Annotated in this window: 52 protein-coding genes and 1 tRNA gene (1 of these 53 only partly in view); 23 read left to right on the top strand and 30 right to left on the bottom strand. The window is 66.6% G+C overall.

What is annotated here, in order from left to right; all coding sequences use genetic code 11:
* From BFE01S_RS24070 to BFE01S_RS24055, 4 genes are all read left to right on the top strand, one after another.
* Positions 1–789, top strand: partial view of a COX15/CtaA family protein gene (locus tag BFE01S_RS24070; RefSeq protein ID WP_028227707.1) — the 3' portion only. 321 nt of this gene lie to the left of the window's left edge; 789 of the gene's 1,110 nt are visible here — the last part of the coding sequence; its start codon lies off the left edge, out of view; its stop codon occupies positions 787–789.
* Between the two features lie 9 nt (positions 790–798).
* Positions 799–1,704, top strand: coding sequence for a heme o synthase (gene cyoE, locus BFE01S_RS24065; protein ID WP_028227706.1), 906 nt, complete (start codon positions 799–801; stop codon positions 1,702–1,704).
* 38 nt (positions 1,705–1,742) lie between these two features.
* Positions 1,743–2,372: an SCO family protein gene (locus BFE01S_RS24060; protein WP_028227705.1), complete on the top strand. Its 630-nt coding sequence runs from the start codon at positions 1,743–1,745 to the stop codon at positions 2,370–2,372.
* A 150-nt stretch (positions 2,373–2,522) separates the two neighbouring features.
* Entirely contained in the window at positions 2,523–3,335 is an 813-nt protein-coding gene (locus tag BFE01S_RS24055) for a MetQ/NlpA family ABC transporter substrate-binding protein (protein ID WP_028227704.1), read from the top strand.
* Between the two features lie 75 nt (positions 3,336–3,410).
* On the opposite strand, the gene BFE01S_RS39905 is transcribed toward BFE01S_RS24055, so the two are convergent.
* Positions 3,411–4,352, bottom strand: a complete 942-nt coding sequence (locus BFE01S_RS39905) for a bifunctional helix-turn-helix transcriptional regulator/GNAT family N-acetyltransferase (protein ID WP_042338382.1) — start codon at positions 4,350–4,352, stop codon at positions 3,411–3,413.
* Between the two features lie 376 nt (positions 4,353–4,728).
* On the opposite strand from BFE01S_RS39905, the gene BFE01S_RS24045 reads away from it, so the two are divergent.
* From BFE01S_RS24045 to nagE, 5 genes are all read left to right on the top strand, one after another.
* Positions 4,729–5,463, top strand: coding sequence for a GntR family transcriptional regulator (locus tag BFE01S_RS24045; protein WP_028227703.1), 735 nt, complete (start codon positions 4,729–4,731; stop codon positions 5,461–5,463).
* 105 nt (positions 5,464–5,568) lie between these two features.
* Entirely contained in the window at positions 5,569–6,672 is a 1,104-nt protein-coding gene (gene nagA, locus BFE01S_RS24040; protein WP_028227702.1) for an N-acetylglucosamine-6-phosphate deacetylase, read from the top strand.
* Positions 6,665–7,672 carry an SIS domain-containing protein gene (locus tag BFE01S_RS24035; RefSeq protein WP_028227701.1) on the top strand — a complete coding sequence of 336 codons (1,008 nt, stop codon included), beginning with the start codon at positions 6,665–6,667 and terminating at the stop codon, positions 7,670–7,672. The genes nagA and BFE01S_RS24035 overlap by 8 nt, the downstream gene beginning before the upstream one ends.
* Positions 7,673–7,684: 12 nt before the next feature.
* Positions 7,685–10,291, top strand: a complete 2,607-nt coding sequence (gene ptsP, locus BFE01S_RS24030; protein ID WP_042338380.1) for a phosphoenolpyruvate--protein phosphotransferase — start codon at positions 7,685–7,687, stop codon at positions 10,289–10,291.
* 143 nt (positions 10,292–10,434) lie between these two features.
* Complete coding sequence (nagE, locus tag BFE01S_RS24025) at positions 10,435–12,195, top strand: N-acetylglucosamine-specific PTS transporter subunit IIBC (protein ID WP_028227699.1); 1,761 nt, start codon at positions 10,435–10,437, stop codon at positions 12,193–12,195.
* Positions 12,196–12,326: 131 nt separating this feature from the next.
* On the opposite strand, the gene cydX is transcribed toward nagE, so the two are convergent.
* The 5 genes from cydX to rpoH all read right to left on the bottom strand — a co-directional run bounded on the left by cydX (position 12,327) and on the right by rpoH (position 16,817).
* The gene (gene cydX, locus BFE01S_RS42245) at positions 12,327–12,443 is read right to left on the bottom strand and encodes a cytochrome bd-I oxidase subunit CydX (protein WP_062871685.1); all 117 of its coding nucleotides are present in this window, start codon (positions 12,441–12,443) and stop codon (positions 12,327–12,329) included.
* Positions 12,444–12,466: 23 nt separating this feature from the next.
* A complete protein-coding gene (cydB, locus tag BFE01S_RS24015; RefSeq protein ID WP_028227698.1) occupies positions 12,467–13,603 on the bottom strand; it encodes a cytochrome d ubiquinol oxidase subunit II in 1,137 nt (378 codons plus the stop codon).
* 30 nt (positions 13,604–13,633) lie between these two features.
* A complete protein-coding gene (locus BFE01S_RS24010; protein WP_028227697.1) occupies positions 13,634–15,223 on the bottom strand; it encodes a cytochrome ubiquinol oxidase subunit I in 1,590 nt (529 codons plus the stop codon).
* A complete protein-coding gene (gene cydP / locus BFE01S_RS24005) occupies positions 15,213–15,500 on the bottom strand; it encodes a cytochrome oxidase putative small subunit CydP (RefSeq protein WP_028227696.1) in 288 nt (95 codons plus the stop codon). The genes BFE01S_RS24010 and cydP overlap by 11 nt, the downstream gene beginning before the upstream one ends.
* A 375-nt stretch (positions 15,501–15,875) precedes the next feature.
* Positions 15,876–16,817, bottom strand: coding sequence for an RNA polymerase sigma factor RpoH (rpoH, locus tag BFE01S_RS24000; protein WP_028227695.1), 942 nt, complete (start codon positions 16,815–16,817; stop codon positions 15,876–15,878).
* 584 nt (positions 16,818–17,401) lie between these two features.
* Between rpoH and BFE01S_RS23995 the strand changes: the two genes are divergently transcribed.
* A complete protein-coding gene (locus tag BFE01S_RS23995; protein ID WP_028227694.1) occupies positions 17,402–17,785 on the top strand; it encodes a nuclear transport factor 2 family protein in 384 nt (127 codons plus the stop codon).
* Between the two features lie 256 nt (positions 17,786–18,041).
* Here the strand turns inward: BFE01S_RS23995 and leuA are convergent, their stop codons facing one another.
* Positions 18,042–19,691, bottom strand: a complete 1,650-nt coding sequence (leuA, locus tag BFE01S_RS23985; RefSeq protein ID WP_028227693.1) for a 2-isopropylmalate synthase — start codon at positions 19,689–19,691, stop codon at positions 18,042–18,044.
* A 32-nt stretch (positions 19,692–19,723) separates the two neighbouring features.
* Here leuA and BFE01S_RS44530 point away from each other — a divergent pair, with 32 nt between their 5' ends.
* Positions 19,724–19,942 carry a hypothetical protein gene (locus BFE01S_RS44530; RefSeq protein WP_156967135.1) on the top strand — a complete coding sequence of 73 codons (219 nt, stop codon included), beginning with the start codon at positions 19,724–19,726 and terminating at the stop codon, positions 19,940–19,942.
* A 219-nt stretch (positions 19,943–20,161) separates the two neighbouring features.
* Here BFE01S_RS44530 and ybiB read toward each other — a convergent pair whose 3' ends face one another.
* Entirely contained in the window at positions 20,162–21,124 is a 963-nt protein-coding gene (gene ybiB / locus BFE01S_RS23975; protein ID WP_028227692.1) for a DNA-binding protein YbiB, read from the bottom strand.
* A 268-nt stretch (positions 21,125–21,392) separates the two neighbouring features.
* Between ybiB and BFE01S_RS23970 the strand changes: the two genes are divergently transcribed.
* Together BFE01S_RS23970 and maiA are read left to right on the top strand one after the other, a co-directional pair.
* The gene (locus BFE01S_RS23970; protein ID WP_028227691.1) at positions 21,393–22,091 is read left to right on the top strand and encodes a fumarylacetoacetate hydrolase family protein; all 699 of its coding nucleotides are present in this window, start codon (positions 21,393–21,395) and stop codon (positions 22,089–22,091) included.
* 63 nt (positions 22,092–22,154) lie between these two features.
* Positions 22,155–22,802: a maleylacetoacetate isomerase gene (maiA, locus tag BFE01S_RS23965; RefSeq protein WP_028227690.1), complete on the top strand. Its 648-nt coding sequence runs from the start codon at positions 22,155–22,157 to the stop codon at positions 22,800–22,802.
* Positions 22,803–22,910: 108 nt separating this feature from the next.
* On the opposite strand, the gene ftsY is transcribed toward maiA, so the two are convergent.
* Positions 22,911–24,092 carry a signal recognition particle-docking protein FtsY gene (gene ftsY, locus BFE01S_RS23960; RefSeq protein ID WP_028227689.1) on the bottom strand — a complete coding sequence of 394 codons (1,182 nt, stop codon included), beginning with the start codon at positions 24,090–24,092 and terminating at the stop codon, positions 22,911–22,913.
* 229 nt (positions 24,093–24,321) lie between these two features.
* Between ftsY and rsmD the strand changes: the two genes are divergently transcribed.
* The 3 genes from rsmD (at position 24,322) to BFE01S_RS23945 (ending at position 25,964) form a co-directional block, all read left to right on the top strand.
* Positions 24,322–24,972 carry a 16S rRNA (guanine(966)-N(2))-methyltransferase RsmD gene (rsmD, locus tag BFE01S_RS23955; protein WP_028227688.1) on the top strand — a complete coding sequence of 217 codons (651 nt, stop codon included), beginning with the start codon at positions 24,322–24,324 and terminating at the stop codon, positions 24,970–24,972.
* Positions 24,973–25,111: 139 nt separating this feature from the next.
* Positions 25,112–25,615, top strand: coding sequence for a pantetheine-phosphate adenylyltransferase (gene coaD / locus BFE01S_RS23950; RefSeq protein ID WP_028227687.1), 504 nt, complete (start codon positions 25,112–25,114; stop codon positions 25,613–25,615).
* 91 nt (positions 25,616–25,706) lie between these two features.
* Entirely contained in the window at positions 25,707–25,964 is a 258-nt protein-coding gene (locus tag BFE01S_RS23945; RefSeq protein ID WP_028227686.1) for a YfhL family 4Fe-4S dicluster ferredoxin, read from the top strand.
* 93 nt (positions 25,965–26,057) lie between these two features.
* Here the strand turns inward: BFE01S_RS23945 and hisC are convergent, their stop codons facing one another.
* The 8 genes from hisC to BFE01S_RS23905 all read right to left on the bottom strand — a co-directional run bounded on the left by hisC (position 26,058) and on the right by BFE01S_RS23905 (position 33,419).
* Positions 26,058–27,125 (bottom strand): histidinol-phosphate transaminase, encoded by a 1,068-nt coding sequence (gene hisC / locus BFE01S_RS23940; protein ID WP_028227685.1) that lies wholly within the window; start codon positions 27,123–27,125, stop codon positions 26,058–26,060.
* Positions 27,126–27,178: 53 nt separating this feature from the next.
* Positions 27,179–27,781, bottom strand: coding sequence for an aminoacyl-tRNA hydrolase (pth, locus tag BFE01S_RS23935; RefSeq protein ID WP_028227684.1), 603 nt, complete (start codon positions 27,779–27,781; stop codon positions 27,179–27,181).
* A 185-nt stretch (positions 27,782–27,966) separates the two neighbouring features.
* Positions 27,967–28,569: a 50S ribosomal protein L25/general stress protein Ctc gene (locus BFE01S_RS23930; protein ID WP_028227683.1), complete on the bottom strand. Its 603-nt coding sequence runs from the start codon at positions 28,567–28,569 to the stop codon at positions 27,967–27,969.
* Positions 28,570–28,749: 180 nt separating this feature from the next.
* Positions 28,750–29,706, bottom strand: coding sequence for a ribose-phosphate pyrophosphokinase (locus BFE01S_RS23925; RefSeq protein WP_028227682.1), 957 nt, complete (start codon positions 29,704–29,706; stop codon positions 28,750–28,752).
* A gap of 81 nt (positions 29,707–29,787) precedes the next feature.
* Positions 29,788–29,864: transfer RNA gene (locus BFE01S_RS23920), tRNA-Gln, on the bottom strand.
* A gap of 53 nt (positions 29,865–29,917) precedes the next feature.
* A complete protein-coding gene (ispE, locus tag BFE01S_RS23915) occupies positions 29,918–30,820 on the bottom strand; it encodes a 4-(cytidine 5'-diphospho)-2-C-methyl-D-erythritol kinase (protein ID WP_028227681.1) in 903 nt (300 codons plus the stop codon).
* Positions 30,821–30,846: 26 nt separating this feature from the next.
* A complete protein-coding gene (lolB, locus tag BFE01S_RS23910; protein ID WP_084170120.1) occupies positions 30,847–31,512 on the bottom strand; it encodes a lipoprotein insertase outer membrane protein LolB in 666 nt (221 codons plus the stop codon).
* Between the two features lie 62 nt (positions 31,513–31,574).
* Complete coding sequence (locus BFE01S_RS23905; RefSeq protein ID WP_028227679.1) at positions 31,575–33,419, bottom strand: tetratricopeptide repeat protein; 1,845 nt, start codon at positions 33,417–33,419, stop codon at positions 31,575–31,577.
* 137 nt (positions 33,420–33,556) lie between these two features.
* Between BFE01S_RS23905 and mutM the strand changes: the two genes are divergently transcribed.
* Together mutM and mutY are read left to right on the top strand one after the other, a co-directional pair.
* Positions 33,557–34,387 (top strand): bifunctional DNA-formamidopyrimidine glycosylase/DNA-(apurinic or apyrimidinic site) lyase, encoded by an 831-nt coding sequence (gene mutM / locus BFE01S_RS23900; protein ID WP_028227678.1) that lies wholly within the window; start codon positions 33,557–33,559, stop codon positions 34,385–34,387.
* A 15-nt stretch (positions 34,388–34,402) separates the two neighbouring features.
* Positions 34,403–35,536 (top strand): A/G-specific adenine glycosylase, encoded by a 1,134-nt coding sequence (mutY, locus tag BFE01S_RS23895; protein WP_028227677.1) that lies wholly within the window; start codon positions 34,403–34,405, stop codon positions 35,534–35,536.
* Between the two features lie 49 nt (positions 35,537–35,585).
* Here the strand turns inward: mutY and BFE01S_RS23890 are convergent, their stop codons facing one another.
* The 11 genes from BFE01S_RS23890 to kdsD all read right to left on the bottom strand — a co-directional run bounded on the left by BFE01S_RS23890 (position 35,586) and on the right by kdsD (position 45,266).
* Positions 35,586–36,221 carry an LON peptidase substrate-binding domain-containing protein gene (locus BFE01S_RS23890; protein ID WP_028227676.1) on the bottom strand — a complete coding sequence of 212 codons (636 nt, stop codon included), beginning with the start codon at positions 36,219–36,221 and terminating at the stop codon, positions 35,586–35,588.
* A gap of 40 nt (positions 36,222–36,261) precedes the next feature.
* Positions 36,262–37,155: an RNase adapter RapZ gene (gene rapZ, locus BFE01S_RS23885; RefSeq protein WP_028227675.1), complete on the bottom strand. Its 894-nt coding sequence runs from the start codon at positions 37,153–37,155 to the stop codon at positions 36,262–36,264.
* Positions 37,156–37,285: 130 nt separating this feature from the next.
* Positions 37,286–38,254 (bottom strand): HPr(Ser) kinase/phosphatase, encoded by a 969-nt coding sequence (gene hprK, locus BFE01S_RS23880; RefSeq protein WP_027795920.1) that lies wholly within the window; start codon positions 38,252–38,254, stop codon positions 37,286–37,288.
* Between the two features lie 108 nt (positions 38,255–38,362).
* On the bottom strand, positions 38,363–38,818 hold the full coding sequence (ptsN, locus tag BFE01S_RS23875; protein WP_028227674.1) for a PTS IIA-like nitrogen regulatory protein PtsN: 456 nt from the start codon (positions 38,816–38,818) through the stop codon (positions 38,363–38,365).
* 366 nt (positions 38,819–39,184) lie between these two features.
* Positions 39,185–39,541 carry a ribosome hibernation-promoting factor, HPF/YfiA family gene (gene hpf / locus BFE01S_RS23870; RefSeq protein WP_028227673.1) on the bottom strand — a complete coding sequence of 119 codons (357 nt, stop codon included), beginning with the start codon at positions 39,539–39,541 and terminating at the stop codon, positions 39,185–39,187.
* A 179-nt stretch (positions 39,542–39,720) separates the two neighbouring features.
* On the bottom strand, positions 39,721–41,235 hold the full coding sequence (locus BFE01S_RS23865; protein ID WP_028227672.1) for an RNA polymerase factor sigma-54: 1,515 nt from the start codon (positions 41,233–41,235) through the stop codon (positions 39,721–39,723).
* Between the two features lie 367 nt (positions 41,236–41,602).
* Entirely contained in the window at positions 41,603–42,394 is a 792-nt protein-coding gene (lptB, locus tag BFE01S_RS23860) for an LPS export ABC transporter ATP-binding protein (protein ID WP_028227671.1), read from the bottom strand.
* Complete coding sequence (gene lptA / locus BFE01S_RS23855; protein WP_028227670.1) at positions 42,391–43,092, bottom strand: lipopolysaccharide transport periplasmic protein LptA; 702 nt, start codon at positions 43,090–43,092, stop codon at positions 42,391–42,393. Before lptA ends, lptB begins: the two co-directional genes overlap by 4 nt.
* A 31-nt stretch (positions 43,093–43,123) precedes the next feature.
* Positions 43,124–43,726 carry an LPS export ABC transporter periplasmic protein LptC gene (gene lptC, locus BFE01S_RS23850; protein WP_028227669.1) on the bottom strand — a complete coding sequence of 201 codons (603 nt, stop codon included), beginning with the start codon at positions 43,724–43,726 and terminating at the stop codon, positions 43,124–43,126.
* Entirely contained in the window at positions 43,723–44,283 is a 561-nt protein-coding gene (locus BFE01S_RS23845; RefSeq protein ID WP_028227668.1) for a KdsC family phosphatase, read from the bottom strand. Before BFE01S_RS23845 ends, lptC begins: the two co-directional genes overlap by 4 nt.
* A complete protein-coding gene (gene kdsD / locus BFE01S_RS23840; protein ID WP_028227667.1) occupies positions 44,283–45,266 on the bottom strand; it encodes an arabinose 5-phosphate isomerase KdsD in 984 nt (327 codons plus the stop codon). Before kdsD ends, BFE01S_RS23845 begins: the two co-directional genes overlap by 1 nt.
* Positions 45,267–45,524: 258 nt before the next feature.
* On the opposite strand from kdsD, the gene BFE01S_RS23835 reads away from it, so the two are divergent.
* The 5 genes from BFE01S_RS23835 (at position 45,525) to purU (ending at position 50,706) form a co-directional block, all read left to right on the top strand.
* The gene (locus tag BFE01S_RS23835; RefSeq protein WP_028227666.1) at positions 45,525–47,531 is read left to right on the top strand and encodes a monovalent cation:proton antiporter family protein; all 2,007 of its coding nucleotides are present in this window, start codon (positions 45,525–45,527) and stop codon (positions 47,529–47,531) included.
* Between the two features lie 86 nt (positions 47,532–47,617).
* Positions 47,618–48,184: an adenine phosphoribosyltransferase gene (locus BFE01S_RS23830; RefSeq protein ID WP_028227665.1), complete on the top strand. Its 567-nt coding sequence runs from the start codon at positions 47,618–47,620 to the stop codon at positions 48,182–48,184.
* Positions 48,185–48,278: 94 nt separating this feature from the next.
* Positions 48,279–48,893, top strand: a complete 615-nt coding sequence (locus tag BFE01S_RS23825) for a LysE family translocator (RefSeq protein WP_028227664.1) — start codon at positions 48,279–48,281, stop codon at positions 48,891–48,893.
* 17 nt (positions 48,894–48,910) lie between these two features.
* Positions 48,911–49,774 carry an NUDIX hydrolase gene (locus BFE01S_RS23820; RefSeq protein WP_028227663.1) on the top strand — a complete coding sequence of 288 codons (864 nt, stop codon included), beginning with the start codon at positions 48,911–48,913 and terminating at the stop codon, positions 49,772–49,774.
* 62 nt (positions 49,775–49,836) lie between these two features.
* On the top strand, positions 49,837–50,706 hold the full coding sequence (gene purU, locus BFE01S_RS23815; protein WP_028227662.1) for a formyltetrahydrofolate deformylase: 870 nt from the start codon (positions 49,837–49,839) through the stop codon (positions 50,704–50,706).
* 104 nt (positions 50,707–50,810) lie between these two features.
* Here the strand turns inward: purU and BFE01S_RS23810 are convergent, their stop codons facing one another.
* Both BFE01S_RS23810 and uvrA read right to left on the bottom strand, forming a co-directional pair.
* Positions 50,811–51,896 (bottom strand): AI-2E family transporter, encoded by a 1,086-nt coding sequence (locus BFE01S_RS23810; RefSeq protein WP_028227661.1) that lies wholly within the window; start codon positions 51,894–51,896, stop codon positions 50,811–50,813.
* A gap of 189 nt (positions 51,897–52,085) precedes the next feature.
* Positions 52,086–54,977 (bottom strand): excinuclease ABC subunit UvrA, encoded by a 2,892-nt coding sequence (gene uvrA, locus BFE01S_RS23805; RefSeq protein ID WP_028227660.1) that lies wholly within the window; start codon positions 54,975–54,977, stop codon positions 52,086–52,088.
* Positions 54,978–55,113 lie beyond the last annotated feature (136 nt).

Genomic DNA, 55,113 nt, shown 5'->3' with positions numbered 1-55,113 from the left:
GCGATCGGCGTGCTCATCATCGCGCAGATGGCCATTGCCTGGCGCGCGCGCCTCAAGCGTTTGCCGCTGCACGTCTCGCCCTGGTGGCCCACGGCGCTGCTCGGGCTGATTGTGGTGCAGGGCGTCTTCGGCGCGTGGACCGTGACCATGAAGCTGCAGCCGATCATCGTCACCACGCACCTGCTGCTCGGGCTCACGCTGCTCGGCACGCTCGGCTGGCTCGCGGCGCGCCTCACGCCGCTGTCCGCCTGGGAGCCGGGCGCCGCACGCTGGCGAGCGGCCGCGCTCGCGGCACTCGCGCTACTCGTCGTGCAGATCGCCCTCGGCGGCTGGGTCAGCACCAACTACGCGGTGCTCGCGTGCACCGACTTTCCCACCTGCAACGGCGCCTGGGTCCCGCCGATGGATTTTCATCACGGTTTTCATCTGTGGCGCGCGCTCGGCATGGATGGCAACGGCGACGTCATCACCCAGGACGCGCTGGTGGCGATCCACTGGACGCACCGCACGTTTGCGCTCGTGGTGATCGCATATCTGGTATGGTTCGCCCTCAAGCTTCGGCGCTTCGAGTCGCTGCGGCGTCCCGCCAATGGGGTCCTGATCGTGGTACTGATCCAGTTCCTCACCGGGCTCTCGAACATCGTGCTGCAGTGGCCGCTGGCCATTGCGGTGGCGCATAACGGCGGGGCCGCGATCCTGCTGCTTCTCGTCGTCATGCTAAACTTTCGAATTGCTTATAGCCGCCCCGGCCGCGCCCTTGTCCCCACGCGCGACGCCGCGCCGGCGTGACCCGTCCCTATGGAAAGTACAACCCTCTCCCATCCCCCGGGCAGCCGGATTTCCCAGTACGTCGCGCTCACGAAGCCGCGCGTTACCCAGCTGGCGGTGTTTTGCGCGGTGATCGGCATGTTCCTCGCCGTGCCCGGCATGGTGCCCTGGAAGGTGCTGGTCGGCGGCACCGTCGGCATCTGGCTCACGGCCGGCGCCGCCTTCGCCATCAACTGTCTCGTCGAGCAGAAGATCGACGCGAAGATGCGCCGCACCGCGTGGCGCCCGTCCGCGCGCGGCGAGATCACGAGCATCCAGATCCTGCTGTTTTCGCTCGTGCTGGGCGGCGTAGGCATGTGGACGCTCTACGCCTTCACCAACGCGCTCACGATGTGGCTCACGTTTGCCACGTTCATCGGCTACGCGATCATCTACACGCTGCTGCTCAAGCCCAACACGCCGCAGAACATCGTGATCGGCGGCGCGTCGGGCGCCATGCCGCCCGCGCTCGGCTGGGCCGCCGTCACGGGCCACGTGCCCGGCGACGCCTGGATTCTCGTGCTCATCATCTTCGTCTGGACGCCGCCGCACTTCTGGTCGCTCGCGCTGTACCGCCGCGAAGACTACAAGAAAGCCGGCCTGCCGATGCTGCCGAACACGCACGGCGAAGCCTATACGCGCCTGTGCATCCTGCTCTATACGGTGGTGCTCTTCGTCGTCACGCTCATGCCGTTCATCTCGGGCATGAGCGGCCTGCTCTATCTCGTGACGGCCGTGGTGCTCGGCGCGGTGTTCCTCGCCTACGCGTGGAAAATCTATCGCGAGTACTCCGATGAGCTCGCGCGGAAGACTTTCCGCTACTCGATCGTTTATCTCTCGCTGCTCTTCGTGGCGCTGCTCGTCGATCACTACGTCCACGCCCTGATCGCAGCCTGAAGCGTCCGCCCGGCAAACCCTTACGCGCCGTGACCCACATGATCCGTCAAACGCTTGCACGCATCGGGCGCACCACGCTCGTTGCGCTCGCCACGGTCTGCGCCCTCGGCGGCACCGCGCTCGTCGCGGGCTGCGGCCAGCAGGCGCCGTCCTTCACGAACCTCGACATCACCGGCAACACGCAGTTCGGCAAGGACTTCTCGCTGCCCGACACCCGCGGCACGATGCGCTCGCTCGCCGACTACAAGGGCAAGGTGGTGGTGCTGTTCTTCGGCTACACGCACTGCCCGGACGTGTGCCCCACCACGCTGGCGGAGCTCTCGCAGGCGCTCCAGCAGATCGGCCCCGCTGCCGCGAAGCGCGTTCAGGTGGTGTTCGTCACCGTCGATCCCGAGCGCGACACGGCTCAGATCCTGAGCCAGTACGTGGCGGCGTTCAACCCGACCTTCATCGCGCTGCGCCCGGCCGACGAGGCCCAGCTCAAGCAGGTCACGAAGGACTTCCGCGTCTACTACGCGAAGGTGCCCGGCAGCACGCCCGACAACTACACGATGGATCACACCGCCGCGAGCTACGTGTTCGACACGACCGGCAAGCTGCGGCTCTTCGCCCGCGACGGGCAGGGCGTGACGCCCTGGGTTCACGACCTGAAGCTGCTGCTGGGCTGACTCGCGCACTGGGCGCGAGCGGCATACCGGTATGCGATTTCGGTATTTCGCGGCGCCGGCGCCGTGTGAGACCATGCATCCCCCCGGCAAACGGCACACAATGCCGTGCAAGCCGGCGATATCGAAATAACAGGCCGGAACATCACCTCCATGCAGCGCAGAAATCTCATCAAGGCTCTCCTCGCCGGCTTCGCCGCCACCACGCTCTTCGCCAGCTTCGGCGCGCGCGCCGACGACCAGGTCATCAAGGTCGGCACCGTTTCGGGTCCGGACGCCCAGGTCTGGGCCGTCGTGCAAAAGGTCGCGAAGCGCGAAGGCCTGAACGTCAAGGTCATCGAATTCAATGACTACGTGCAGCCGAACGCCGCGCTCGACTCAGGCGACCTCGACGCCAACAGCTTCCAGCACCAGCCCTACCTCGACAGCCAGGTCAAGCAGCGCGGCTACAAGATCGTGAGCGCGGGCCTCACCTACATCTCGCCGATCGGCGTGTACTCGAAGAAGCTGAAGTCGCTGAGCGACCTGCCGCAAGGCGCGAAGGTCGCGGTGCCGAACGATCCTTCGAACGAGAACCGCGCGTTCCTGCTTCTGCAGTCGAAGGGGCTCGTCAAGCTGCGCGCCGGTGCGGGCGTGGACGGCAACAATGCGACGCCGCTCGACGTCGCGGAAAATCCGAAGAAGCTCAAGTTCGTGGAACTGGATGCGGCGCAACTGCCGCGCGCGCTCGGCGACGTGGACGCTGCCGTCATCAACACGAACTACGCGCTTGCCGCCGGCCTGCAGCCGACCCGGGACGCCATCGCGCTCGAAGACATTCACAGCCCGTACGCGAACGTGATCGCCGTGCGCGCCCAGGACAAGGACAAGCCGTGGGTGAAGAAGCTGGTTGCGGCGTATCAGTCGGAAGACGTGCGCCAGTTCATGAAGACCCAGTTCAAGGGTTCGATGGTGCCGTCGTTCTGATCGGCGCTCCGGTATGCGGCGCCTTGCTGCATGCCTTCGACAAAGCGAAAACCGCGGCCTGGCGCCGCGGTTTTTTTACGCCTGTTTGAGGAGCCGCCAGGTGCCTGTGTCCTGGAGGCTGAGCGACCAGCATTCGGCGAGCGGGCCAGTCCCGGCGCCGCTCTCGCCTGGCGGCATCGGCGCGAAACCGGCGCGCCCGGCCATGCGTCGGGCGTCGTCCAGTTCGGGCGCGAGTTCGATGGCGAGCGCGGCATAGCCCGCGCGGCGCGCAAAGCGCACGCACTCGTCGAGCAGTTGCGAACCGATGCCGAGCCGCCGTACGTGCCGTTCGACGAACAGCATCTGCACGCGTGCCTCCTCTTCGCCGGCGGCAATCAGCATGACGCCGCCCACCACGAGACCTTCCTGCTCGACGATCCACGCCGCTTCGCGCGCCGGATCGTGACCGGGTGCGAACGCGCCGATCCGCTGCGCCGCCAGCGCCTCGAACCGGCTGCCCCAGCCCGGTTCGTGCGCGAAGGACTGGGTGAGCCGGTGCACGATCCAGCTGAAGTCGCCCGGCCGCGGCGCCCGTATCGTGACGATGCCCGGCGAGCTACGCCCGCCGAGCAGATGCTGCGCCGTGCGCAGCGCGCCGATGAGCTGCTCCTGCTCGGCCGGCGCGAGTTGCGCGAGTGCCGCGGCCACGGTGTCTACCGCGGCGGCGTCGAGCGGGGCGTATTCGGCCCGGCCTTCGTCGGTGAGGCTCAGCAGCGACTGGCGCGCGTCGGTTGTGCTCGGGCGCCGTGAGATCAGCTTGCGCTGCTCGAATCCCGCGAGAATGCGGCTCAGATAGCCGGTATCGAGCGCGAGATTGCGGGCGAGCGCAGCGGCCGTGTCGGCCTTGCCGGTGGCCAGCTCGTGCAGGATGCGGACTTCGGTGAGCGAAAAGGTGCTGCGCGGCAGCCGGTCGTGCTGCGCGACCAGGTACTTCGCGTAGAAGCGGTTGAATTGCAGTACGGCTTGTGCGCGCCGCATTGCCTCGGATTCCGTCGCCAAGTGAGGCCCCTCTCGATGTTGTTTTGTGTTGATCGTTATCAAACGTGACTATAGGGGAACTCTGTGACGCGCGTCAGGGTTCTCCCCGCCCGGAATGGCAACCTGCCGTCCATCTGGTCCTGTCATGCGGTCCAGTTCGCTCTGTTCAGGGTAAATCCTGATGCCCAGTGGGCTCAGATAGAGGTCGAGCGTGATTGCATAATCTATTGATGGAAAACGAATTTATTCGATTTCTGCAGTGAGGAGCCACTCTGTTGACTGGTCTTATGGTGGTTATATAATGGGCTCGCTTTCGAAGCAGTCCGGTGCCCCGCGCCAGGACGCCCCACGATCCCAGAACCCAGGCACAAGTCCCATGGAAACCCGTTGGTCTGCCCTGATGCCCGACGCGCGCAACGTGACGCCGCTCTACCTGCAGCTCGCGCGCAACCTTGCCACGGCGATTCATTGCGGCGTGTGGTCGGCCGGCGAGGCGCTGCCGTCGGAGCGCACGCTGTCGGACGCCATTGGCGTCTCGCGCATCACGGCGCGCAAGGCGATCGAGCTGCTCGTGGAGCAGGGGCTGATCCGGCGCGCACGCGGGGCGGGCAGCTTCATCACGCCGCGCGTGGAGGATCCGCTTTCGCGCCTGACCGGTTTCACGAAGAAGATGGAGCAGCGCGGCTTCACGCCCGACTCGGTGTGGCTCGCGCGCGAAGTGCGCCCGGCGCACCGCGAGGAGATCGTGCAACTGGGCCTTTCGCCGGGCGCCTCGGTCACGAGCCTGCGGCGGCTGCGCCGTGCGGACGGCATCGTGATGGCCGTGGAGCATTCCACGCTGCCGGCGTCGATCGTGCCGAACCCGGAGTCCATCGACACCTCGCTCTACGCGTACCTCGAAGAGCGCGGCATGCCCGTGGTGCGGGCCCTGCAGCATTTCCGCGCAGTGAACGCGACGGGCGAGATCGCGGCGCTGATGGGCGTCGAGCCGCGCGCGGCGCTGCTCGTCATTACGCGGGTGGGTTTTTCGGCCGACCAGCACGCGATCGAATTGACCGACACCTATTGCCGCGACGGCTATTACGATTTCGTCGCGGAGCTGCGCCAGTGAGCGGGTCTGCCCAGCCATGAAGAATGCCCGGCCACACAACGATTCACCCATGCACGACCCTGACATGACGCCTCGCGCCTCGTCGCAACCCATCGGAAAACTTTCATGCTGAGCGGAAACATACTCACTCCTGAAGGCTGGATCCACGGCACGCTGTCGTTCGAGAACGGGCGCATCACGTCGATCTCGGGCAATGCGGCCGATCCGGCGAAGAACGACGCGCCGTACATCCTGCCGGGCTTCATCGACCTGCACGTGCACGGCGGCGGCGGCGCCGACGTGATGGAAGGCGGCGACGCCATCGAAACCATCACGCGCACGCATGCGCGCTTCGGCACGACGAGCCTGCTCGCCACCACCATGACCGCGCCGCGCGAAGAGCTCATGCGCGTGGTCGCGGGCCTCGGCGACGTGGCGCGCGTGCGCACGGCGGGCGGCGCGCGGGTGCTGGGCGTGCACCTGGAAGGCCCGTACATCAACCCGGGCAAGCTCGGCGCGCAGCCGGACGCGGCGGTGTCGGCGGTGCTCGACGAGGTGCTCAAGTACCTCTCGATCGCGCCCATCCGCGTCGTGACCGTGGCGCCCGAAATCGCAGGTCACATCGAGATCATTTCGGAGATGGCCGCGCGCGGCGTGCGCGTGCAGCTCGGCCACTCGCTCGCCACCTACGACGACGGCGTGGCCGCGCTCAAGCACGGCGCGCGCGGCTTCACGCACCTCTTCAATGCGATGTCGCCGCTGCATCACCGCAACCCGGGTCTGGTCGGCGCGGCGCTTGCGCATGCGGAATACGCGGAGATCATCCCCGATCTGCTGCACGTGCACCCGGGTGCGATCCGCGCGGCCATGCGGGCGATTCCGCGCCTCTACGTGGTCACCGACAGCACCTCGGCGACCGGCATGCCCGACGGCGAATACCGCCTCGGCAGCCAGCACGTGACCAAGTGCCTCGGCGGCGTGCGCCTTGCCGACGGCACCCTCGCAGGCAGCACGCTGACCATGGATCAGGCGCTGCGCAACCTCGTTTCGCTCGGCTTTCCGATTGCGGACGTCTCGGCGCGCCTGTCGCGCTACGCTGCCGACTACCTCGGCATCGAGGACCGTGGCCGCCTCGTGCGCGGCGCATGGGGTGACGTCGTCGTGTTCGATCGCGAGCTGGCCCTTACCGCGACCTACGTCGAAGGAGAATCGATTGTCGAATATGCTTAAAGAAGCGTTGGCCTCGGCCAACGTCGTCGCCGCGCAGCTCGCGGACACCGCCAGTGTCGAAGTGCTCGCGCGCCGGCTCGAAGCCCAGCCGCCGCAGGTCGCGCTCACCGTCGCGCGCGGCAGCTCCGACCACGCGGCGAGCTACTTCGCCGCGCTCACCATGAGCCGCATCGGCGTGCCGGTGGCCTCGGTTCCCATGTCGATCGCCACGCTCCAGCAGGCGCCGTTGCGCGTGCGCGGCCAGTTCGCCCTCGCTTTTTCCCAATCAGGCAGGAGTCCTGATCTCGTCGCCACCATGCGCGTGCTGCGCGAGGCGGGTGCGCTCACGGCGGCTGCGGTGAACGTGCCGGGCTCGCCGCTGGCCGAAGCCGCGGGCGCCGAGCTGCCGCTCCTCGCCGGGCCGGAACTGAGCGTGGCGGCCACCAAGAGCTATATCGCGATGCTCTCGCTTTCGGCGCAGCTCGTGGCGTTCTGGCAGCGCGACGCCGCTTTCGTCGATGCGCTCCGTGCGCTGCCCGACGCGCTGCACGCCGCGGGCTCGCTCGACTGGTCGAAGGCCGTGGACGAGCTGCGCGAGGTTTCGCAGATGATCGTGATCGGCCGCGGGGCAGGTCTTGCCATTGCGCAGGAGGCGGCGCTCAAGCTCAAGGAAACCTCGGGCATCCAGGCCGAGGCGTTTTCGAGCGCGGAAGTGCGTCACGGCCCGATGGAGCTGATCGACCGCGACTACCCGCTTCTCGTGTTCGCCCCGCGCGGACCGGAGCAGGCGGGCCTGATCGACTTCGCGCGCGACATGGTCAAGCGCGGCGCGCGCGTGCTGCTGGCCGCGCCCGCCGACGTGCCCGACGCGACACTGCCGCTCGTGACGACCGCCGATGCGTCGCTCGACCCCGTGGCCGCGATTCTGTCGTTCTACGTGATGGCGGCGGACCTCGCCGCCGCGCGCGGCCGCAATCCCGACGAGCCGCGCTACCTGAACAAAGTCACCGAAACTCACTAGATTGGAAAGCTGATGGAACGCATCCAGGAGTCCCGCCTGATGAACCCGGTTCAATCCGCCGCGGGCGACATCGCCATTGTCGCGCCGCTCACAGGTCCGGTCGTGCCGCTCGCAGCGGTGCCCGATCCGGTGTTTTCGGAAGGTCTGTTCGGTGACGGTATCGGTATCGATCCGCTCGTCGGCCGGCTTGTTGCGCCGTGCGACGGCGTTGTCATGCATCTCGCGCGCACGGGCCACGCCGTCACGCTCCAGACCGCAGAAGGGGCACAGTTGCTGGTGCATGTCGGCATCGACACGGTCGAGCTGAACGGCAAGGGCTTCGCGCCGAAGGTGGAGCAGGGCGCGCAGGTGCGCCGCGGCGACCTGCTGATCGAGTTCGATCTCGACGTCGTGGCCTGCGAGGCGCCGAGCCTCGTTTCGGTGGTCGCGGTTGCGAACTCCGATGCGTTCGAAGTGATTGCGCGCGCGCAAGGCGGCAACGTCGAAGCCGGCGTTTCGCCGCTCCTCGTGCTGCGTGCGCGGGAAGGCGCGGCGGCGGCTGTGGCGGCCGCCGCGGGTGCGGTGCAAAACGAAGCGCGCCGCACGCTGACGCTCACGCACGCGGGCGGCCTCCATGCGCGGCCCGCGGCGCGGGCGCGCGAGGCCGTGCGCGGCTTCGAGGCGCGGGTGGAAGTGCGCCACGGCGAGCGCCGTGCGGCCATCGAAAGCGTGGTGGGCCTGCTCGCGCTCGGCGCGGGCGAAGGTGCGACCATCGAGCTCGTGGGCACGGGCCGCGACGCGCAACAGGCCGTCGAGGCCGTTGCCGGCGAACTGAATCGCGAAGCGCCGGGCGAAGGCGGCGAAGCGCCGGCACGGCAGCTTTCGCCGGCACCGCGCGCGGCGGCGAGCGCTGCCGCCCAGCCGGCGGCGGGCGCGGCGGTGCCCAGTACGCTGGCGGGCGTGTGCGCGGCGCCGGGCATTGCGGTGGGCAAGCTCGTGCGCTGGGACGACGCGGAGATCGTGCCGCCGGAGGCCGCGAGCGGCACCTCGGCCGCCGAAAGCCGCGCGCTCGACAAGGCGATTGCTGCCGTGGACGCCGAATTGAACAACGCGGTGCGCGCCGCATCGCAGCGCAGCGCGATCAGCGAGGCCGGCATCTTCACGATGCACCGCGTGCTGCTCGAAGACCCCACGCTCGTCGATGCCGCACGCGACCTCATCAGCCTCGGCAAGAGCGCGGGCTTCGCGTGGCGCGAGGCGATCCGCGCGCAGATCGCGGTGCTCGGGCAGGTGGACGACCCGCTGCTCGCCGAGCGCGCGGCGGACCTGCGCGACCTCGAAAAGCGCGTGCTGCGTGCGCTGGGGCTCTCGAACACCGCGGTGCGCACGCTGCCCGAAGAGGCCGTGCTGGCCGCCGACGAATTCACGCCTTCCGATCTCGCTACGCTCGACCGTGCACGCGTGACGGCGCTTGTGATGGCGCGCGGCGGCGCCACGTCGCATGCGGCGATCATCGCGCGCCAGGCTGGCATTCCGGCGCTCGTCGCGCTCGGCGACACGCTGCACAGCATTGCCGAAGGCACCGAGGTGGTGGTGAGCGCGAGCGAAGGGCGCCTTGCCTACGCACCCAGCGCGCTCGACATCGAGCGCGCGCGCACGGAGCGCGCACGCCTTGCGGGCATGCGCGAAGCGAACCGCCGCACCTCGCAGCAGGCGGCCGCCACGCGGGATGGCCGCGCGATCGAAGTGGCCGCGAACATCGCCACGCTCGAAGACGCGACCACTGCCGTGGACAACGGCGCCGACGCCGTGGGCCTCCTGCGCACCGAACTCATGTTCATTCATCGCCCGACGGCGCCGACGGTCGATGAGCACCGTCAAAGCTATCAGGCGATCGTCGAGGCGCTGGCGGGCCGCACGGCCATCATCCGCACGCTCGACGTGGGCGCGGACAAGGAAGTCGATTACCTGACGCTGCCGCCCGAACCGAATCCGGCGCTGGGCCTGCGCGGCATCCGTCTTGCCCAGGTGCGCCCCGATCTGCTCGACGACCAGTTGCGGGCGCTGCTCGCCGTGAAGCCCGCGGGCGCCGTGCGCATCCTGCTGCCGATGGTGACCGATGCCGGCGAACTCGTGCGCCTGCGCGAGCGCATCGAAACCTTCGCCGAAGAGGCGGGCCGCACCGAGCCCATCGAAATCGGCGTGATGATCGAGGTGCCTTCGGCCGCGCTGCTCGCCGATCAGCTTGCGCAGCACGCGGATTTTCTCTCGATCGGCACGAACGATCTCACCCAGTACACGCTCGCGATGGACCGCTGCCAGCCCGATCTCGCCGCCCAGGCGGACGGCCTGCATCCGGCCGTGCTGCGCCTCGTCGCGGCGGCGGTGGAGGGCGCGCAGAAGCACGGCAAGTGGGTCGGCGTCTGCGGCGCGCTCGCGGGCGATCCGGTTGCGGTGCCGCTGCTGGTGGGCCTCGGCGTGACGGAGCTGTCCGTCGATCCGGTGTCGGTGCCCTCCATCAAGGCGCGCGTGCGCAACCTGGACTGGCAGCAGTGCCGCCAGCGCGCGCAGGACGCCCTCACTCTCGAATCGGCCCAGGCCGTGCGGGCAGTCAGCCGCTCGATCTGGCCGCTCGAATAACGGGCCGCAGTGCGCGCCGCAGTTCGCGCACATTCACCGAAGTCTTTCGCATTACATAAAAAACGCGCCGGCATACGCAAGTCAGCCGGCGACTCTCATCACCCACTGACGTCACGAAAGAGACAGGGACTGGAGGCAGTTCAATGGATGGCAATCCGTTTCTCAAGATTCAGAGCCTCGGCCGCGCGCTGATGCTCCCGATCGCAGTGCTGCCGGTCGCCGGCATCCTGCTGCGCTTCGGCCAGAGCGACATGCTCAACATCAAGATCATCGCCGACGCGGGTGGCGCGATCTTCGACAATCTGCCGCTCCTCTTCGCGATCGGCATTGCCGTCGGCTTCGCGAAGGACAACAACGGCGTGGCTGCGCTTGCGGGCGCGCTCGGCTATCTCGTCGAGACGGCCGTGATGAAGGACATCAACGACAAGCTCAACATGGGCGTGCTGTCGGGCGTCGTGGCGGGTATCGTCGCGGGCATGCTGTACAACCGCTTCAAGGACATCAAGCTACCCGAGTTCCTCGCGTTCTTCGGCGGCAAGCGCTTCGTGCCGATCATCACGGGGCTCGCGTGTCTCGTGCTGGGGGTCGTGTTCGGGTACGGCTGGGCGCCGGTGCAGGCCGTGATCGACGCGGCGGGCCACTGGCTCACCACGGCGGGCGCGATCGGCACCTTCGTGTACGGCTTCCTGAACCGGCTGCTGCTCGTGACGGGCCTGCATCACATCCTCAACTCGCTCGTGTGGTTCGTGTTCGGCACCTTCACGCCGGCCGGCGGCGCGCCCGTGACGGGCGACCTGCACCGCTTCTTCGCGGGCGATCCCACCGCGGGCAGCTTCATGGCGGGCTTCTTCCCGATCATGATGTTCGGCCTGCCGGCCGCGTGCCTCGCGATGCTGCACGAGGCGCCGAAGGAGCGCCGCGCGATGGTGGGGGGCCTGCTGCTGTCGATGGCGCTCACCTCGTTCCTCACGGGCGTGACCGAGCCGATCGAGTTCACGTTCATGTTCCTCGCGCCGGTGCTCTACGGCATCCACGCGCTGCTCACGGGCCTGTCGCTCGCGATCTGTTCGCTCCTCGGCATCAAGCTCGGCTTCACGTTCTCGGCGGGTGCGATCGACTATGTGCTGAACTACGGCCTCTCGACGCACGGCTGGGAAGCGATTCCGCTCGGCGTTGCCTACGCGGTGGTCTACTACGTGCTGTTCCGCTTCTTCATCCGCCGCTTCGATCTGCCGACGCCGGGCCGCGAGGCCTCGACGGGCGACACCGCGCTCGCCTCGTCGATGGCGGGTGCCGCCGTGCCGGCGGCCGCCGCGGGCACCTCGCGCGCCGCGCGCTATATCGACGCGCTGGGCGGTGCCGCCAACCTCAAGGTGGTCGATGCCTGCACGACGCGCCTGCGTCTTTCGGTGGCCGATCCGGCGAAGGTGTCGGAGCCGGCGCTCAAGGTGATCGGCGCACGCGGCGTGCTCAAGCGCGGCGGCGACAGCGTGCAGGTCATCATCGGACCGGAGGCGGACATGATTGCCGACGAGATCCGCAGCGAGATCAAGCGCGGCCCGGCTGCGGTGCCGCAAGCGCCGGGGCAGGCGGCCGCTGTGGGTGCCCAGGCTGCTACGTCCGCACCCGCTCGGGCCGCGGCCGCGGGGGATGCAGGCGAGGCCGGCCCGCTCGACCCGGACCCGGCACGCTGGCTCGCGGCATTCGGCGGATCGGCGAACATCGCGACGCTGGACGCTGTGGCGGCAACGCGCCTGCGCGTGGTCGTGCGCAACCCGGCGGCGGTCGATCGCCAGAAGCTGGCGGCACTCGACGTGGCGTGGGTGTCGGACAATACGCTGCACGTCGTGGTGGGCCCGGCCGCGCAGCGCTATGCGCAGGCGCTTGCTCCGCAACCGGCTTGACGCTGCCCGCGCGGCGCTTCCCACGCGGCGCATCTCGCGGGGGCATCTCGCGGGGGCATCCCGCATAACCGCATGACGTAAAAAAATCGGCGCCGAGGCGCCGATTTTTTTGTCGATGTCCCGCGAGGCGCTCAGTCCTTGCGAACCGCTGCGCTTGCCTGCTGCCGCTGCGAATCGAGCCACATCACGTTGACGATGCCAAAGCCGAGCGCCACGCCGATGCCAAGGATCCAGCTGAAATACCACATCGTTTCCACTCCTTCGAAATTCGTCAGTACAACGAGTTGTGCTGCTCCTTGATGGCCGCGGCAGTCACCTTGCCGCGCATCACGCGATACGCCCACGTGGTGTAGGCAAGCACGATGGGCAGGAAGATGATCACGGCCACGAGCATGATCTCGAGCGTCGTCTTGCTGGAGGTCGAGTCCCACACCGTCAGGCTGCTGCGCGGGTCGAGCGACGAAGGCATGATGAACGGAAACATCGAGAAACCCGCCGTGAGGATCACGCCGACGATCATGAGCCCCGTGGCGATGAACGCCGTTTTCTCGAAGCGCGAGCCCGCGAGCGCGCACGCCACGAGGCCGCCCAGGATGCCGAGCGCGGGCGCGACGGTCATCCACGGGTAGAGGCCATAGTTGGTGAGCCACAGCCCCTGGCCGGCTTCGACGCTCTTGAGCAGCGGATTCGAAGCCGAATCGAGCGGCGGCGCCGAGGTGATGGTGTAGCCGCCGATCAGCGTCGCGACGATCACGCCCGCCACCACGAAGAGCACGACCGCGAGCAGCGAGACGATCCGCAGTGCCTTGCTCGCGCGGGCGGCGACCACGCCGTCGCTCTTGAGCTTCACGAAGGCGGCGCCGTGCGCGGTGAGCATGGTGAGGCTCACGAGCCCGCAGACGAGCGCGAACGGGTTGAGCAGGGCCCAGAAGCTGCCGTGGTAGGTCACGCGCAGGTCGGTGTCGTAGGCGAACGGCACGCCTTCGAGCAGGTTGCCGAAGGCCACGCCGAACACGAGCGCCGGCACGAAGCCACCGATGAAGAGCGCCCAGTCCCAGGCGCTGCGCCACTTGGGATTGTCGCGCTTGCCGCGGTAGTCGAAGCCCACCGGGCGGAAGAACAGCGCGAAGAGCACCAGCAGCATCGCGAAGTAGAAGCCCGAGAACGAGGCGGCATACACGAGCGGCCAGGCGGCGAACATCGCGCCGCCCGCGGTGATGAGCCAGACCTGGTTGCCTTCCCACGTCGCGCCCACGGTGTTGATGACGATGCGCCGCTCCGCATCGGTCTTGCCGATGAAGGGCAGCAGCACGGCGGCGCCCATGTCGAAGCCGTCGGTGAGCGAGAAGCCGATCAGGAGCACTCCGATCAGCACCCACCAGATGAGCTTGAGGGTTGCGTAGTCCATGGTTGTCGGTTCCTTGCGTGGGGCGGGGCGTCAGGCGGCGCTGCCGCTGCCGGCCGCCGGGGCGGTGCCCTGTTCGTGGAAGTAGCGTCCCGTGTGCAGCGCAGACGGACCGAGCCGGGCGTACTTGAACATCAGCGTGATTTCGATGATGAAGAGCGCCGTGTAGAACACCACGAAGCCGGCGATGCTCAGCATCACGTCGCCGGGCGCGAGGCTCGACGCGGAAAGATGCGTGGGCAGCACTTCGGCGATGGTCCACGGCTGGCGGCCCACCTCGGCGACGATCCAGCCGAATTCGGCGGCGATCCACGGCAGCGGGATCGCCCACACGGCCCAGCGCAGGAACCACGCGCGGCTCGGCTTCAAGAGCGAGCGCTGCGCGCAGAACCAGAACGCCAGCACGAAGGTCAGCAGGAACAGGATGCCGAGGCCCACCATCATCCGGAACGACCAGAACACGGGCGCGACTGGCGGAATCGAGCTCTTCGCGGCGGCCTCGATCTGGTCGGGCGTCGCATCCACCACGTTCGGCGCGAACTGCTTCACGAGCAGGCCGTAGCCGAGATCGGCCTTGTGCGCGTCGAAGACGTCGCGCGTTTCGGTGTCGGCGCTGCCTTCCTTCATCTTCTGCAGCGCGGCATACGCGAGCATGCCGTTGCGGATGCGCACCTCGGCGCGGCCGATGTGGTCCTTCAGGCCGATCACCGGCTCGTCGATCGAGCGCGTCGCGATAATGCCCATCAGGTAAGGAATCCGGATCGCGTAGTCGGTGCGCTCTTCCTTCTGGTTCGGCAGGCCGAACAGCGTGAACGGCGCGGGGGCGGGTGCCGTATCCCACTCGGCTTCGATGGCGGCGAGCTTGACCTGCTGCACTTCGCCCGTGGTGTAGCCCGACTCGTCGCCGAGCACCAGCACGCACAGCGTCGAGGCGAGGCCGAAGCCCGCGGCGATGGCGAACGAGCGCAGCGCGAAATCGACATCGCGGCGCCGGATCAGATACCACGACGAAATGCCGAGCACGAACATCGACGCGGTCACGTAGCCGGCCGAAACGGTGTGCACGAACTTCACCTGCGCCACCGGATTGAAGATCACCTGGAAGAGACTGGTGAGCTCCATGCGCATGGTTTCGTAGTTGAACTCGGCGCCCACGGGGTTCTGCATCCAGCCGTTGGCCACCAGAATCCAGAGCGCGGAGAGGTTCGAGCCGAGCGCCACGAAGAACGTGGTGATGAGGTGCTGCCCCCTCGAGAGCCGGCTCCAGCCGAAGAAGAACAGCCCGACGAAGGTCGATTCGAGGAAGAACGCGGCGAGCCCTTCCACGGCGAGCGGCACGCCGAAGATGTCGCCCACGTAGTGCGAGTAGTACGACCAGTTGGTGCCGAACTGGAACTCCATGGTGAGGCCGGTGGTGACGCCCATCACGAAGTTGATGGCGAACAGCTTGCCCCAGAACTGCGTCATGTCCTTGTAGATCTGCTTGCCGGTCATGACGTAGACCGACTCCATGATGACGAGCAGCCACGACAGGCCCAGCGTGAGCGGCACGAAGAGGAAGTGATAGAGCGCAGTGATCGCGAACTGCAGCCGCGAGAGATCAACGGTTTCGCTAATGGGCATGGGGGTCCCCTTGGGTCGGGTTCGTCGCCGGTGACTGGGATGGCGCAGTGGGCACGGATACCGAAAGAATGGCGCGTGCGACATCGGCGGGCGGCATGTTCATGTTTTCCGCCTGAGGATGGTTGAAGAATGTGTATTTGAGCGCCATCAGCAAAACGAGCTTGAAGGCGAGGACGAAGACGATGTCGCGTGCGAAGGTCGGGCCGCGTGCCCAGCGCAGGAGCCGCGCGTGCAACGCGAGGCGAGGCCGGGGAGGGTGATCGGATGTCGAGATCATGGTGGATCGGTTGACTGCCCTTAAAACTCGTTTTCCGACCGGGCCTGTTGACCGCCCGGCGCCAGGCACATCGTGCATACGAACAATTTTAAGATTGCGGCACCGGGCATGCGACAGTCCGCCCGCGACATCCCGTCGCGAACGCAGGGCCGCCTGACCAGTATTACGATTTAATTTGTCCCAAGTCAATAAATTGGGGGCGAATTAGAATGCGTACCGCATCAGGGTGCGCATTTATCTTAGGAAAAAATCGGGGAACATGGGATGAGGGTGGCCACGGAGGCGCTCGTGGCCAAGCCAGGCGCGTGCCCAAAAAGAAACAGCCCCGCCGTGAGAGGGCGGGGCTGTGCCGGTGTCTGACAGACCGGTCGGGGCTTAGCTGTAATCGGCCAGGGCCGTGCGCATCTTCTTCATCGCGCTCGCTTCAATCTGACGGATACGCTCCGCCGATACGCCGAACTCGTCGGCCAGTTCGTGCAGGGTCGAACCGCCCGAGCCGTCGTCGGCCACGTGCAGCCAGCGCGCCTCGATAATGCGGCGGCTGCGCGCGTCGAGTGCTTCCAGCGCGCTCGCGATGCCGTCCGACTGCAGGCGGTCGCGCTGACGCGCGGCCAGCACGGCGGTCGGCTCGCTGTGCGAGTCGGCCAGCCAGGCGATGGGCGCGAACGACTCTTCGCCGTCGTCGGTCTGGCCTTCGAGCGCGATGTCGGCACCGGACAGGCGCGTTTCCATTTCCGCGACTTCTTCGCGCTTGACGTTCAGCTCCTGCGCGAGGCCGTCGATCTCCTCGGGCGTGAACGACTGCAGGCCCTGCTTGTGGCTGCGCAGGTTGAAGAACAGCTTGCGCTGCGCCTTGGTCGTGGCGACCTTCACCATGCGCCAGTTGCGCAGGATGTATTCGTGGATCTCGGCCTTGATCCAGTGCATGGCGTACGACACGAGGCGGACGTTCTGCTCCGGGTCGAAGCGCTTCACGGCCTTCATCAGGCCGATATTGCCTTCCTGGATCAGGTCGGCGTGCGGCAGGCCGTAGCCCAGGTAGTTGCGGGCGATCGAAACCACGAGGCGCAGGTGCGACAGCACGAGGCGACGGGCGGATTCGAGATTGCTTTGTTCGCGGAACTCGGTTGCGAACTGGCGCTCCTCTTGAGGCGTCAACATGGGAATCCGGTTGACGGCCTGAATGTACGCGTCGATATTGCCCAGCTGGCCGGGCAACATGGACTGATTCGCGAGCGCCAGCACGCCTGCCCCCGCCGCCTTGGCCGGCGTCGGGCTCAGCGTACCAGGAAGGGTCATTGCCAGTGCGTTGCTCACGTAGTGAACTCCTCTATATCTTGCAAAAGTCGGACTGCGACTCCACGGTGGATGTTAGCACTCTGCTCCACCGAGTGCTAATACTTGGAGTCTGTAGGGGCTTCAAGGTTCCACTTCTGCTATCGAAATAGTTGTTTCGATAGATTTCGCTGGAAGCCTGACGGGGCGGGGCTGACAGCCCGTGAGGGCACGCCGTGGTCGAGATTGGCGAGTAAACCCTCTAGATCTGACAGATCCTGGGAGGGGGAGATAAATAGGGGGCAGATCTGTTCCGCCATAGCGCCCTGGAAGCGCTGAATATCGCTGGCCGAACGGACTAGCCACTATGCATAGACCGGGGACGCTGCCAAAAGTGCTCGCTTGCGTCGATCGGGCGCGTGCTGTCGCGCGGCGGCGCGGGAATCCTGGAGAGCGTAAAGGGACGGATCGGCGGCCATCGGGCGATGCGTGCTGAATCGCCCGGCCTTTTGATCGCAAGTATCCACGCAGCGAAACCTGGTATAAATTTCAGCGAAGCGCGTGCGGTACATCTTCAGCGCCGGTCTGCCGCCTGGGGCGGGACGGGCGCGCAAGGGGCAAGAGCGATGGCGGCGAAAGTGATCGATGCGATTCGCGGGCTGGAGCGCGAACGTTTCCGTGCGATGGTGGACGGAGACGGTTCGTCGCTGGACGCTTTGCTGTCGGACAACGTGATCTACGTGCACACGAACGGCAAGCGCGAGACCAAGCAGCAGTTCATCGACGCCATCACGGCGGGCCGCCGCCGCTACCGCCAGATCGAGATCCAGACGCAGGACGTGCTGCCCGTGGGGCGCGAGACCTGCGTGGTGTCCGGGCGCGCGCTGATCGAGATGGAAGCCAACAACGGCGCGCTGCTGTTCCCCATCGCCTATACGGCCATCCAGACCCAGGAGGACGGGCAGTGGCGCCTGCTCGCATGGCAGGCGACGCGTTGTGCGCTCGAATAAGACCGGTAGGCCCTTTCTTCCGGCGCGTCTTCTGGACGCTCCGGGCTCACGCCGGCGGCCCGTTTTGCCGCTGGCGCCCAACGCCCTCTGCCGGCCCGGGTTGGTGCTCGAGCGCTGGTTAGCCGCTCACCCCGGTTCCATGCAGAACCCCGCCTCCTGCTGCTTTTCCGTCTTCCCCTGCTGAAACTGCCGAACCTGCTGCACCGCTTCGCGCCGAACGTCGTTGCGCGCGCGGCGCCCGATTGCCAACGAGCCCTTACGCCGCGGCGCGACGATCCACGCGAGGCCAGGCCGCGCGATTCACACCGCTCACGACAGCCGCGACCGTCGCGTGCGCGCCGTCTTCGGCCACGCCCACGCCGTAGCGAACCGGCTGTCCGCCTACGCGGCAGCCCACGAATACGGCCGTGGCGCCCCGCTCGGTGCGGGCGGTTTCGAACGACGTCACCTCCACCGCGACCCCTGCCGCTGCCGCGATGGCGTCAGCGACGGCCTGAGCATGCGCTTCCTGGGTGCCGGCCACTGAGGAGGGCGCCACGACGTCGCGGTCATCCCAACGCACGCGGCCTGCGCCGGCGTGCGTCGCCGGGCCATCGGTTTCGAAGTACTCGCGTTCGAAGAGCGCGCAGATCGCGTCGCCCGTGACCTCTTCGCCCGACGCATCCGAAACCGTCTGCACGGCATGGCTGAATTCGATCTGCACACGGCGCGGCGGCGTGAAGCCCATGCCGCGTTCGAGCAGCCAGGTCGCCCCGCCCTTGCCCGACTGGCTGTTTACGCGGATCACGGCGTCGTAGCTGCGGCCGAGATCGGCGGGATCGATCGGCAGATACGGCACTTCCCACACCGCGCCGGCCTTTTGCTGCGCGAAGCCCTTGCGGATCGCGTCCTGGTGCGAGCCCGAGAACGCCGTGAAAACGAGGTCGCCCGCGTAAGGATGGCGCGGATGCACGGGCAACTGGTTGCAGCGCTCGACCACGCGGCGCATGGCGTCGATATCGGAGAAGTCGAGGCCGGGGTCGATGCCCTGGGTGTACAGGTTCATCGCGAGGGTGACGAGATCGACGTTGCCGGTGCGCTCGCCGTTGCCGAAGAGGCAGCCTTCGATGCGGTCCGCGCCGGCCAGCAGCGCCATTTCCGCGGCGGCGACGGCCGTGCCGCGGTCGTTATGCGGATGCACCGACAGCACGATGCTGTCGCGATACGCGAGATTGCGGTCCATCCACTCGATCTGGTCGGCGTAGACGTTGGGCATGGCCGCTTCGACCGTGGCCGGCAGGTTCACGATCATCTTGTGCTCGCGCGTCGGGCGCCAGGTTTGCGCCACGGCGTCGCAGACTTCGCGCGCGAACGTGAGTTCGGTCATGCTGAACGTTTCGGGGGAGTACTGATAGATCCAGTGCGTTTGCGGATGCGCATCGGCGTGTTCGCGGATCATGCGCGTGCCGTCCACGGCGAGCGCTTTCACCTCGTCCTTCGACTGGCCGAACACGATCTTGCGGAACGACGGGCAGATCGCGTTGTAGAGGTGCACGATCGCGCGCGGCACGCCTTCGAGGGCTTCGAACGTGCGCGCGATCAGGTCCGCGCGCGACTGCACGAGCACTTCGATGGTCACGTCCTCGGGAATGCGCTTTTCTTCGATCAGCTTGCGCACGAAATCGAAGTCGGTCTGCGAGGCCGACGGAAAGCCGACTTCGATTTCCTTGAAGCCGATCGCAACCAGCATCTCGAAGAATTCGGTCTTCTGCTCGATGCTCATCGGCTCGATCAGCGACTGGTTGCCGTCGCGCAAATCGGTACTCATCCAGATGGGCGCGCGCTCGACGGTGCGCGTGGGCCATCGGCGGCCGTTCAGGCGGATGGCGGGAAAGGGGGGGTACTTCTCGGCGGGATTACGCAACATGACGGGCCTCGTGCTTCATGGTGTCGTTTGCGATGGTGGTCGACAGCGGGCGGCTGGCGGGCTGGCGACGAAGCACGATGCGCGAAACTTCCGGCGTCCGGGCGGAAACCACGGATGCGAAGAAGACGGCCACGGTGGCGGCGGTAACCGGCGCGGCAAAAAAGGACGTGAACGATGCCCATGCAACGTGCATTTTGACCCTCGCGATTCGTCCGAACGGTAAACGGACGAATAGAGACGACAAGTTGTAAAGGGAACTGCGGGTTGAGGTACTGCGAGAAACTGCTTGGGAGGACTGCCGACCGGAGAGGCGGTCGCGCAGCGCTACGCTTGGCTTACGCTAGACGTAGCGATAGGGCCGCCAGGCGGCCGGAGGTAATTCGGAGGGTGTTCGGGAAGGAACGCATTGGGCCAATGTAAGGCAGGACGGCCTTGCGTGTCAACAGCCGGGTTTTCGGGCGGCGGGGCTGTCAGACTCTGGCAATACGCCTGATCGTTTCCACCTGGCGTGCGATTGCCTCCGGCACGGGCGCCTCGCCGCGCAGCACGGCGCCGATCCAGGCGGCGGTCGTGGCCGCATCGCGGCCCTCCGGCAGCGCGACTTCCGCAGCGTCGGGCGAGGAGCGCTCCGGTTCGATCAGCGTTTCGCAGATCCCGTCGTGCAGCCAGTCCACCTGCACCTGGCGGCGCGTGTCGGCGACGGCTTCGCCTTCGGTGCCGCGTGCGAGCAGGGCGCCGCCCGCCGCGGCCTCGGGATGCGCCGCGAAGAGGGCGCTCAGGCTCTCGCGATACGGCGGATGCGTGTAGTTCACGAGCCGCAGCCCCGGCTGCGCAAAAGGCTGCAGCAGTTTCACGAGCGTATGGGTGGAGTTGCGCACGCCCATGCGACGGCGCAGCGCGAGCAACCTGGCGAGCTCGGGCGCGAGCGCTTCGATCGGCGCGAAGGCAACGCGCTTTTCGCCAAGCAGCGCTTCGATTTCGGCGTGATCGCGCGCGACGGGCTGGCCGAGCGCGGCGAAAATTTCGGCGCTCGTGACGCGGCCCGGGTCGGTGCTCACGCCATGAACCAGCACCGGCACGCCTTCGCGCGCGAGCAGGAACGCGAGCAGCGGCACGAGGTTCGGCTGCTTGCGCGCGCCGTTGTAACTCGGGATCGAGACCGCGCGATAGTCGCCGGCGGGCGTGTGGAGCGGCGCGAACGAGGCCTGTGCGGCGGCCAGCATCGCGGCCAGTTCGGCGGCGGTTTCGCCCTTCAGGCGGTACGCGAGCAGCACCGCGCCGAGTTCGAGGTCCGGCACGCGGCCGTCGAGCATGGCGGTGTAGAGCGCGTAGGTGTCTTCGGGTGACAGCGCGCGCGCGCCGTTCGGGCCGCGGCCGATCTCCTTGATGAAGCGGGCGCAGGAAAACGTGTCGGAGGCGTCGGGGGCGTTCATGGCGTGCGGCAGTCTCTGGACCCGGAACGCATGTGGGGCGTCCGGGCGGCAGGAGTCTCGGATTAGCGGGGATGCGTGCAGTATCGCATGAGGCCGCTTGCTGGCGGCGGCGGGCAAACGCAAGCCAGGTACGAGGCGTTCGCTTCCCGGCCAGCCCCTCTTGCTTACACCGCCACGCGGCTCGGGCCGTGCGCGTTACACTCGTCATTTGCGCCGACGCCTGGGTCTCCCGCGCGCGGCTCGGCTCTTCACGCAGACGGAGAACTCCATGACTTACGTTTTCGAACCGGTGCCGTCCGCATCGGTGCCGGTGGTGGGCAGCGACCAGCGCTTTCCCGTGCGCCGCATCTATTGCGTCGGGCGCAACTACGAGGCGCATGCGCGCGAGATGGGCCACGATCCCGACCGCGAACCGCCGTTCTTCTTCGCCAAGCCCGCCGACGCGATCCTCTACGTCGCGCCCGGCTCGACCGGCGAATTCCCGTATCCGGCGCTGTCGAAGAACGTGCACTTCGAAATGGAGCTCGTCGCGGCCATCGGCAAGGGCGGCAAGGACATTCCCGTGGCGAGCGCGCTCGATCACGTGTACGGCTACGCGCTCGGCCTCGACATGACGCGCCGCGACCTGCAGGCCGAAGCCAAGAAGCTGGGCCGCCCGTGGGACACCGCGAAGGGCTTCGACTATTCGGCGCCCATCGGCCCGATTCATCCGGTCGCGCAGGTGGGGCAGGTCGCGAAAGGGGCGATCTGGCTCTCCGTGAACGGCGAGGACAAGCAGCGCTCCGACGTCTCGCAGATGATCTGGCCGGTGGCGGACACTGTCGCCTATCTCTCGACGCTCTTCGAGCTGAAGCCCGGCGACCTGATCTACACGGGCACGCCCGAGGGTGTGAGCGCCGTGGTGAAGGGCGACTTGATGCGCGGCGGCGTGGACGGGCTGGGCGAGTTCGCGCTGCGCGTGGTCTGAGGCCGGCCGGCGGCGGGGCAACCAGCGCTGCAATCCATCGAAAACAAGAGAGACGAGAGGAGCATGAAGCTTTACAGCTATTTCCGCAGTTCCGCTTCCTACCGCGTGCGTATCGCGCTGAACCTGAAGAACCTGCCGTACGACTACGTGCCGGTGCACCTCCTGCGCGAGGGTGGCGAGCAACTGAAACCCGCCTACCGCGAGGTCAATCCGGATGGCATCGTGCCGACGCTGATCGACGACGATCAGCATGCGATCCAGCAGTCGCTCGCGATCATCGAGTATCTGGAGGAGACCCACCCGGAGCCGCCGCTGCTGCCGAAGTCGCCGGCCGATCGCGCGCACGTGCGCTCGCTCGGCCTCCAGGTGGCGTGCGAGATCCATCCGGTGAACAACCTGCGGATCTTGAAGTACCTCAAGCACACGCTGGGCGTGGACGATGCCGCGAAGGACGCGTGGTACCGGCACTGGATCGAGCTGGGGTTCGGCACGCTCGAAACGCGTCTGGCGGCCGATCCGCGCACCGGCAAGCTGTGTTTCGGCGACACGCCGACCGTCGCCGACCTGTGCCTGATCCCGCAGGTCTTCAACGCGAACCGCTTCAATATCGACACCACGCGCTACCCGACCATCGAGCGCATTTACGACCGCGCGATGCAGATCGAGGCGTTCGCGCAGGCTGCGCCGGGCGTGCAGCCGGACTCGGAGTAGTGACCGCGCCGCTGGCGGCGCGCGCATGAAAAAGGGCGTCGTTCCTGCGAACGACGCCCTTTGTTTTATGTCCTCTCGTCCTGACGCAACCGTGCGCGCCGGGGCTGCTCAGTTGCCGAGCAGCGCGTCGACGAACTCCTCGGCGTCGAACGGCTGCAGGTCTTCCACCTTCTCGCCCACGCCGATGAAGTACACGGGAATCGGCCGCTGACGCGCGATTGCCGCGAGGATACCGCCCTTCGCGGTGCCGTCGAGCTTCGTGACGATGAGGCCGGTGAGGCCGAGCGCGTCGTCGAAAGCCTTCACCTGGGTGAGCGCGTTCTGGCCGGTGTTCGCGTCGATCACGAGCAGCACTTCGTGCGGCGCGCCTTCGAATGCCTTGCCGATCACGCGCTTGACCTTCCTGAGCTCGTCCATCAGATGCAGTTGCGTGGGCAGGCGCCCGGCCGTGTCGGCCATCACCACGTCGATGCCGCGGGCGCGGGCCGCGCTCACGGCGTCGAAGATCACGGCGGCCGGGTCGCCGCTTTCCTGCTGCACGACCGTCACGTTGTTGCGCTCGCCCCAGATCGCGAGCTGCTCGCGCGCGGCGGCGCGGAACGTGTCGCCGGCGGCCAGCAGCACCTTCTGGTCGAAGTGCTGCAGGTGCTTGGCGAGCTTGCCGATGCTCGTGGTCTTGCCGGCGCCGTTCACGCCGGCAATCATCATCACGAGCGGCTGCGCGCGGCCGAGCACCAGCGACTTCTGCAGCGGCGCGAGCAGGTCGATCAGCAACTGGCGCAGCGCTTCCTTCACCTGGACGGCTTCCGTGAGGCGCTCGGTGCGCACCTTCTGGCGCAGCGTTTCCAGCAGGTACTCGGTGGCGTCCACGCCGGCATCCGACATCAGGAGCGCCGTTTCCAGCTCCTCGTACAGATCGTCGTCGATCTTCGCGTTGACGAAGATGCTCGTGAGGTTCGAGCTCGTCTTCGCGAGGCCCGACTTCAGGCGAGTGAGCCACGACTGCTTTGCGGCGGGTTCGGGGGCGGGCGGCGGGACGATCTCGTCCGCCTGGGCGGTTTGCGCGGCTGCGGGTCGTGCGGGGGCGGCGGCCGGCAGCGAGGCGGAGGCCGCCGGCGCGGCAGGAGCGGGCGCCGCTGCGGCCGGTGCAGACGATGCTGCCGATGCTGCCGATGCCGTGGCTTCGGCCCCTGCGTCTTCGCTTTCGGGCGCCGGCGTGGCTTCGCCGGCTTCGGCCTGGGCGTTCTCGTCGGCCTTGGTGCCCCGGAGTCGTTTAAAGAAACTGAACATGGTCTGGCGTCGTGGAGGCACGCTGCGGATTTGGCGCGGAATGGGCCGCGCCACGCCGGAGAAAAGGCGGCAACGTGCGGAAAACACGGCATTTTATCAGGCGCTCCCGGGCGCGTCGTTGCGGTGAGCGTGCGGCGTGCGCCCGGGCCTGTGGTAACGTTCGCGCATCAGGGGTGCGGCGCCGGCAAGGCGCGCCGCGCAGATACTCGCCAGCCGTCCAGAAAAAAGCATGACCCGTTCTTCCTCCCCGCGCCCGCACGGCGCGCGCTCCGGTGCTTCCGCCGCTCTTGCACGTGGCAAAGGCGGCGGCACGGGCGCCCATACGATCCGCATCATCGGCGGCGACTGGAAGCGCACGCCGCTGCCGGTGCTCGATCTCGATGGGCTGCGCCCCACGCCCGATCGCGTGCGCGAGACGCTCTTCAACTGGCTCGGCCAGCAGCTCGACGGCCTGCGCTGCCTCGACCTGTTCGCGGGCAGTGGGGCACTCGGCTTCGAAGCGGCTTCGCGCGGCGCTGCGCGCGTCGTGATGGTCGAGCGCAACGCCCGGGCCGCCGCGCAACTGCGCGCGAACCAGGCGCGCCTGTCGGCCCGCAGCATCGAAATTGCCGAAGCCGACGCGCTGCGCCTCGCTGCCGGCCTCGCGCCGGGCTCGTTCGACGTGGTTTTCCTCGACCCGCCTTTCGGCGACGCCGCGCTCCTCGCACGCGCGCTGGACGCGGCCCTGCCGCTCGTCGCGCCCCACGGCTGGCTCTACGTCGAGTCCGGCGAGCGTCTCGACCCGGCCGCACGGCCCGCTCTCGCAGGCTGGAGCGTCGTGCGCGAAGGCAAGGCGGGTGCGGTCTTCTATCATTTGCTGCAGCGCGAAAATGAGGAATAATGCGCCTTTCATAACAAGCGGCGGACGGTTTGGCCGTCACGCACGTGCTTGCGCCTGCCCTGCGACGGTCGCGACCGGCGTGGTCCGGCAGCGGCCCGCAGCATTCGCGCCCCATTTCTGTTGAGAGAGGAGAAGCCTCATGGTAGTCGCCGTGTACCCCGGTACCTTCGATCCGCTCACGCGCGGTCACGAAGATCTCGTGCGGCGCGCGTCGAGCATTTTCGACACGCTGGTGGTGGGTGTTGCCGACAGCCGCAACAAGAAACCGTTCTTCTCGCTCGACGAGCGTCTCGAGATTGCCCACGAGGTGCTCGGCCATTATCCGAACGTGCAGGTCATGAGCTTCACGGGGCTGCTCAAGGACTTCGTGCGCAGCAATAACGCGCGCGTGATCGTGCGCGGCCTGCGCGCCGTGTCGGACTTCGAATACGAGTTCCAGATGGCGGGGATGAACCGCTATCTGCTGCCGGACGTCGAAACGATGTTCATGACGCCTTCGGATCAGTATCAGTTCATTTCGGGCACCATCGTGCGCGAAATCGCCCAACTGGGCGGCGACGTGAGCAAGTTCGTGTTCCCGTCGGTGGAAAAGCGCCTGCGGGACAAGGTGGCTTCGCTGGACGGCGCGGCCGCGAAGTCCTGAGCGCTGCGGCAAACCGGCGTAAAGCAGCGTAAACTACAGGGCTCTGCAATGAATGACGCCGGCCCGCGCGCCGGCATGAAGTGAGAACAGCATGGCCCTGATGATTACCGACGAGTGCATCAATTGCGACGTTTGCGAGCCCGAGTGCCCGAACGATGCGATTTCGATGGGCCCGGACATCTATGTGATCGATCCGAAGAAGTGCACGGAGTGCGTCGGCCACTTCGACGAGCCGCAGTGCGTGCAGGTGTGCCCCGTGGAGTGCATTCCGCGCAATCCCGAGCACCTGGAGTCGCCCGATCGGTTGATGGAGAAGTACCGCGCGCTGATGGTGGCGAAGAACGGTTGACGTGTCTTCCGTGCCCCGCCCCGGCAGCATGAAAAAACGCGCCCATGAGGCGCGTTTTTTTTCGTCCGTGGTCCGCGGTCCCGGCCGCGCGGCTTACTTCACGATGCGCTTCAGCGCGGCCACGAGCGTATCGCATTCGTCGTCGGTGCCGATCGTGATGCGCAGATGCTGGTCGATACGCGGCGCGTTGAAGTGGCGCACGAAAATCTCCTGCTCGCGCAGCTTCGCGCCGATGGCTGCCGCATCGTGTGCGGGGTGGCGCGCGAACACGAAGTTCGCGGCCGAAGGCACGACCTCGAATCCCAGTGCCGCGAGCGAGGCGGTGAGCCGCGCGCGGCTTGCCATGACGTGCTCGCGGGTGCTGCGCAGCCATTCGACATCCTCGTAGGCCGCGACGGCCGCAGCCTGGGCGAGGCGATCGAGCGGATACGAATTGAAGCTGTCCTTCACGCGGTTGAGCGCGTCGATCAGATCGGCGTGGCCGAACGCGAAGCCCACGCGCATGCCCGCGAGGGAGCGCGACTTCGAGGTGGTGTGCACGACCAGCAGGTTCGGATAGCGGTCGATCAGCGCGATGGCCGATTCGGCGCCGAAATCGACATAGGCCTCGTCCACGATCACCACCGAGTTCGCGTTCGCCGCCACGAGCTTTTCGATCTGCGCGAGCGGCAGCGCGTGGCCCGTGGGCGCGTTCGGATTCGGGAAGATCACGCCGCCGTTGGGCTGCGCGTAGTCTTCGATGCGGATCGCGAAGGCGGCGTCGAGCGGCACCGTGCGGTATTGCACGTCGTAGAGCCGCGCATACGTCGGGTAGAAGCTGTACGAGATGTCGGGAAAGAGGATCGGCAGATCGTGCTTGAGGAGCGCCTGGAAGGCGTGCGCGAGCACCTCGTCCGAGCCGTTGCCGACGAACACCTGGTCGGCGCGCAGGCCGTGATGCGCGGCCACTGTCGCGCGCAGACGCTTCGCGATGGGATCCGGATAGCGGCGCAGCGACTCGGCGTGCTCGCCCAGTTCGGCGCGGATCGCATCGAGCACGCGCGGCGAGGGCGGATACGGATTCTCGTTGGTGTTCAGCTTCACCGGCTTCGCCAGCGCGGGCTGCTCGCCCGGCACGTAGGGCACGAGACGGTGGACGATGTCGCTCCAGTAACGGCTCAAGACTTTCTCCTTCCAATCATCGCTTCAGGGGGGGGCTGCGGCGGCTTGCGCGCTCAACCGTTGCGGTGCAGCTGCATGACCGCGCGTTCGGTCTCGCCCTTCACGAAAACCGGCATGACGGCGAGCGCGCGCTCGATCGAGGCGTCGATCACGTCCTGCTCTTCGCGGCGCGGCGGCTTGAGCACGAAGTTTGCGACGTCGGGCTTGGCCCCGGCGCGCGCGCCCTCGGGAATCAGGTCGCGCGGATGGCCGATGCCGATGCGCAGGCGCCAGTATTGCTGCGTCGTGAGATGCGCGGAAATGTCCTTCAGGCCGTTATGGCCGCCGCTGCCGCCACCGAGCTTGAGCTTGACCGTGCCGGGCGGCAGGTCGAGTTCGTCGTGCGCGACGAGAATTTCGTCGGGCAGGATCTTGAAGAAGTGGGCGAGCGCGACGACCGACTGGCCCGAGCGGTTCATGTAGGTCTGCGGCTCAAGCAGATGCACTTCCTCGCCGTAGAGGCGCGCCTTCGCGTAATGGCCGTGGAAGCGCCGCTCGTCGCGCAGCGTCGTGCCGGCTTCGCGCGCGAGCTGGTCCACGAACCAGAAGCCGGCGTTGTGCCGCGTCGCGGCGTATTCGGCGCCGGGATTGCCGAGTCCGACGATCAACCTGATCATGTGTTGTTGCCCGAATCTGAAAACTGCGCTGAAAACTGCGCGAAAAAAACACGAAAAAAACGCGAAAAAAACGCGAAAAAAACGCGAAAAAAACGCGAAAAAAAACCCGCCGGGGCGAACCGCGGCGGGTTACGTCGACCGTTTCAGAGAAACGGATCGAGAGGATATCGGTTCTATCCGGCAGCTTACTCGGCTGCGGCTTCACCTTCGGCTGCCGCCACGGCACCGGCCGGAACCGTCGCCGAGACGATCACCGGGTTTTCCGCTTCGACGTGCGCGACGAGCGTCACGCCGTTCGGCAGCGTGATGTCCTTGGCGTGCAGCGATTGACCGGCTTCGATCTTCACGAGGTCGACTTCGAGGAATTCCGGCAGCGAGCCCGGCAGGCACACCACTTCGATTTCGTTCACGACGTGCGAGATGATCGCGCTCGCCAGCTTCACAGCCGGGTTGGTTTCCTGGTTCAGGAAGTGGAGCGGCACCTTCGTGTGGATCTTCTTGTTCGGATCGACGCGCTGGAAGTCCACGTGCAGCACGAGCTGACGGAACGGGTGGTATTGCACGTCGCGCAGCAGGACTTGCTGCGACTTGCCGGCCACTTCGATCTCGAGGATCGACGAGTGGAAGGCTTCCTTCTTCAGGGCGTGCCACAGCGCATTGTGATCGAGCTCGATCAGTTGCGGCTCAACGCCGACACCGTACACGATGCCCGGCGTCTTGCCGGCGTTGCGCAGGCGGCGGCTCGCACCCGTACCTTGCAGATTGCGTTCGAAAGCGATGACTTTCATGGGTTTTCTCTGTTCATTACACTGCCCGCGACCAGGCAGTAAAACGGGGCCTTTTCGGCTGATCCTCAGCGGACCATGTGCCTGAAGGCCCCCGACTATACGGTGCGAAGCTACGTCCGCTCGCACCGATTACACCAAAGCGCGGCATCCTTGCGAATGCCGCGCTTTGGCGCGAATGGTTTAACTCTCTGCGAAGAGCGACATCACCGAATCGCCGCGGCGGATGCGCGAGAACGTTTCGGCGAGGAGTCCCGCGCTCGTGAGCGAGCGGATCTTCGCGCACGAACGCGCTTCGGCGCCGAGCGGAATCGTGTCGGTCACAACCAGCTCGTCGAGCGCGGAAGCGGCGATACGCTCGCCCGCGCCACCCGAGAGCACCGGGTGCGTAGCGTAAGCGAACACCTTCTTCGCGCCGCGCTCCTTGAGAACCTGAGCGGCCTTGCAGAGCGTGCCGGCGGTGTCGACCATGTCGTCCATGATCACGCAGGTGCGGCCTTCGACTTCGCCGATGATGTTCATCACTTCGGCGACGTTCGCCTTGGGGCGGCGTTTGTCGATGATCGCGAGATCGCAGTTGAGCTGCTTGGCGAGCGCACGGGCGCGCACCACGCCGCCGACGTCAGGCGAAACGACCAGCAGGTTCTCGTGGTTCTGCTTGCGCAGATCCCCGAGCAGCACGGGCGTTGCGTAGATGTTGTCGACGGGAATATCGAAGAAGCCCTGAATCTGGTCGGCGTGCAGATCCATCGTGATGATCCGCTCGACGCCGGCGATTTCCAGCATGTTCGCCACGACCTTGGCCGAGATGGCGACGCGCGCCGAACGCGGGCGGCGGTCCTGGCGGGCATAGCCGAAGTAGGGGATGGCTGCGGTGATCCGGCCGGCGGATGCGCGCTTGAGCGCATCGACCATGATCATCAGTTCCATCAGGTTGTCGTTGGCCGGCGCGCAGGTGGACTGCAGGACGAAGACGTCCTTGCCCCGCACGTTTTCCTGGATTTCGACCTGGATTTCACCGTCGGAGAAGCGGCTAACCATAGCCTTGCCGAGGGGAATACCGAGGATATTGACGACTTCCTGGGCAAGCGCGGGATTTGCGTTGCCAGTAAAAACCATCAGGCCGTCATGGCTGCTCATCATGCACCTGCTGCGGACTTGGGAGGGCGAGAGGAACTACAAGCGCTTCACGACGCGTTGCATCGGAACCGCTGGAATTTTTGGCAGGGGAGGAAGGACTCGAACCCTCGCATGCCGGAATCAAAATCCGGTGCCTTAACCAACTTGGCGACTCCCCTACACTTAACTTTGCGCTTCATTGAACGGATAGGGCGCTCAATGAGGCTAAAACTTATGCCGCGAAAGCGAAGAGTGGATGCGTGTCCAGACTCGAGGTCACTGCGCTGCGCCAGTTCGCTTCAGTCCTGACCGAATAATCGTGCAGTTGCGACTGCGCCGCTTCTGCTTCGGCCCGGCTGGCGAACGCTGCAAATACGCTTGCGCCCGATCCGGTCATCCGCGCCGGTGCGATGTTGTCGAACCATCCCAGCACCTGCGCTACTTCCGCGTATTTTCCTGCGACAACCGCTTGCATGTCGTTCTGGCCGAAGCTGTCTGGCCATCCCTTTTGCGCTGCTTGCTGTGCAAGAAAGACTGCTATTCTGCAAGGCTTTGTGTCCCTTGTCAACGCTTTTTCCGAGAAAATCGCGGCAGTTGGAACATGCACTTGCGGCGTCACGACCAAAAAATGACGCGGGGGCAATTGTACCGCCTCCAATGCCTCGCCGACACCCTCCGCGAAGCCATTTTTGCCGAACACGAAGAACGGTACATCGGCGCCCAGTTTCAGGGCGAGCGCCTGCAATTCGGCACGCGTCAGGTTGAGCTTCCAGAGGCGGTTGAGCGCGAGCAGCGTGGTCGCCGCATCCGAGCTGCCGCCGCCAAGACCCGCCCCCATCGGCAGGCGCTTTTCGATGTCGATCTCCACGCCTTCCCGCGTGCCCGTGTGCTGCTTGAGCAGCATTGCCGCACGGACGGTGAGGTCCTGCTCCGCCGGCACGCCTTCCACTTCGGTCGTGCGCATGATGCGGCCGTCGTTGCGCCGGTTGAAGTGCAGCGTGTCGCCCCAGTCGAGCAGTTGAAACACGGACTGCAGGTTGTGATAGCCGTCCGCGCGGCGGCCGGTGATGTGCAGGAACAGATTGAGTTTCGCGGGCGCGAGACAGTCGCGCAGCGAGTCTTGAGTTTCGGTCATGATGCGTTGGGCGCGCGGGCCGCCTGTTACTGGTCGAGCACGAGCTTGATCTGGAGCGGCGGGTCTTCGCGCGTGAGGTTCACGCGCTTGACGCCGGTGGCCGGTGCGTCGGCGTAGGCAACGTAGTCGATGGTCCAGCCATCCTGCTTGATCTGCGCGAGGCGCGACGGATCCTGCGGATCGGCCTTCGTATGCGCGCGCGAGGTCGGCGCCACCGAAGGCTGCAGCCAGTAGCGCAGGCCTTCCACCGGCAGCGCGAAGCCGAGCGCCTGCTGCATCAGCGTCGAGACATTGTCCGCGGTGAGCGGCTGGCGGTTCGGCAGTTCGAGCGTCGCCTGCGCCGGCGACGACGTGACGATCGCGAGCGTCTGCCCGAGCGGATTGAGCAGTTCCAGCGTCACCGTGGAGTCGGTCTCGCGCCAGTCGAAATTGCCGTAGGCGTTGCGCTGCTGGTCGTTCTGATCGACGTACTGCACCGCGAAGCGGCCGTGGTAGGCGCGGCTCGTCTGCGTGGTGAGCGACGTGGTGGCGTTCGCGGTGGAGGGTTGATTGACGGGGTGATGCGGCGCCGTGGCACAGCCTGCCAGTGCGAAAAGAGCGGCCGCCGCCACGCCGAGCGCCGGGCGCCGCAGAAAGCGGGCGCGATACGAAGCCGGCGAGGCGGGGCGGAAAGTCGTTCGGTTATCTGCCATCAGCAAAAATCAGCAAAAGTCAGCGAGAGTTAGCAAAGGTCGGCCAAAATCAGGGACCGGGATCAAAGATCGTTGACCTGAAAGCGCTTGAGCGTCTTCAGGAGCGTGTCGTTGTCGGGCTCGAGCTTGCGCGCTTCGCGCCAGGCTTCGCGTGCGCCGTCCTGGTCGCCGTTCTTCCACAGCACTTCGCCGAGATGTGCGCCGATTTCGGCATTCGGCTGGAGGCTGTAGGCTTTGCGCAGCAGCTTGATGGCGTCGGCGTTGTCGCCGAGGCGATACTTCACCCAGCCCACGCTGTCCATGATGAACGCGTCGTCCGGCGCGAGCGCCGAAGCCTTCTCGACTAGCTTGTCCGCTTCCTGCAGGCGCTGGTTGCGGTCTGCGAGCGAGTAGCCCAGCGCGTTGTACGCCTGCGGATTGTCGGGCTGCGTCTTCATCAGCTTGCGCAGCTGCGTTTCCATCACGTCGTAGTGGCCGGTTTTCTCGGCGGCCATGGCGTAGTCGTAGGCGAGGTCGGGATCGTCCGGGAAGTCCGAAACGGCCTTCGCGAGGCGCGCCTCCGCTTCCGGATAGCGCTTCGCGTCGAACAGGATCGCGGCGTCGGTACGGGCAATCAGCGCCTGGTCGCGCGGGTCGTCGGTCTGGATGCTCGCGAGCTGGCGGCGCGCGTCGTCAACCTTGCCTTCCTTGTCGAGCAACTGCGCGCGCGTGATCTGCGCCGGGATGTACTGCTGGCTGCTGGGGGCGATCTTGTCGAGCCACTTCTGCGCCGTGGCGTCGTCCTTCTGTTCGATGGCGAGCTGCGCGAGGTAGATGTAGCCCTGGCCCGGGTCCGCGCCCGGGGTCTTTTCCGCGAGCTGGGTGTACTGGAGCAGGGACTTCTGCGCGGCGTCGTAGTTCTTCTGCTGCACGGCGATCAGCGCGAGCGCCATCACCGGCATCAGGTCGTTCGCGTTGTCCTTGTGCAGGATCTCGAACTGCTTCTGCGCGTCGTCCAGGCGGTCGGCCGCGAGGTAGGTCTGCGCGAGCGCAAGACGCCCCTCATGCGACTTCGGGTTCTGCTGCACGTACTTTTCGATCGCGGCGATCCCTTCGCTGCGCTCTTCCGGACCCATCTGCGCGAGCATCAGCGCGGCGGGCAGGTAGTCGGGCTTGATCGTGAGCGCCTGCTCGAACGACTTGCGCGCGCCGGGCACGTCGTCGGCCAGCAACTGCTGGCGGCCGATCGCGAGCTGCGCCTCGGGACGGTTCATGTCGTCCTTGAGCAGATCCTTCAGCACGTTCAGGCCGCCCACGCGGTTCGGGCCGCGCGAGATCAACAGTTGCAGCGAGACCAGCGCGGGGCCGCGCTGGTCGGCCGGCACGCGCGCCAGTTCGCGCGCGAGCAGCGGCGCGGCGTCGTCGGGGCGGCCGGAAAGTATCAGGAGCGAGGCGTCGAGCTGCGCGGCGCGCTCCGAATCCGGCGCGTACTGCTGCCACAACTGGACCGCGTTCAGCGCGTCGGACGGGCTCTGGGCCGCGAGCGCGATCTCGGTCGCGCGCTGCGCCATGCGCGGGTCGTGCGTGTCGCGCGCGAGCGCGAGGTAGGTCTGGTAGGCGGGCGCCGGCTGGTCGCGCTGAAGCGCGATTTCCGCAGCGAGCACCTGGAAGACGATCTGGCTGTTCAGGGCGACGTCGGGCAGATCCTTCTTCTCATCGGCCGTTTCCGGGCCGAAGACATCGGGGATCGAGACGGAAGTGTCGTCGGTGTCGAGGGCCGGATCCTGCGCGTACGCGCTCGACGTGGTCAACGCCCAGGCTGCGAGCACCGCCGCGCCCAGGAGGCGGCGGGCTCCGATGCCCACGGGCAGGCGCTGCGCCACAGTGGACGGGCGCTTCGCAAACAGCTTTACGAAAGACAGTTCCATGGAATTCCGTCGAATGTTTCGGTCGATTGTAACGCGCTGGCTACAATACGCGCACAACGCGCACAAACGATTATGCAAGTTGCAGACCAACCCGGATCCGTCATCGGACCCGGGTATGACGAGGCCCTACGTTAGACATGCCAGAACTGCCAGAAGTTGAGGTCACCCGCCGGGGAATCGAGCCCTGGGTCGCCGGCCGCCGGGTCGAGCGCGTGGACGTGCGCAACCCGGCGCTGCGCTGGCCGGTGCCCGCCGCGCTCGCGCGCACGCTGCGCGGCAGGACCGTGCGCTCGGTGGGGCGGCGCGGCAAATATCTGCTCTTCGAGGTGGAGGACGGGTGGTTCATCGTCCACCTCGGCATGACGGGCACGCTACGCGTGATACGTAACATGCCGCGGCCGCCCGCCGCCGAAAAGCACGACCACATCGACTGGCTCTTCGACGACTTCACGCTGCGCTTTCGCGATCCGCGGCGCTTTGGCGCCGTGCTCTGGCATCCGCGCGAGGCGGGCGACGTGCTGGGCCATCCGCTGCTCGCAGGGCTCGGCATCGAGCCGTTCACCCCGGCTTTCGACGGCGCGCTGCTCTATCGCGAAACGCGCGGCCGCAAGGTTTCCGTCAAGCAGGCGCTGCTCGCGGGCGATATCGTCGTGGGCGTGGGCAATATTTACGCGTCGGAAAGCCTCTTTCGCGCCGGCATCCGGCCCACCACGCCGGCGGGCCGCGTCTCGCTCGCGCGCTACGAACTGCTTGCGGATGCGGTGCGCGCCGTGCTCGCTTCCGCGATCGAGAAGGGCGGCAGCACGCTGCGCGATTTCGTCGGCAGCAATGGCGAAAGCGGCTATTTCCAGCTCGAATATTTCGTTTATGACCGCGCCGGCGCGCCTTGCCGCGTGTGCGGCACGCCCATCAAGCAGATCGTGCAGGGGCAGCGGTCCACCTATTTCTGTCCGCGCTGCCAGCGCTGAACTTCCGGTTTCTCCATGTATCGATCTTCGTCCTCGTCCAGCACGCTGCCCGCCGGCACCTATCCATCGGAACTCGTCGCGAGCTTCGCGCCGCGCCTCATCGCGTGGCAGCGCGAGCACGGCCGGCATGATCTGCCGTGGCAGAACACGCGCGATGCCTACCGGATCTGGTTGTCGGAAATCATGCTCCAGCAGACGCAGGTGGGCACCGTGATTCCGTACTACGCGCACTTTCTCGATCGTTTCCCGACAGTGGAGGCGCTCGCCGCCGCGCCGCTCGACGACGTGATGGCGCTGTGGGCGGGGCTCGGCTACTACACGCGGGCGCGCAATCTGCATCGCTGCGCGCAGGTCGTTGCGCAGGAGCACGGCGGCCGGTTCCCGCAGACGGTCGATGGGCTTGCCGGGTTGCCCGGCATCGGCCGCTCGACGGCGGCGGCGATTGCGTCGTTTGCCTTCGGCGCGCGCGAGACGATACTCGACGGCAACGTGAAACGCGTGCTCGCTCGCGTGTTCGGCGTAGAGGGTTTTCCGGGCGAAAAGCGTGTGGAAAACGGCATGTGGACGCTTGCCGAATCGATCGTTCCCGGCGCGGGCGCAAGCGACGCGGACGTGAGCGCCTATACGCAGGGGCTCATGGATCTGGGTGCCACGCTATGCGGGCGCGGCAAGCCGGATTGCGCGCGCTGTCCGTTCGCCGTGGACTGCGTGGCGAACACGACGGGGCGCCAGCGCGAACTGCCCGCGGCGCGTCCGAAAAAGGCCGTGCCGACGCGCCGCACGTGGATGCTCGTGCTGCTCGACGGCGACGCCGTGATGCTGGAGAAGCGGCCGCCCACGGGCATCTGGGGCGGCCTGTGGAGCCTGCCGGAAGCCGCCGACGAAACGGCGGTCGCCGAGCGCGCACAATCTTTCGGCGCGGCGGGCGAGGTCTCGCCGCTGGCGCCGTTCTCGCATACGTTCACGCACTTCAAGCTCGATATCGAGCCGCGCGTGATCGAACTCGCGCGCGGGGCGAAGGCGGGGGCATCGGCCATCGAACTCGGCGACGGGCAGACGGCCTGGGTGCCGTTGCGCGAGATCGACGCGTTTGGCGTGCCTGCGCCGGTGCGCAAACTGCTGGACGGCTTGCGCGGCTCGCTGATCTGAGTGAGGCTCGCGCCTCAGCGCAAGGCCGGGCGTATCGGAGCCATCGGAGTCAGAGCAACTGATGCTGCTGCATGTAGTGATGCACGACGTCGATACGCGCGCCGGCGTCGGGCAACTCCATGAGCTTCTGGCGCGCGCGCAGCGGAATCGGCAGCACTTCGGCCAGGCGGTTGGAGACCCACGAAGGGTCGTCGAAGCGGAACGGCTCCGCGAACGGCACGCTTGCCGGGTCGCGTTCGCGGATCGTCGCAATGATGCGTTCGAGCACCTCTGCACACGCGCCGCAGCGCGCAAGCTGCTCGGTGCCTTCGAGCGGGATATCTTCGGGCAGCGGTTCGGCCATGCCGACGATCAGGCCGTCGCTCTCGACCCGGTACGAAAGCAGCCGGAAGCGCTGCGTGCCGTGCGCGCGGATCAGCAGCATGCCGAACGATTCGGCGTCGCACTGCTCGATCCGGGCGAGGCAGCCGATGCTCTCGGGCACCGAAGGCTCGTCGGGCTGCGCCACCTCGCCGCCGCTCTTGAGCATGCACACGCCGAACGGCGTCTTCTCTCGCAGACAGCGGCTGACCATGTCCAGGTAACGCGCTTCGAAGATCTTCAGCGGCAACAGGCCGCCGGGAAAGAGCACCGTATGCAGCGGGAAGAGCGGCAGATCGGCAAGCACGGCAGGGGACGAGGACATGGCGCAACGCTTTCGGTTAAGGCCGCGCGTGCGCGGCCGGTTAGGCGATCAGCCGGGACGACTCTCCAACGTCGAGGGGCGCGTCGCGGTGGCGCACGATGACGTTCGTTTGGCCCGCGAAGCGCGTGGCCAGCGTCTGGGCAATGAAGACCGAGCGATGCTGGCCGCCGGTGCAGCCGATCGCGACGGTGAGATAGCTGCGGTTGTCCGCACGGAAATGCGGCAGCCACTTCGCGACGAACGCATAGATGTCGTCGATCATTTCGTGCACGGCCGGCTGCGCGCGCAGGAAGTCGATCACCGGCTGATCGAGGCCCGTGAGCGGACGCAGGCGGCTGTCGTAGTGCGGATTGGGCAGCGTGCGGACGTCGAACACGAGGTCCGCGTCGAGCGGCACGCCGCGCTTGAAACCGAACGATTCGAAGGTGAGCATGAGCGAGCCGCGCTCGCCCTCGACAAAAGCCTTCACCCACGCGCGCAGCGCATTGGCGCTGAGGTTGCTCGTATCGACCTGATGACCGAACTCGGCGAGATTCGAGACGAGTTCGCGCTCGTGCTCGATGGCCTCTTCGAGCGACTTCAGCATGCCGACATTGGCGTCGTGCGCGGCCGAGCCCGACAGCGGGTGGCGGCGGCGCGTTTCCGAGAAGCGCTGGATCAGCGACTGCGTGCTCGCGTTGAGGAACAGCACGCGCACGTCGTGCTCGCGCGCGAGGTCGCGGATCATCTGCGGCATGTCCTCGAACGACGAACTCGAACGCGCGTCGATAGCAACCGCAAGGCGGTCGTAGCCGTCTTCGGCGAGATATTCGGCGAGTTGCGGCAGAAAGCGCGGAGGCAGATTGTCGACGCAGAAATAGCCGACGTCTTCAAGCGCGGTCAACGCGACCGACTTGCCGGAACCCGAGATACCGGTGATCAGGATGATACGCATGGAAAAGTCGATGAACCCGATTGGGTCATCATAGCATCGGACCCGGGCTCCCGCGATGACACGCCGGGCGCTCCAACGCACCGCCAGGGCCCACGCCAGAAGCGTGCCCGGCGGCCCGCGGCCGCCGGTATCAGATCAGCTTGCCGGGGAACTGGCTGTCCGGGTCCTGCATGGCGAGGCGCTGGCGGTCCATGAAGTCGCGCAGCGTATCGATGCCGCGCAGTTGCAGGATCGTGTTGCGCACGGCGGCCTCCACCAGCACGGCGAGGTTGCGGCCCGCCGCCACCTGGATCGTGACCTTGCTGATGGGCAGCCCCAGCACGTCCACCGTCTGGCTTTCCAGCGGCAGGCGCTGGAATTCGCCGTCCGGGCGGCGCACGAGCTGCACGATGAGCTTGAGCTTCATCTTCCGGCGCACGGCGGTTTCACCGAAGATCGTCTTGATGTCGAGAAGGCCGAGGCCGCGCACTTCCAGCAGGTTCTGCAGCAGCGGCGGGCAGCGGCCTTCGACGAAATCGGGGCCGAGGCGTACGAAATCCACGGCGTCGTCGGCCACGAGGCCGTGGCCGCGGCTGATCAGTTCGAGGCCCAGTTCGCTCTTGCCGAGGCCCGAGTCGCCGGTGAGCAGCACGCCCATGCCGAGGATGTCGAGGAACACGCCGTGCAGCGTGGCGCGGGGCGCCAGGATGCGCGACATGTAAAGGCGCAGGCTGTCGATGACGGTCGCCGCCGACATGGGCGTGGTGAAGAGCGGCGTGGACGAGCGCGTGCAGCGCAGGACGAGTTCGGGCGGCGCGGTCATGCCGTCCGCGACCACGAGGAAGGGCGGTTCGAGGGCGATCAGCTCGGCCATGTGGCGCGAGCGGTCTTCGTCGGTCTGGCGCTGGTAGTAGTGGATTTCGGCGTCGCCGAGCACCTGGATGCGGTTCGGGTGGATCAGGTTCAGGTGGCCGACCAGGTCGGCGCTCGCCGTGGCCGTTGCCACCGTCTCGGCCGAAAAGCCGCGCTCCCAGCCTTCGTGCCCCGTCAGCCAGCTGAGCTTCAGCGTGGTGGCGTTGTCGTCGAAGATACTTTGGGCGTTGATGCTGGACGTGTCCATGAGTCGGTGACTCCGCGAAGACTCGGGTTTAGGGCCGCGACGGTTCGAACCGGGCGCCGCCGCGTGGGCCCGGCGCCGCTTGCTCGCCGCTTTCGGCGGCGCGTTACATCAAGGTTGCCACTGGGTGAGCAGGCGATGCAACGTTTCGCGGTCCTGTTCCGTGTGGAGGCGCTCGCGCGTCTCGCGATCCGACAGTAGTTGCGCGATCTCGGACAGGATTTCAAGGTGCTGCTGCGTGGCCTGTTCGGGCACGAGCAGGAAGATGAGAAGCGAGACGGGCTGGCCGTCCGGGGCTTCGAAGGCGATGGGCTCCGCGAGGCGCACGAAGGCGGCGAGCGGCTGCTTCAAGCCCTTGATGCGGCCGTGCGGAATGGCAACGCCTTCGCCGAGGCCGGTGGAACCGAGGCGCTCGCGCGCGAACAGATTGTCGGTAACGGTGCTGCGGGCGATGCCGTTCTGGTTTTCGAAGATCAGGCCAGCTTGTTCGAAGACGCGCTTCTTGCTGGTGACGGACAGGCCGAGGACGACGTTCTCGATGGGAAGTATTTTGGCTAAACGATTCATGTTGGCAGGCGAAAACGTGGCCTGAATGCTCCTCACCCCGGCAGAAAAGCGCGAAACCCGACACACGCTGCTGCACGCCCCGATGGCGCGCGGCTCTCGCGGCGAAGCCGGTGCCGGGACCGTGGGGACGTCACGCCCCGAAAACGACTGGACCATTATAGAACAAGCGTACGGACCGATGGTGCGATGCGCCATGCATAGTGCAACCGCTCATGCCCGGTTGCACCAGACCGGATCGTTCGATGTCCTCTACTCATGAAAAAGCCGCCCGTGCGGGGCGGCTTGTCTCTGGGGCCGGATCTTCAGCGGCCATTCGGGTGACTGGCCGCTCTTGCGGGGATCCTGCCGTGGTTCATTGCGCAGGGATCACTGCGGCGGGATTTCAAGCGGCGGAGCGCTCTGATACTTCAGCGACTCATGCTGGTGGCCCTGCACGCGATCCTTGTGGCGCACGACCTGGCGATCGAGCTTGTCGACCACGAGATCGATGGCGGCGTACATGTCGCCGTTCGCGCTCTCCACGAAAATATCCTTGCCCTTCAGATGAAGGTTCACTTCAACCTTCTGTCTCCTATCCTTTTCCTTGTAGTTGTCGACCGAGAGGACCACATTGCCATCGATTACCTGATCGAAATGTCTTAGCACCCTGTCCAGCTTGGTGATCACGTATTCTCGCAACGCTGGCGTTACTTCGAGATGGTGTCCACTGATCTTCAAGTTCATAGTGCTTCTCCAGGCTAATAGCCGCCTGACGCGTCATGCGCGGCGATGCCGGTCGACTGGTGGGACCGCGTGAGGCTTCCCCGAAAAGGCCTGCGCGACGGACTACCTCGGCCGGCCATCGCCGCCAGAACTGGCGCCGCGGCCGGAAAGTGCCCATGCCGGAGCAAACCGGCAACAGGCTAAAGAGACTTGCGCAGATTGACTGCCGGGATCTTCAATGCCTCGCGGTATTTCGCGACGGTGCGCCGCGCGACCACGAAACCTTGTTCCGCCAGCAGTTCGGCTATGCGGCTGTCTGAAAGAGGAGATTTGGTGTTCTCGGCTCCTATCAGTTGCTTGATGAGTGCGCGAATGGCGGTTGATGACGCCGCGCCCCCGGTGTCGGTTGATACGTGCGATCCGAAGAAGTACTTAAATTCAAGTGTCCCGAATGGAGTCAGCATGTATTTACCGGTTGTCACACGCGAGACAGTTGATTCGTGTAGGCCCAGCGTATCAGCAATCTCCCTCAAAACCAAGGGGCGCATGGCGATTTCGCCATGTGCGAAAAAGTTCTTCTGCCGCTCGACGATCGCCTGCGCAACGCGCAGGATCGTTTCGAAGCGCTGCTGGATGTTCTTGATGAGCCAGCGCGCTTCCTGCAACTGCTGACGCAGCGAACCGCTGCCCGGGTCGCCCCGGTTGTTGCGCAGGATGTTCGCGTAGAGATGGTTGATGCGCAGCTTCGGCACCACCTCCGGGTTCAGTTCCGCGTGCCAGTTCTGGCCCGCTTTCTTGACGATGATGTCCGGCACCACGTAATCCGCTTCGGCCTTGCCGTAGGCGGCGCCCGGAAACGGCTCCAGCGAGCGGATCAGCGCATGCGCTTCGCGCAGTTCGTCGTCGCCGGTCTTCAGTTGCTTGCGCAACCGCGTGAAATCGCGTGCGGCGAGCAGTTCCAGATGGTTCGACACGATCTCGAGCGCGAGCGTTCGCGTGGGCGACGATTCGACGCGCAGCAACTGGAGCTTGAGGCATTCCGATGCGGAGCGCGCGCCCACGCCTGCGGGGTCGAAGCTGTGCAGCAGCGCGAGTGCGGCGTTCAGTTCGTCGCCGTCGACTTCGAGTTCGTCCGGGATATCGGCAAGAATTTCCTCGCACGTGGCGCTCAGATAGCCGTCGTCGTCGAGCGATTCGATGAGAAACGTGATGAGCGCGCGATCGCGCGGGCTTGCCTGGGTCACGCGCAACTGCGCCATCAGGTGGTCGCGCAGCGTGGTGGTGGATTCGTGGATCTGCAGCGGGGGCAGGTCGTCGTCGTCGGAGGCGCCCCCGGGGCGGCCGTAGTCGTCGAGGTTCCACTGGCTCGCGTCGCCGTTGGCGTCGGACGCGAGGCCGTTGTATTCGTCCACGCCCTGCGGCTCGCCGTCACCGTTCTCGCCGCCGTTCGAGGAGGACGCGGAAGACGTGGACGGACCCGACATCGTCTCGCCGCCGGAAGCCGGCGGCTGCGCGATCAGCGAGCCGTCGGCGGCCACGCGCAGGGGGCTCGCGATCCAGTCGTCGTCGTTTTCGAGCAGGGGGTTCTGCGAGATCGCCGTCGCCACTTCCTGCTGCAGTTCGAGCGTCGACAACTGAAGCAGCCGGATGGACTGCTGCAGTTGCGGGGTCAGCGCAAGATGCTGCGAGAGGCGGAGTTGGAGGCTGGCTTTCATGGCAGTGTGCGATTCATTGTAAAGAGTTTGCCACGCCCGCGATACCACGCAACCTTCACGAAAATACGCGTGCCACGCAATGGTGTGGCCCTCAAACGGGCGGGCAGCCCGGCGCTGGGGATCGGCGCGAAAGCGGCCTCTGCGGGAGGAGGCCGGGCAGGCACACGGCGCGTTTTGTGCACCGTTCGGCGCACATCGCGGCCTTTTGGGCGTGGTTGCGGCCTGGGAATGCGACAGCGGGAAGCTGGGGAAGGGCGGCGCGCGAAGCATGCCGCCGGACAGGTCGGCAAGCTGTAAGGCGAGCCGAGTCGGGTAGCGTACTGGCGCGGCGACACTGCCGCCGCGCCAGTACGCCGCCCGGTGCGTCTTACATGCGGAAATGTTCGCCGAGATAGACGCGGCGCACGCTTTCGTTCTCGATGATGTCGCTGGGCGCGCCGGCGGCGAGCACCGTGCCGTCGCTGATGATGTACGCGTGATCGCAGATGCCGAGCGTTTCGCGCACGTTGTGGTCCGTAATCAGCACGCCGATGTTGCGCTGCTTCAGGAACTTCACGATCTTCTGGATTTCCAGCACGGCGATCGGGTCCACGCCCGCGAACGGTTCGTCGAGCAGGATGAAGCTCGGATCGGTGGCGAGCGCCCGGGCGATTTCCACGCGGCGGCGCTCGCCGCCCGAGAGCGAGAGGGCCGGATTTTCGCGCAGGTGGGCGATCTGCAGTTCGTCGAGGAGGGCTTCGGCGCGCTCGGTGATCACGTCTTTCGAGAGCCGCTTGCCGTGCATGTCCACCTGCAGTTCGAGCACGGCGCGGATGTTCTCTTCGACGGTGAGCTTACGGAACACCGACGCTTCCTGCGGCAGATACGACAGGCCGAGCGAGGCGCGCTTGTGGATCGGCAGCAGGCTGATGGACTGGCCGTCGAGGTCGATCTCGCCCGCGTCGAGCGGCACGAGGCCGACGATCATGTAGAACGACGTGGTCTTGCCGGCGCCGTTCGGCCCGAGCAGCCCGACCACTTCGCCGCTTTTCACGTCGAGCGACACATCTTTGACGACCGTGCGCGAGCCGTAGCGCTTCTTGAGATTGCGCACGACGAGCGAGCTGGTCTTGCCGGCCAGTTGCCGGCCGTGGCTTTGCGGAGCAGTCACGGTATTCATTGCTGCGGCGTCCCCTGCAACGTGGCCGAAGGCACCAGCGTGGCCGAGGCGCCCGTAAGCGGCTGGGCGCCGCCGTTGCGCGGCGAGAGCGTGGCGCGCACGCGTCCCGTGGGGTTGCCCGGGCCTGCCACGTCCTTGCCGGACTTCGCCGTATAGAAGTCGTTCTGGCCGTCGTAGGTGATGACGCTGCCGTGCACCGTGTCCATGATGGTGGACAGGCCCTGCAGGCGGTGCACCGTGGCGCGCGTGGTGAGCGTGGTGAGGTCCTGCTTGCCGTCGTAGTCGATGCGCTCGGCCGTGCCTTCCACGTATTCGTCCACGCCTTCGCGCTTCTGGCGGAAATAGGCGAGATTCGCGTCGGGCGTGCCCGGCGCCACCGTGCCGGTGGCGTACTGGTAGCCCTGCGGATCCTGGGTCACGACCACCTTGTCGGCCTTGATCAGGATCGTGCCCTTCGTGGCGACCACGTGGCCGGTGAAGACGGTCTCCTGCTTGAGATCGTCATACGTCATGTTGTCCGCTTCGATGTTGAGCGGCTTGTCCTTGTCGGCGCGCTCGGCATGCGCGGCGGGCGAGAAGCCTGCGAGCGGCAGCGCCGCGGCGAGCACGGCCAGCGCGCCGAACACGGCACGGCGCACGCGCGCGGCACGGTGTGCGCGCAGGACGCCGGACGGAGGACGGGGAAGCGATTCGTTCATGCAATCGTGCCTTGGGTGGACGGCCCGGCGTTCAGGACGCGCCGCCGGAGTCAGCCGGGGCGATCGCGCCACGGACGTTGCCGTAGAGCTGGATGACCCGGGTGACGTTGTTGTAGTTCATGCCGTTGGTGGCCGTCATGACCGACTGGCCGCGACGAAGTTTAACCGGCTTTTCGGTCAGGATCACATCGTCGTTCACGAGCACGCGGAAATGTTCGGAATCGGCCTGCATTTCCGGGTCGCCGTCGCCGGCGGCGCGCAGGATGCGCGCGTTATCGTAGAGATTGACGATCGAAGCGTCGCTGTTCACGGTGCCGCGCAGGCCCGTGGCCGTGACGATCGGCTTGCCGGGCTGGAATGCGCGCACGGCCGGCAGGGTCAGGTCGCTGTTCTCGTCGTCCTCGTAGTGAACCATGTGCGTCGCGGTCAGGCGGTACTGCGTCGCGCCGGACTGGTCGAGTTCGGACACCGAGAAGTTGTCGGCGAAATAGTCGGGCGTATGGGTGAGCGGGCGCGGCGCCTCTTCCTTCTCGTGCGGCTTGACGGCCTGCAGCAGCCACCACGTGAAGAGCGCGAGCGCCGCCACGCACACGAGCGGCACGAGCGAGGTGAGACGGAACTTCTCCCCGTTCATCGCGGCTCCGCAGCGTGCGGCGCGCAGGCCGCCGCGAGCAGGGCGTCGTAGCGGTTCTGCGCGCGCAGGATCAGGTCGGCGGCTTCGCGCACCGCGCCGAAGCCGCCGCGCGCGCCGGCAACCCAGTGGGCGCGCTTGAGCACTTCGGGGTGCGAGTTGGCCGGTGCCGCCGCGAAGCCGCACTGAAGCATGACCGCGAGGTCGGGCCAGTCGTCGCCCATATAGCCGCACTGGTCGGGCGTCATGCCGGTTGCGGCGAGCAGTTCCGCGAAGGCCACGCGCTTGTCCTCCGCGCCCTGGTACAGGTGCGTGATGCGCAGTTCCTTCGCCCGTACCGCCACGATCTCCGAGCGCCGGCCCGTGATGATGGCCGTGTCGATGCCGGCTTCGCGCAGGAGCTTTGCGCCGTGGCCGTCGAGCGAGTTGAACGCCTTCATGGTGTCGCCGGCGCCGGTGAACAGCAGGCCGCCGTCGGTCAGCACGCCGTCGACGTCGAAAATCATCAGACGCACGCGCGCGGCGCGCGCCGTGGCGTCGGGTTCCGGGGTAGCGGCCATCAGATCACCTTCTTCGAAAACAGGTCGTGCATGTTGAGCGCGCCGATCAGCTTGCCCGCTGCATCGACGACCAGCATCTGATTGATGCGATGGCGCTCCATCAGTTCCACGGCTTCGACCGCCAGGTGATCGGGACCGATCGTGCGCGGGCCGCGCGTCATGACCGAAGCGATCGGCAGGTCGCGGAAGTCGCCCGCGCGCTCCAGCACGCGGCGCAGGTCGCCGTCGGTGAAGATGCCCGTCACGCGGCTGTCCTTGTCGACGATCGCCGTCATGCCCATGCGCTTGGCCGTGAGCTGGAAAAGGGCTTCGCGCAGCGTGGCGTCTTCGCGCACGAGCGGCATCTGCTCGCCCGTGCGCATCACGTCGTGCACGTAGGTGAGCAGGCGCCGGCCGAGCGCGCCGCCCGGGTGCGAGCGCGCGAAGTCGTCGGCGCCGAAGCCGCGTGCGTCGAGCACGGCGAGCGCGAGGGCGTCGCCGAGCGCGAGCGCCGCCGTCGTGCTGGCCGTCGGCGCGAGGTTGAGCGGGCAGGCTTCCTTTTCCACGCCGGCGTAGAGGTGCACGTCGGCGAGCTGGCCGAGCGTGGAGCCGGGGCGGCCCGTCATGGCGACGAGCTTCGCGCCGATGCGCTTCACGAGCGGCAGGATCGCCACGAGCTCTTCCGATTCGCCGGAGTTCGAGAGGGCCACGAACACGTCTTCGGCGGTGACCATGCCGAGGTCGCCGTGACTGGCTTCGGCGGGGTGGACGAAGAAGGCCGGGGTGCCCGTGGACGCCAGCGTGGCGGCGAGCTTGCGGGCAATGTGGCCCGATTTGCCGATGCCGGACACGACCACGCGGCCGCGGCAGCCAAGGATAAGATCGACTGCGCCGACGAAGCTGTCGTCGAGCCGGTCGCGAAGCCCGCGCACGGCGTCAGCTTCGATGTCGAGCACGTCGCGAGCGAGCTTGAGCGCCCGGTCGCCATTGATTTTCGCTATCATTCGCGGAGTATAGCAAAGGCGTCTGATCGCCGCGCCGCCAGGCCCGTGTGGCAAGCCTCTGGCAAGCCCCGGGCGGCCGTGCCGCCGGACGCCTCGCGCCGCCGCAGCGCCAACCTCGCCGTGCTCCCTCGCAGCACTTCCTTTTAGTCCCGCTTTGCGCCGATCATGGACCGGGCCGGCGCAAGGCCCGATGCACCCCGGGCAGCCGCTGCCCGACAAGCCAGGCTGCATGCGCCACGCACGAGGACGTTTCACACGATGATCTCCCCGCTGGAAATGACGTTGTTCCTGCTGCTCGCCTCGGTGGTCGGCGTCGTGCTGTTCCGTTACCTGAACCTGCCGCCGATGCTGGGCTATCTGAGCGTGGGCATCCTCGTCGGCCCGCGCTCGCTCGGCATCGTGCCGGACACGCATGGCGCGCAGAATCTGGCCGAGTTCGGCGTGGTGTTCCTGATGTTCTCGATCGGCCTCGAGTTCTCGCTCTCGAAGCTGCGCGCCATGCGCCATGCGGTATTCGGGCTCGGGCTTTCGCAGGTGCTCGGGACCATTGCCGTCGCGCTGCTCGTCGGGCTCTCGCTCGAACACTGGGTGCATATCACCTGGCAGGCGTGCGTGGCGCTGGGCGGCGCGCTCGCCATGTCGTCCACGGCCATCGTCAGCAAGATGCTGGCGGAGCGGCTCGAGATCGAGTCCGGGCATGGGCGCAACATCCTCGGCGTGCTGCTGTTCCAGGACCTGGCCGTCGTGCCGCTCCTCATCGTGATCGCCGCGTTCGGCGGCGATTCGAAGTCGCTCGTGGAGGCGCTCGGCCTTGCGGGCCTGAAGATCGTGTTCGCGCTCGGGCTGCTGCTCTTCGTCGGGCAGAAGTTCATGACGCGCTGGTTCAACGTGGTCGCGCGGCGCCGCTCGCAGGAGCTGTTCGTGCTGAACGTGCTGCTCGTCACGCTCGGCGCCGCGTTCATCACCGACAAGTTCGGTTTGTCGCTCGCGCTCGGCGCCTTCATCGCGGGCATGCTGATCGCCGAAACGCCGTACAGGCATCAGGTGGAAGAGGACATCAAGCCGTTTCGCGACGTGCTGCTGGGCCTCTTCTTCGTGACGACGGGCATGCTGCTCAATCCGCACGTGATCTGGCAGCACCCGCTGATGGTGCTGGCGTTCCTCGTCGGCCCGCTCGTGCTGAAGGCCGTCATGATCACGGCGCTCGCGCGCCTGTTCGGCGCCTCGCCGGGCGTGGCCATGCGCACGGGCCTCGGGCTCGCGCAGGCGGGCGAATTCGGCTTCGTGCTGCTCAATCTGATTCTGGACAAGCACCTGGTCGATCCCACGCTCCTGCAGGCGATCCTCGCCGCCATGCTGCTTTCGATGCTTGCCGCGCCGTTCCTGATCCAGAACGCCGACCGCATCGTGCTGCGCCTTTCCTCGACCGAGTGGATGCAGCAGTCGCTCATGATGACGCGCATCGCCACGCAGAGCATCAAGCAGAGCGGCCACGTGATCATCTGCGGCTATGGCCGCGCCGGGCAGAACCTCGCGCGCATGCTCGAATACGAGGGGCTTTCGTACGTGGCGCTCGACCTCGACCCCGACCGCGTGGCGGCGGCCGCGGCGGCGGGCGAGTCGGTGGTGTTCGGCGACGCGGCGCGGCGCGAGTCGCTGGTCGCCGCCGGCATCCACCGCGCAGCGGCCGTGGCGATCACCTACGCGAACACGCCCTCGGCCTTTCGCGTGCTGCACCATGTCCACGAGCTCGAACCCACGCTGCCCGTGATCGTGCGCACGGTGGACGACGCCGATCTCGAACGGCTGCTGGAAGCCGGCGCGACCGAGGTGATTCCGGAGATCGTGGAGGGCAGCCTGATGCTCGCCTCGCACATGCTGGTGCTGATGGGCGTGCCGATGCGGCGCGTGGTACGGCGCGTGGAGGAACTGCGCGACGAACGCTACAGTCTGCTGCGCGGCTACTTCCACGGCACCGACGATGTGGGCGAGGACGGCCACGAGCAGGTGCGGCTACAATCCGTACCGGTTGACGAGCGCGCCGATGCCGTGGGACGCACGCTGGCCGAGCTGGGGCTGGCCGATATCGGCGTGGAGGTCACGGCGATCCGCCGGCACGGGATTCGCGGCGTGGAGCCGGACCCTTCGACCAGGTTGCGCGAGAACGACATCGTCGTGCTGCGCGGGCTGCCCGAGCAACTGGCCGAGGCCGAGGAACGGCTTTCGCGGCACCGCAAGGCGGGCGCGGGTGCATCGGCACTCTGAGCGAGCGGCGTGGCCGTGCGCGGGGGCTATCTGGCCCCTGAATCGTTTTCCCCTGTTCCGTATTCCTGATGCAACCCGGAGAAATCATGTCCAACGCACCTGCGAACGCGCCCGTCGAAGCCGCGCAGTTCGTGAAGAATCTGATCCGCACGGTGCCCGACTGGCCGCAGCCGGGGGTGCAGTTCCGCGACATTACGCCGCTCATCGGCGACGCGAAGGGCCTGCGGGTGCTGATCGACCTGTTCGTCGAGCGCTACGTGGACGCGAAGCTCGACTGCATCGCGGGCCTCGACGCGCGCGGTTTCATCATCGGACCGATCGTGGCGTACGAGCTGGGCGTGGGCTTCATTCCGATCCGCAAGATCGGCAAGCTGCCGTACAAGACCGTTTCCGAGACCTACACGCTCGAATACGGCACCGCGACCGTCGAGATTCACGAGGACGCGTGCGGCAAGGGCGACCGCGTCGTGATCGTGGACGACCTGATCGCCACCGGCGGCACCATGCTGGCGGGCAAGCTCCTGCTGGAGCGCCTCGGCGCGACCGTGGTGGAAGGCGCGGCGATCATCGATCTGCCGGACCTGGGCGGCTCGAAGCTGCTCGCCGATGCGGGGCTGTCGCTCTTCGCCGTGACTTCTTTCGGCGGTCACTGATTGCGGCCACTATTGCGGCCACTATTGCGGCCACTATTTCGGCCACTGAGCGCGACCACCCGTCGTACGGTTGTTCACCGCGGACCTTGATTCCATGCCCAATTTCGCCCTCTTTCTCGCGACCTCGATCGCCATCACCTTCGCGCCCGGCCCCGACAACCTCCAGGTGCTCGCGCGTGGCATCTCGCAGGGCCGCGCTGCCGGACTCGTCGCCGCGCTCGGCTTTGCCGCCGGCATCACGTTCCACACCACGCTCGCCGCGCTCGGCATTGCCGCCGTGCTGCGCTCGTCGCCGGTGGCGTTCCAGATCCTCAAGCTCGCGGGTGCCGCGTACCTGATCTGGATCGGCGTGAAGGCGCTGTGCAGCCAGGGCCTCGCCACGGCCGGCGACCGCCCGCGCCAGCCGCTTTCCACGGTGTTCCGCCAGAGCGTGCTCGGCAACGTCATGAACCCGAAGGTCACGCTCTTTTTTGTGGTGTTCCTGCCGCAGTTCGTCGATCCGCACGGCGCGCAGGCCGTGACGCTGCAGATGCTCGAACTGGGCCTTCTGTTCATGCTGCAGACCGTGGTGGTGTTCTCGATTTTCGGCCTGTGCGCGGGCACCATCGGCGGCTGGCTCAAGCGGCGGCCGCGCGCGGGCGTGTGGCTCGACCGCCTCGCGGGCGTCACTTTCATTGCCATCGGCATTCGCGTCGCGCTGCGCGACTGAACCGCGGGAGCGTTGCGATGACCTTGCCCTGTATCAGCGCCGCGCGCCGCTTCGACGTGCGCGCCCATCTGCCGTTCTGGATCGGCGGCGAGCGGGTTGGCTGGATTCGCGTGGCCGACGCCGTGCTGCTCGCGCGCTGGCCCGACGTGTTCGAGATCGACGGCGCGCGCGTGAGCCTGTCCGCGAAATTCGACACGGCGACCGCGCGCAGCGCGGCGCTGGGCGCCGTGATCGGCGCGCTGGCCGCCGAGGGCCGCATTCCGGGCTGGCGCGACGAGACCTACGCGATCCGCAACGCCTTCGACGCGCCGCCGCTCGCCTGGATCGAGCGCGCCGCCTCGCGCTTTTTCGGCACCATGACGTACGCGGTGCATCTGAACGGCGTCGTAGAATATGGCGGCCCGGCATCCGGGTCGGGCCGGGCGCCGCAGTTGTGGATCGCCCGCCGCAGCGAGACCAAGGCCACCGATCCCGGCATGCTCGACAACGTCGTGGCGGGCGGCATCGGCTGGGGCTTCGGGGTCGAGGCCACGATCGTCAAGGAGTGCTGGGAAGAGGCGGGCATCGACGAGGCCATTGCCTCGCTCGCCACGCCGGGCCGCACGGCCCACGTGCTGCAGTCTTTGCCCGAGGGCACCCAGGCCGAGCAGATCTTCATCTACGATCTCGCGCTGCCCGAGGATTTCGTGCCGCACAACCAGGACGGCGAAGTGGGCGAGCACCGTCTCGCACGCATCGACGAAGCCGCGCGCTGGATCGAGGAAGGCGCCATGACCGTCGATGCGAGCCTCGCGACGCTCGACTGCCTCTTGCGCCGCCGCTGGATAGACGAGGAGGCGTGCGAGGGCATTGCCGCGATCTTCGAACCGCCGACGCTGTGAAAGGGCTCGGTTTTACTCAGGCTCAGCCCTGTTGAAGCACCAGGAAGGGAGTTACCCAGGTCATGTCGACCGATCACAGCTTTATTCTGAAACTGTCGTGCGCCGATAGGCCCGGCATCGTCCACGCCGTCTCGGGCTTTCTGTTCGAGCGCGGCAGCAACATTCTGGACTCGGCGCAGTTCGGCGACAGCCATACCGGCGAGTTCTTCATGCGCGTGCACTTCCAGCAAGTGGGCGGCGACCTGGGCCTCGCGGGCCTGCGCGATGCGTTCGCGCCGCTCGCGCAGGAGTTCGGCATGCGCTGGGAGCTGCACGATGCGAACGTGAAGCCGCGCGTCGTCATCATGGTTTCGAAGATCGGCCACTGCCTGAACGACCTGCTGTTCCGCTACGGCACGGGCCAGCTCGCCATCGAGATTCCGGCGATCATTTCGAATCACAAGGACTTCTATCAGCTCGCGGCGAGCTACAACATTCCGTTCCATCACTTCCCGCTGCTCAACGCCACCGACGACGGCAAGGCCGCGCAGGAAGCGCGCGTGCTGGAAGTGGTGGAGAACGAGCGCGCCGACCTCGTGGTGCTCGCGCGCTACATGCAGATTCTTTCGCCGCAGCTGTGCGACACGCTGGCGGGCCGTGCGATCAACATCCATCACTCGTTCCTGCCGAGCTTCAAGGGCGCGAAGCCGTACTACCAGGCGTTCGACCGCGGCGTGAAGCTGATTGGCGCGACCGCGCACTACGTGACGAGCCATCTGGACGAAGGCCCGATCATCGAGCAGGAAGTCGAGCGCGTGGATCACAGCATGACGCCGGACCAGCTCACGGCCATCGGCCGCGACGTGGAATGCGTGACGCTCGCGCGCGCGGTGAAGTGGCATACCGAGCACCGCATCGTGCTCAACGGCAGCAAGACGGTGGTGTTCCGTTAAGCATTCATGAAGCGCATATGAGGCGCACATGAAGCGCTCTGGCATAAAAAAGCCGGCTGCCCGTAAAAGGGAGCCGGCTTTTTACCTGGCGCGCGACGAAGCGTTCAAACGAGCCGCAGGTAGATCAGCTCGCGCTTGATATACGCGTAGAAGATCGGCGCGGCGATCACGCCCTGCAGGCCGAACGCGGCTTCCATCACGAGCATCGCCACGAGCAGCTCCCACGTGCGCGCCTCGATCTGGCCGCCGACAATGCGCGCGTTCAGGAAGTACTCGAGCTTGTGGATCACGATCAGGAACACGAGTGCGGTGACGGCGGCGGGCAGGCTCACGGTCAGCGCGATTGCGACGATCAGCGTGTTCGAGATCAGGTTGCCGATCACGGGCAGGAGGCCCACCACGAAGGTCACCACCACGAGCATCTTCGCAAGCGGCAGCGGTGCGTGAAAGAGCGGCAGCGCGATCAGCAGGAAGAGGCCCGTGAACACTGTGTTGATGGCCGAAATCTTCACCTGCGCGAATACGATGCGGCGGAACGCGTCGGCAAAACGCGCGACGCGCGTGACGAACGCGGTGGAAAGCGGCAGGCGCTGCGCATTCTTCTGCGCACCGATGGCGATGATGGCGCCGATGATCATGCCGATCACGATATGGCCGAAGATGCGCGCGGCGTTCTTGCCGCCCTGCTGAAGCTGGTTGGCGTGCTCGTGCATGAGCGCGAACGCCTTGAGCTTCATCTGGTCGACGTCCACCGGAAGATAGGCGGCCACCGCCTCGGGAATGCGCCCGCGCGCCTGATCGACGAACGCCATCATCTGCGCCATGACCTTCTGTACGCTCGGCACGTCGTCCTCGAAGTGCTCGATGACGCCGACCGTGAGGCCCGACAGCACGCCCACGATCAGAATGGACACCAGCACCACCGCCGCCCAGCGCGCCCGCTGGCTCGACATGCGCCGCTCGATGAGCGGCGAGATCGTGTGGACGAGCTGGAAGACCAGCATGCCCGCGAGCAGCGCGCCCAGCAGGTTCAGCTGCAGCACGGCCCACATGCCGGCAACGGCCGCGATGTAGCTGCCGATCTCGACGGCCGAGAGCTTCGGCAGGCTCATGTCGCTCGTCAGCCTGACCGGACGCGGCCTGAGGTCGCGCACCTGCTTGTCGTCGGTGGCTTCGTTGCGCTTGACCATAATTCGGAATACCCGTTTTCGGACCCGGGGGAACGCCAGGCTCCCCCATCGATTGACTGCCTCGTTCTTGCTGCCCGCGCGCGGGTTGTGGCGATGTTGCCGCCGGCTTTCGCGCGTTCCCCCGGGCAGTCCTGCTTGTGCGTCTTCTGTGCTGCTTGTGGGCCCTGGCTTGCGCCGCGGCCCCGTGCCTTACTGCCCCGCCGAAGCCGCCACGGCATCCTGCTGGCGCTTGAGCAGCGGCGCCAGATAGCGGCCCGTGAAGCTCGCCTTCGACTTCGCCACCTGCTCGGGCGTGCCCTGGGCGACGATCTGGCCGCCGCCGGCACCGCCCTCGGGGCCCATGTCCACCACCCAGTCGGCGGTTTTGATGACATCGAGATTATGCTCGATGATCACCACCGTGTTGCCCTGGTCGCGAAGCCGGTGGATCACCTCCAGCAGCAGCGCGATGTCGTGGAAATGCAGGCCCGTGGTCGGCTCGTCGAGTATATACAGCGTTCGGCCGGTGTCGCGCTTGGACAGCTCCAGCGAGAGCTTCACGCGCTGCGCCTCGCCGCCCGAGAGCGTGGTGGCCGACTGCCCCAGCCGGATGTAGCCGAGACCCACGTCCAGCAGCGTTTTCAGCTTGCGCGCCACCACCGGCACCGCCTTGAAGAACTCGTAGGCGGCTTCCACCGTCAGGTCGAGCACTTCGCTGATGTTCTTGCCCTTGTATTGCACCTCCAGCGTTTCGCGGTTGTAGCGCTTGCCGTGGCAGACGTCGCAGGGCACGTAGACGTCGGGCAGGAAGTGCATCTCCACCTTCAGCATGCCGTCGCCCTGGCAGGTCTCGCAGCGGCCGCCCTTCACGTTGAACGAGAAGCGGCCCGACTCGTAGCCGCGTTCCTTGGCCGTCGGCACGCCCGCGAACAGCTCGCGGATCGGCGTGAAAAGGCCCGTGTAGGTGGCCGGGTTCGAGCGCGGCGTGCGGCCGATGGGCGACTGGTCGACGTTGATGACCTTGTCGAAGTGCTCCATGCCCTCGATCGCCTCGAACGGCGCCGGCTCGGCCGACGAACCGTACAGGTGCTGCGCGACCGCGTGGTAGAGCGTGTCGTTGATGAGCGTCGATTTGCCCGAGCCCGACACGCCCGTCACGCAGGTGAGCAGCCCCACCGGCAGGTCGAGGGTCACGCGCTTGAGGTTGTTGCCGTAGGCCTCGACGATGCGCAGGTGCCGCTCGTCGGGCTCCTTGCGCTCGTCGGGGTACTCGATGCGGCGCGCGCCGCTCAGGTACTGGCCCGTCATCGAGGCGGGATCGCTTTCCACCTCGCCCGGCGTGCCTTGCGCAATCACCATGCCGCCGTGCTCGCCGGCGCCCGGCCCCATGTCCACGACGTAGTCGGCCATGCGGATCATGTCCTCGTCGTGCTCGACGACGATCACCGAGTTGCCGAGGTCGCGCAGGTGCTTGAGCGTGGAAATGAGGCGGTCGTTGTCGCGCTGGTGCAGGCCGATGGAGGGCTCGTCGAGCACGTACATCACGCCCGTGAGCCCCGAGCCGATCTGCGAGGCGAGCCGGATGCGCTGCGCTTCGCCGCCCGAGAGCGTTTCGGCGCTGCGTTCGAGCGAGAGGTAGTCGAGGCCCACGTTGTTCAGGAACATGAGGCGCGCAACGATTTCCTTGACCACCTTGTCGGCGATCTCGCGCTTGGCGCCTTCGAGCCGCAGCGTCTGGAAGTAGCCGAGCGCGTCGCGCAGCGGCCAGCCGCTCACCTCGTAGATGGCGCGTGCCATGTCGCCCGAACCGATGCGCACGAAACGGGCTTCGCGGCGCAGGCGGGTGCCGTCGCAATGCGGGCAGGGCTGGTTGTTCTGATACTTCGCGAGCTCCTCGCGCACGGCCACCGAATCGGTTTCGCGGTAGCGGCGTTCGAGGTTCGGGATGATGCCTTCGAACACGTGCTCGCGGATCGACGTGCGGCCGCGCTCGTTGATGTACGAAAACGGGATCTGCTGCTTGCCCGAGCCGTAGAGCAGGATCTTGCGCACCTTCTCGGGCAGGTCCTCGAACGCGACGTCGATGTCGAACTCGTAGAACGCCGCGAGGCTTTGCAGCATCTGGAAGTAGAACTGGTTGCGCCGGTCCCAGCCCTTCACCGCGCCGGCGGCGAGCGAGAGGGAGGGGTGCGCCACCACGCGCTTCGGGTCGAAGAACGTGATCTGGCCGAGGCCGTCGCACTCGGGGCACGCGCCCATCGGGTTGTTGAACGAGAAGAGGCGCGGTTCGAGCTCCGGAATCGAGTACGAGCAGATCGGGCAGGCGAACTTCGAGCTGAAGAGGTGCTCCCTGGCCGTGTCCATTTCCAGCGCGATCGCGCGGCCGTCGGCGAGGCGCAGCGCCGTTTCGAACGATTCGGCGAGGCGCTGCTTCATGTCGGGGCGCACCTTCAGGCGGTCCACCACCACGTCGATGGTGTGGCGCTCGCTCTTCTTGAGCTTGGGCAGCGCGTCGACCTCGTAGATCTTCGCCTCGCCTTCGTTGGCCGTGCCGCCGCCCGAGCGCACGCGAAAGCGCACGAAACCCTGGGCCTGCATGTCGTCGAAGAGTTCGGCGTGCTCGCCCTTGCGGTCGGTGACCACGGGCGCGAGGATCATGAGCCGCGTTTCCTCGGGCAGGGCGAGCGCGGCGTCCACCATCTGCGAAACGCTCTGGGCCTGCAGCGGAATTTCGTGGTCGGGGCAGTAGGGCGTACCCACGCGTGCGTACAAAAGACGCAGGTAGTCGTGGATTTCCGTGACCGTGCCGACCGTGGAGCGCGGATTGTGCGAGGTCGCCTTCTGCTCGATGGAAATTGCCGGTGACAGACCCTCGATCAGATCGACGTCGGGCTTCTCCATCAGCTGCAGGAACTGGCGCGCGTACGCGGAGAGGCTCTCCACGTAGCGCCGCTGGCCTTCCGCGTAAAGGGTGTCGAACGCCAGCGACGACTTGCCCGAGCCGGAGAGGCCGGTGATCACCACGAGCTTGTGGCGCGGCAGGTCCAGGTTGACGTTCTTCAGGTTGTGGGTTCGGGCCCCACGGATACGGATTTGTTCCATGAACCTGCGGGAGAAAGGGAAACCAAACCTGCTACTATAACGACTTTTCCAGACCGCCGTTACAGCTTGCTGACGGTCTTCGGCGGGCAGCGGCGGCCCCATCAGAACACATTCCCCGATGTCCAATCCGTCCGCC

Source organism: Paraburkholderia ferrariae NBRC 106233 (assembly GCF_000685035.1).
Lineage (GTDB): Bacteria > Pseudomonadota > Gammaproteobacteria > Burkholderiales > Burkholderiaceae > Paraburkholderia > Paraburkholderia ferrariae.
The sequence above is the reverse complement of the archived record's forward strand: the minus strand, read 5'-3'. Positions and strand labels throughout refer to the sequence as shown.

Excerpts from the sequence above, each read along its gene's own strand:
- cyoE (WP_028227706.1), top strand. The coding sequence starts at position 799 with ATGGAAAGTACAACCCTCTCCCATCCCCCGGGCAGCCGGATTTCCCAG.
- BFE01S_RS24060 (WP_028227705.1), top strand. The coding sequence starts at position 1,743 with ATGATCCGTCAAACGCTTGCACGCATCGGGCGCACCACGCTCGTTGCG.
- BFE01S_RS24055 (WP_028227704.1), top strand. The coding sequence starts at position 2,523 with ATGCAGCGCAGAAATCTCATCAAGGCTCTCCTCGCCGGCTTCGCCGCC.
- BFE01S_RS39905 (WP_042338382.1), bottom strand. The coding sequence starts at position 4,352 with ATGCGGCGCGCACAAGCCGTACTGCAATTCAACCGCTTCTACGCGAAG.
- BFE01S_RS24045 (WP_028227703.1), top strand. The coding sequence starts at position 4,729 with ATGGAAACCCGTTGGTCTGCCCTGATGCCCGACGCGCGCAACGTGACG.
- nagA (WP_028227702.1), top strand. The coding sequence starts at position 5,569 with ATGCTGAGCGGAAACATACTCACTCCTGAAGGCTGGATCCACGGCACG.
- BFE01S_RS24035 (WP_028227701.1), top strand. The coding sequence starts at position 6,665 with ATGCTTAAAGAAGCGTTGGCCTCGGCCAACGTCGTCGCCGCGCAGCTC.
- ptsP (WP_042338380.1), top strand. The coding sequence starts at position 7,685 with ATGGAACGCATCCAGGAGTCCCGCCTGATGAACCCGGTTCAATCCGCC.
- nagE (WP_028227699.1), top strand. The coding sequence starts at position 10,435 with ATGGATGGCAATCCGTTTCTCAAGATTCAGAGCCTCGGCCGCGCGCTG.
- cydX (WP_062871685.1), bottom strand. The coding sequence starts at position 12,443 with ATGTGGTATTTCAGCTGGATCCTTGGCATCGGCGTGGCGCTCGGCTTT.
- cydB (WP_028227698.1), bottom strand. The coding sequence starts at position 13,603 with ATGGACTACGCAACCCTCAAGCTCATCTGGTGGGTGCTGATCGGAGTG.
- BFE01S_RS24010 (WP_028227697.1), bottom strand. The coding sequence starts at position 15,223 with ATGCCCATTAGCGAAACCGTTGATCTCTCGCGGCTGCAGTTCGCGATC.
- cydP (WP_028227696.1), bottom strand. The coding sequence starts at position 15,500 with ATGATCTCGACATCCGATCACCCTCCCCGGCCTCGCCTCGCGTTGCAC.
- BFE01S_RS23995 (WP_028227694.1), top strand. The coding sequence starts at position 17,402 with ATGGCGGCGAAAGTGATCGATGCGATTCGCGGGCTGGAGCGCGAACGT.
- leuA (WP_028227693.1), bottom strand. The coding sequence starts at position 19,691 with ATGTTGCGTAATCCCGCCGAGAAGTACCCCCCCTTTCCCGCCATCCGC.
- BFE01S_RS44530 (WP_156967135.1), top strand. The coding sequence starts at position 19,724 with ATGGTGGTCGACAGCGGGCGGCTGGCGGGCTGGCGACGAAGCACGATG.
- ybiB (WP_028227692.1), bottom strand. The coding sequence starts at position 21,124 with ATGAACGCCCCCGACGCCTCCGACACGTTTTCCTGCGCCCGCTTCATC.
- BFE01S_RS23970 (WP_028227691.1), top strand. The coding sequence starts at position 21,393 with ATGACTTACGTTTTCGAACCGGTGCCGTCCGCATCGGTGCCGGTGGTG.
- maiA (WP_028227690.1), top strand. The coding sequence starts at position 22,155 with ATGAAGCTTTACAGCTATTTCCGCAGTTCCGCTTCCTACCGCGTGCGT.
- ftsY (WP_028227689.1), bottom strand. The coding sequence starts at position 24,092 with ATGTTCAGTTTCTTTAAACGACTCCGGGGCACCAAGGCCGACGAGAAC.
- rsmD (WP_028227688.1), top strand. The coding sequence starts at position 24,322 with ATGACCCGTTCTTCCTCCCCGCGCCCGCACGGCGCGCGCTCCGGTGCT.
- coaD (WP_028227687.1), top strand. The coding sequence starts at position 25,112 with ATGGTAGTCGCCGTGTACCCCGGTACCTTCGATCCGCTCACGCGCGGT.
- BFE01S_RS23945 (WP_028227686.1), top strand. The coding sequence starts at position 25,707 with ATGGCCCTGATGATTACCGACGAGTGCATCAATTGCGACGTTTGCGAG.
- pth (WP_028227684.1), bottom strand. The coding sequence starts at position 27,781 with ATGATCAGGTTGATCGTCGGACTCGGCAATCCCGGCGCCGAATACGCC.
- BFE01S_RS23930 (WP_028227683.1), bottom strand. The coding sequence starts at position 28,569 with ATGAAAGTCATCGCTTTCGAACGCAATCTGCAAGGTACGGGTGCGAGC.
- BFE01S_RS23925 (WP_028227682.1), bottom strand. The coding sequence starts at position 29,706 with ATGAGCAGCCATGACGGCCTGATGGTTTTTACTGGCAACGCAAATCCC.
- ispE (WP_028227681.1), bottom strand. The coding sequence starts at position 30,820 with ATGACCGAAACTCAAGACTCGCTGCGCGACTGTCTCGCGCCCGCGAAA.
- lolB (WP_084170120.1), bottom strand. The coding sequence starts at position 31,512 with ATGGCAGATAACCGAACGACTTTCCGCCCCGCCTCGCCGGCTTCGTAT.
- BFE01S_RS23905 (WP_028227679.1), bottom strand. The coding sequence starts at position 33,419 with ATGGAACTGTCTTTCGTAAAGCTGTTTGCGAAGCGCCCGTCCACTGTG.
- mutM (WP_028227678.1), top strand. The coding sequence starts at position 33,557 with ATGCCAGAACTGCCAGAAGTTGAGGTCACCCGCCGGGGAATCGAGCCC.
- mutY (WP_028227677.1), top strand. The coding sequence starts at position 34,403 with ATGTATCGATCTTCGTCCTCGTCCAGCACGCTGCCCGCCGGCACCTAT.
- BFE01S_RS23890 (WP_028227676.1), bottom strand. The coding sequence starts at position 36,221 with ATGTCCTCGTCCCCTGCCGTGCTTGCCGATCTGCCGCTCTTCCCGCTG.
- rapZ (WP_028227675.1), bottom strand. The coding sequence starts at position 37,155 with ATGCGTATCATCCTGATCACCGGTATCTCGGGTTCCGGCAAGTCGGTC.
- hprK (WP_027795920.1), bottom strand. The coding sequence starts at position 38,254 with ATGGACACGTCCAGCATCAACGCCCAAAGTATCTTCGACGACAACGCC.
- ptsN (WP_028227674.1), bottom strand. The coding sequence starts at position 38,818 with ATGAATCGTTTAGCCAAAATACTTCCCATCGAGAACGTCGTCCTCGGC.
- hpf (WP_028227673.1), bottom strand. The coding sequence starts at position 39,541 with ATGAACTTGAAGATCAGTGGACACCATCTCGAAGTAACGCCAGCGTTG.
- BFE01S_RS23865 (WP_028227672.1), bottom strand. The coding sequence starts at position 41,235 with ATGAAAGCCAGCCTCCAACTCCGCCTCTCGCAGCATCTTGCGCTGACC.
- lptB (WP_028227671.1), bottom strand. The coding sequence starts at position 42,394 with ATGAATACCGTGACTGCTCCGCAAAGCCACGGCCGGCAACTGGCCGGC.
- lptA (WP_028227670.1), bottom strand. The coding sequence starts at position 43,092 with ATGAACGAATCGCTTCCCCGTCCTCCGTCCGGCGTCCTGCGCGCACAC.
- lptC (WP_028227669.1), bottom strand. The coding sequence starts at position 43,726 with ATGAACGGGGAGAAGTTCCGTCTCACCTCGCTCGTGCCGCTCGTGTGC.
- BFE01S_RS23845 (WP_028227668.1), bottom strand. The coding sequence starts at position 44,283 with ATGGCCGCTACCCCGGAACCCGACGCCACGGCGCGCGCCGCGCGCGTG.
- kdsD (WP_028227667.1), bottom strand. The coding sequence starts at position 45,266 with ATGATAGCGAAAATCAATGGCGACCGGGCGCTCAAGCTCGCTCGCGAC.
- BFE01S_RS23835 (WP_028227666.1), top strand. The coding sequence starts at position 45,525 with ATGATCTCCCCGCTGGAAATGACGTTGTTCCTGCTGCTCGCCTCGGTG.
- BFE01S_RS23830 (WP_028227665.1), top strand. The coding sequence starts at position 47,618 with ATGTCCAACGCACCTGCGAACGCGCCCGTCGAAGCCGCGCAGTTCGTG.
- BFE01S_RS23825 (WP_028227664.1), top strand. The coding sequence starts at position 48,279 with ATGCCCAATTTCGCCCTCTTTCTCGCGACCTCGATCGCCATCACCTTC.
- BFE01S_RS23820 (WP_028227663.1), top strand. The coding sequence starts at position 48,911 with ATGACCTTGCCCTGTATCAGCGCCGCGCGCCGCTTCGACGTGCGCGCC.
- purU (WP_028227662.1), top strand. The coding sequence starts at position 49,837 with ATGTCGACCGATCACAGCTTTATTCTGAAACTGTCGTGCGCCGATAGG.
- BFE01S_RS23810 (WP_028227661.1), bottom strand. The coding sequence starts at position 51,896 with ATGGTCAAGCGCAACGAAGCCACCGACGACAAGCAGGTGCGCGACCTC.
- uvrA (WP_028227660.1), bottom strand. The coding sequence starts at position 54,977 with ATGGAACAAATCCGTATCCGTGGGGCCCGAACCCACAACCTGAAGAAC.